Raw genomic sequence first — 57,671 nt, forward strand, 5'->3', positions numbered from 1 at the left:
TCAGAAATATATTGTCGAAGGATTAACCTCGGCTTCCATCCATAAGTAAAGAGCCTTTATGACACGTTTATCCCTGCAGAATATAAGCAAAACCCTGGACAGAATCCCTGTTCTCAAGGAGATCAGTTTGGACGTAAAACCGGGGGAACTCATGGTGATCATAGGGCCTTCCGGGTGCGGCAAGTCAACCCTGCTCAATGTCATCGCCGGACTGGAATCCAATGACAGCGGGCACATTCTCTTTGACGGACAACCTGTTGAGCATCTGACCCCCAAGGCAAGGGATGTGGCAATGGTTTTCCAGAATTATGCCCTTTATCCCCATAAGACGGTTTTCGGCAACCTCTCCTTTGGCCTTAAAATGCGCGGGTTCGGCAGAAAGCAGATCCGGGAGCGCGTGGAAGATGTTGCCAGGCAGTTGGAGATCCATCATCTGCTCAAACGCAAGCCCGGTCACCTTTCCGGAGGCGAGTGCCAGCGGGTTGCCATGGGCCGGGCCCTGGTCCGGAACCCGAAAATTTTTCTCATGGATGAACCCCTGTCAAACCTTGATGCCCTGCTCCGGACACAGATCCGGACGGAGATCAAAAAACTGCATGCCCGGCTCAATACCACCATGGTCTTTGTTACCCATGATCAGATTGAAGCCATGGGTCTTGCCGACCGGATCGCTGTCATGAACCAGGGCCGGATTATCCAGGTGGGAACCCCGGATGAAATCTATCAACACCCCATGACCCATTTCGTGGCCACGTTTATGGGCAATCCAGCCATGAATTTTTTGAGTGCACACCAAGAAGGGGACAACAGATTTAAAATCCATGGCAGCCCGCCTCCAAAGCCCCCGGACAAAACGGCGGAGACCTGTTTTGTGGGATTCAGGCCGGAAAAAGTCAGGCCGGGGGTCAACAGCGGGCTTGGGTTCAAGGGCAGGGTCCAGATACTGGAACCGACAGGAGCAGATATCTTTGCCATCATTGATTGCGGGGGATATGAGGTCAGGTGCCGGCTTTCCAGCGAGCCATTGACCCTGGGCCAGCAGGTCTCTTTGGGTGTGGCCAGGCAAGACCTGCATGTTTTTAATGCCCAATCCGGCCAGCGGGTGGAAGATGTTGAAATAATTGTCGGATAAAAGGAGGACCTATCATGTCAGAGGAAATTCTGAAAAATTTAGCAGATGCAGTGGTGGCCATGGATATCGACGAGACAAAGGCTGCCGCCCGGATGGCGCTGGAAGCAGGAGTGCCGCCCCTGGCTGCGATCCACCACGGTCTGGCCCGGGGCATGAAAAAAGTCGGGGCCCTGTATGCAGCGGGTGAGTATTTTGTCCCGGAACTCATCTGCTGTGCCGAAACAATGAATGCAGGCCTGGAGGTTCTGTCTCCGGAGGTTCTGGAAACAAAAGACCCTCTAAAGGGAAGAATCGTTATGGGGGTGGTAGAGGGAGATACCCATGATATCGGGAAAAACATCGTGGGTATGATGCTCAAGGCAGAGGGATACGAGGTGATCGATCTGGGAAGAAATGTGCCCCTGTCCGCGTTTGTGGATAAGGCAATGGAGGTCGGAGCCCGGGTTATTGCGGTTTCTTCTCTGATGACAACCACCATGGCCGGTATGGCAAAGATCGTTGAGGATTGTCACGGGCGCTGCAAAGAAGACAGGCCCATGATTATTGTGGGGGGGGCACCGGTTACCCAGGATTTTGCCCGGTCCATCGGCGCTGACGGATATGCCGAAGATGCCCTGGTTGCCGTTGAAACGGTCGGGCGGCTCATGGGATCCGGCAACAGACCCTCCGGGAAAAAAGGATCCTTGCTTGAGTTTATCGGGCAAAAGAACCACCGGGCCATTATGCCCTGGATGAGCACCATCGGCCTTCGTCTCACCGGCTACCCCCTTTATGAGGTATACCGATCCCCTGAAAAGCAGCTTGAGGTGGCCCGGGCAATGGACGAAACCTTTCCGGCTGATTTTATTTATCCCATGGATTACGGCAAGATCTTCTGCGAGGCATTGGGCATTCCCATGCTGAGGCCGTCCCATGATTTTCCAAGTGTGGTGGAAAATCTGATCACAGATAATGATAAACTGTCTGAATACAGGCCTTTGAATCCTGAAATAGACGGTTTGATGCCGGTATACATGGAAAGCCTTGGATTGCTGGCCAATCGTTTTGAAAAACCCTTGATGCTCTCTGTGGAAGGACCTTTTACCCTGGCCATGGAACTTGCCGGGGCAACCAATCTTGCCCGGGCCATTGTGCGGGAGCCTGAATTTGTCAATCATATGCTGGCCTTTACCGTAAAAACGGTCAGCCGCTATATCCGGTCAGCCGTGGCTGCCGGCGTTCAATTGATCATCATTTCCGAACCTTCGGCCATCATGTTGTCCCCCCGGCGGTTTGAAGACCTGGTTGGCCCAAGTCTTCGGCAGGTCTATGATTCCTTTGACGCCTGGAAGGCGCTGCATATCTGCGGCAATACCACCCATCTCTTGAAGCAGTTGCTCGATTGCGGAGCAGAATGTCTCAGCCTGGACCAATTGGTGGATATCCCCGGCATTGCCCCGCAAATCCCCCGGGATATTGTGATCTGTGGCAATATCGACCCCCTTGGCGTATTAAAGGAAAAAACTCCCGAAGAAATCCGGGAGATTACCTTATCCCATCTTCAAGATATGCGGCAATATCCGAATTTCATGCTCTCATTTGGTTGTGATTGTCTTCCGGACACGCCCCTTGAAAATCTGAAAGCCGTGATGGAGGCCGGGCATATCCCCCAGTCATAAAAGACGCTCTATTTAATAAAAGCGGTTATTCTTGTTCCCGGTCCGGGGAATTTCCAGACAAGGCCTTAAAAATACAGGGCTGAACTTTATGCGGTATCCTTGGAACCAACTTATATTACACATAAATCGAATAAGTGCTGTTAATTTTTTGGGGATTCAAGCATAATGGGAAAATGTAAATTTTCATCTGACCGACAAAAGAGATCAAAACAATGCCTGAAAAACCCACCTACGAAGAACTTGAGCAACGGGTCCAAGAGTTGGAAAAGGTCGAATCCGAGCGCCAGCGGGCAGTGGAAGAGCTGCGCGAGAGTGAAGCCTATATCAAAGCGGTGATGGACAACCTGCCCATTGGCGTGGCCGTGAACTCGGTCGATCCCAATGTAACTTTCTCCTATATGAACGACAATTTCCCAAGGTTTTATCGGACAACGCGGGAGGCACTTTCCAGGGAAGATGGTTTCTGGAATTCAGTGTATGAAGAACCTGGGTTCCGTGAAAAAATAAAAAAAAGGATATTGGAGGATTGCGCCAGCGGTGATCCGGAACGCATGCACTGGGAGGAGGTCCCCATTACCCGGCAGGGCAGAGAGACGGCTTTTATCAGCGCCCAAAACACACCGGTTCCAGGCAAGAAGCTCATGATATCAACGGTTTGGGATGTCTCCAAGCGCAAGCGGGCCGAGGAAGAGCTGCGCGAGAGCGAAGAACGCCTTCAGCTGGTAATGGAAGGCAGCCAATTGGGCTATTGGGATTGGGATATCCAGACCGGAGTGGTCAAACGAAACAGATACTGGGCGGAGATGCTCGGCTATACCCTGAAGGAGATTGAATATACGGTAAAGCAGTGGACCGACCTGCACCATCCCGATGACTGTGCCGCGGCATGGAAATCCATTCAGGACCATCTGGACGGGAAAACGTCCGTACACAGGATCGAGTATCGTATGCGTGCCAAGAACGGGCAGTATAAATGGATCCTGGATCAGGCCCGGATCGTAAAGAATGACGATGAGGGGAAACCGGTTCGGATGACCGGAACCCATACCGACATCACCGAGCGCAAACGAGAGGAAAAAGAGCGGGAGAAGCTCCAGGCCCAGCTGGCCCAGGCGCAGAAGATGGAATCCATCGGCCGGCTGGCCGGAGGCGTGGCCCACGATTTCAACAATATGCTGAGTGTGATTCTCGGTCATACGGAAATGGCTCTGGAATACGTTGGTCCGGAGCAACCGATCCACGCCGATCTCCAGGAAATTCAAAAGGCCGCACAACATTCGGCGGATATCACCCGGCAGCTGCTGGCCTTTGCGCGCAAACAGGCCGTTGCCCCGGTGGTCCTTGATTTGAACGATACGGTCGAAGGAATGCTGCGGATGCTGCGGAGGATCATCGGCGAAGACATCGATCTCAGCTGGCAGCCGGGAAAGGAGCTGCCCCGGGTCAGGATCGATCCCTCCCAGATCGACCAGATCCTGGCCAACCTCTGTGTCAACGCCCGGGACGCCATCGCGGGCACGGGCAGGCTCACCATTGAAACGGGCAGCGCCGCTTTTGACAAGGACTACTGCGCCCAGCATAGGGGGTTTACACCCGGTAATTACGTGCTGCTGACCGTCAGCGACAACGGATGCGGCATGGATAAACAGACCCTGGATCATCTGTTTGAGCCCTTTTTCACCACCAAAGGGGTGGACAAGGGGACCGGCCTGGGCCTGGCTACGGTGTACGGTATCGTCAGACAGAACAACGGTTTCATCAATGTCTACAGCGAGCCGGGCTGCGGAACGGCTTTTAAGGTTTACCTTCCAAGACATCAAACCAAGGCAGAGGTCTTGCCGGATGAGGTCAGGGACCATCCAGCCGGAAAAGGGCACGAGACCATCCTGCTGGTGGAAGACGAGCCGGCGATTCTGAGAATGACGAAGATGATGCTGGAAAGACTGGGCTATCAGGTGATACCGGCCAAAACACCGGGTGAGGCCATTCGTCTTGCCCAGGAGTTTGCCGGAAAGATCCACCTGCTCTTAACCGACGTGATCATGCCGGAGATGAATGGCCGGGACCTGGCCGGGAGCCTCCTTTCCCTGTACCCGGATATAAAGCGGCTGTTCATGTCCGGATACACGGCCAACGTTATTGCCCACCATGGTGTACTCGACAAAGGCGTCAATTTTATTCAGAAGCCGTTTTCAAGGAAAGCGTTGGCTGTGAAGGTGAGGGAGTCTCTGGATCGAACAAAAGAGAAAAGCAACCTGTAATCTTATTCCGGACACTGGGTTTTCCCGGCCGGATTTTATGGGGCAGCACGACTGCTGCCTCCGGGAAACGGAATGATTTATTTGGAAATCATTTCGTTCTGATCCGTCAGTGTAAAGGATGACAATATCCAGATTAAGATCGGAGAGATCGAAACCGGCGTTAGCGAAAAACTGTAACAGGAATTGTTCATTTGAAAAAAACATACGGGAAAGCTCTGCTGTTTCTCTTCAGCTTCGTGCTGATTCTGACCATGGGTTCCTGTCAGATCAGAAAGAGTGATTTTTTAACCCCTGAAGAGCGGACCTGGCTCCGGCAGCACGGAGGCGAACTGGAGATGCTGATCGGGTACGAGGACCCGCCCTACGGGTATTATGATTCCAAGGGACGGTACATCGGCATTGTGATGGATCATCTGGCCGAAATTGAAGGGCTCTTGGGAATCAAATTCGCTGCCAGGAATTTCAAAACCTGGGACGAGTTGATGGAATACTCAAAAACCGGCCGGAAGTTTATTCTTCTGGGCATTTCCCGGACAGATAAAAGGGTTGAATACCTCTCTTTTACCGATCCCCTGATCAAGGAAGTATATGTGATTGTCACCGGGAAGGACAGCGGGGCGGACACGATGAAAGACCTCGACGCAAGCCGGGTCTGCTCCACAGCCAATTACGCGGTGAATGAATATATTGCCCGGTATTTTCCCCAGATTACCCCTGAATATTTTCCGGACAGTCTGGACGGCCTGAGGGCCGTGGCAACGGACAACTGCGATGCCATGATCATCAGTCAGATGTCAGCCTCGTATCTGATTGAAAACCAGGGGATTGCCAATTTAAAAATTGCCGGGGAGACCGGTTATGTGAACCGCCTGGGCGCGGCGGTCTCCATCCAAGATCCCATCCTGTTCAGCATTGTGGACAAGGCCGTGGACCGGATTTCTCCCGAGCGGCAGCGGGAAATTTACCGGAAATGGCTCAATACGGGATCTTCACGCATCCCCGGATCCGTTTGGGCTGTATTGTCCGTGGGGGCCGGCCTCGCTCTGGCTCTGGTGACCCTTTTATGGATCTGGTCCATCAGCCTGAGGCGGCAGGTTGACAAAAAGACCCGGCAGATCCGGGCAAGTGAGGAAAAGTTCAGAAGCTATGTGGAAAATGCCCCGGGCGGGATTTTTGTGGCCGACGAAAATAGAAACCTCCTGGAGGTAAACAGAGCGGCGGAAAAGCTGACCGGATATGATAGCGGGGAATTGCAGGGCATGGACCTGATGGCGCTGGTCTCCCCCAAAGATCACAAAAGGGCTGAGAAACATTTTGAAACGGTATGGAAAACCGGAAAGACAACCGGAGATCTGTCCTTTAACAAAAAAGACGGCAGTTTGAATGAGTGGACAATTGATGCGGTGAAGCTTTCCAACACCCGCATTCTCGGTTTTGTCACCGATATCACCCACCGGAAGCGGGCAGAAGAGGAACGGCTGAAATTAGGCAAACTGGAATCCGTTGGAATCCTGGCCGGGGGAATTGCCCACGATTTCAACAATGTCCTGACCGGGCTGTTCGGCAATATTGAGATGGTGAAAATGCTTCTGCCCGACCATCATGAATCCCAGAAGTTTTTGAAATCCGCCCTGGGCTCCATGGAAACCGCCACCCATCTGACCAACCAGCTGCTCACCTTTGCCAAGGGGGGAGATCCTGTCAAAGAAACCCTTTCCATTGGAGAGGTCATCGCTGAAACCGCCCGGTTTTCCATCCGGGGAAGCCGGGCCAAGCTGGAGACCCGTATGGCCCGGGATCTGTGGCCGGTGGAAGCGGACAAGGGGCAGTTGAGCCAGGTGATCGGCAACCTGGTCGTCAACGCCCAGCAGGCCATGCCCACCGGCGGAAAAATAACCATAACGGCCGGGAATGTGAATACACGGGAGGGAAGATTCGTCTGCATTGAGATCCAGGACCGGGGTGTGGGGATCGCCCCCCAGTATATTGAAAAAATATTTGACCCGTATTTTACGACCAAACAGCACGGAAGCGGTCTGGGGCTGGCCATCATCCATTCCATCATCCGCAAGCATAACGGGGAGATACGTGTTGATTCCAGGCTGAACCAGGGGACAACCTTCACTATCCTTTTGCCGGTATCTGAAAAGCCCCGGGCCGAAGAAACGGAAAACCGGGTGGAGAAAACAGAGGGTCCCGAGGTCTCCCATTTCCGCGTCCTGATTCTGGATGATGAACCCGCGGTCCGGGATCTTCTCGGGGAGATGATGGAGAGGCTGGGGCACAGGGTCTCCTATGCCGCTGAAGGACAGGAGGCCGTTTTAAAATATCAGGATGCCCGGCAAAAAGAGGATGCCTATGATCTTGTGATTGCGGATCTGACCATACCCGGAGGAATGGGCGGACAGCGGGTGGCAGAAGAGATTCTCTCCCTTGACCCGCAAGCCCGGATCATCGTTTCCAGCGGGTATTCCACAGATCCGGTAATGGCAAACTTTCAGGAGTACGGATTCAAAGCCAGACTGGCAAAACCCTATCTGTTCCTGGAACTTAAGAAAGCCCTGGTGCGAGCATTTGAAGCATAGTATCCTTTAACAATCAGTTTTTATTGAGACGGCGGCTATTTTAGAAACCTTTAGGGATATCATTGAGAGGCACTGCCCCCATGGCCATTTTTGGAAAAAAAGGATTTGTCCGGAAACAGGAGATTGCCTTTGCAAGAAAACTTCTTGTCTGGAAATATGAAAAATCAGGCATGGTTCTGCCTGACAAGGCTGAAATATCTGCCCATGCCGAAAAAATTGTGGAGGATGCCCATAGGATCGCCCGGGAAAGCGGCAGCAATGTGCTGGATATTTTAAAAGACGCAGTAAAAGATATTAAATTTAAAAAAGATCCATGAGGCCCGGCATTGCCCTGACCGGCCCATGATCTGAATCCGCACTCTCACCACGGGGCGGCAGTATGGTTTTAATCGGTATTTTATTATTTATCCGGGGACATTCCAGGAGTTTGATAAATAGTTTAGAACTGAAAATGCTCGCCTTGCCTATATCTTGAAGCTTAGCTGGCCGCAAAGTTTTATTTGGCCCTCTTGTGGAACCTCTGAGAAAAACTCTTCGAGTATTGGATGAGGTCTTTTTTTTTCCGAAAATTGTGGAAAGCCAAATGTGAAGAACCGGGTCGATGAAAAACAGAATCGATTGATACTACCTAGTTACTGCCGATAAATTGATACTGCCTATTGCGGCCCGATATAATATTAAAATAAACGATTTGACTCAATTTCAGATGCTTTGTAATTTCATTTGAATTTAGCCACATTCAGGCTGATTTTGTAAAAACAGGATTCATTATGAAAAGATCAAAACGGCTCATCTTTCTGGCACACTGCATTTTAAATGTTAATTCAAAAGTCCAAGGTATTGCTGAATATAAAAGTGCCATTAAAGAGCTGATTTGTTTCTTGATTGACCATGATGTCGCAATGATTCAACTGCCATGTCCGGAAACTGAAATTCTTGGTTTAAACCGTTGGGGACATGTAAAGGACCAGTTTGAATATCCTTTTTTCCAGACGCAATGTCGATCATTGCTCGAACCGATAGTGGGACAAGTCCGGATGTACCATGAATGTGGCTATAGGATAGAAGGGGTCATCGGAATAGACGGCAGCCCAAGCTGTGGTGTCCATAAAACATGCCGGTGTCCTTCATGGCATGGTGATTTTTCGAATACGAAAAAAACATGGACTAAAATCAAACAGATGGAATGGGAAAATGAACCGGGAATTTTTATTGAGAATTTTCGTTCATTACTCGACGATGCCGGCATACATATTCCATTTTTTGCCGTGGATGAGATCAACGGCGTGGAAACACTGGACAGCCTTTTCGATCAATTATCCTTGTCCTTGAAAAAATAATTCTTCTGCAATTTTTCAAGCAGTCCTTTCTTAAGTATTTATATATGGTTTTCCTATATGTTTTCTATAGAATATGTATATAAACGATTTGACGGAGATCTTTTCCCCGCATAAATATGATCAATATTTTGGTAAGTTTATGCGGGGAAATATTTTGGGCTATGCGCTAAAAAAACGGGGAAAAGAATGCATAGAAAGACACAGAGCATTCTGGGAAAACGATTCGATTGGCGTTCCACTTGTTTTTGCTATTGCAGAAAACCCAGAATTTATACCAAAGCCCTGGGTTTCCCAAAAGACACGGAAAGAATGGGATTTGTTTCCAGACTGGCATGTAAACAGGGTAAATAATTATCTGAACGGAACCTGTTTTCTTGCAGATGCCATACCGGTCGCAAGCCTGACGGTCGGATTGGACATCACAAATACCGCTGTCCTTGCCGGAGGAGATTATGATTACAGCAGCACGCAAAACTTTATCGATTTTAAATCCGGTGGTTTTAAACTGGATAACCCGATACCGCTTTTCACTCCCAACAATGCCTTGGTAAAGGATTTGGAATGTTGTTATGATAAAGTAATTCATACCGTTAAAGACAGAGCCATGGTCAACACACCCACGACGCTTGATGCGCTGTCTTCGATATACGGGATGTGCGGATCTAAAACCCTTCTTACCGATTTGGTTTGTAAAAAGAAACTCATTAAAAAAAGAGTAGAAGAGATGACGGAAGTCTATCTTCAATTTTATGATTATTTTTATGCATATCTCAAGGAAAAAGGATATGGAGAATCTGCATCCTGGTTTCAGGTATTTGCTGAAGGCAAATTCGAAAGTGTCCGGTGTGATTTCAGCGTGATGATTTCAGAAGACATGTTTAAAGAATTTGTCATCCCTGAACTTGTCCAGGTCTGTGATCACATGGATTATTCCATGTTCAACATGTGTTCAGTGAAACACGCACGATTTGTTGATGCCCTGGCCGATATCCAGTCTTTGACCGGTATTTTCTGGAATCCAGAACCGTATATAGAAGGTGTCAAAGACTACCTGCATGTGCTGAAGAAAATAAAGAAAAGAGGACTGTGTCTGGAAGTCGTCTGCCACTCTGTGGAGGATGCCGTCATCGTAGCCAGAGAGCTTGGTCCGGACGGATTATACGTGTTTTTCGAAAAAAAATTCAATACCTGTGTCCAGGCCCAGGAGGCAATTGATAAAGTGTATGGTGCCTGCCGGTAATACTGGGGACCGTATGAGTTGATACATTTAATTTAATGATATGAAAGGATTTGAATGATGGGTAGAAAGATTGGGTTAAAGTTTGTTCCCATGGTGGTGATGGTTTCAATAATGTTTTCCATATCTGCCATGGCAGCCGATGGCAAATGGGCGCAGATTCAAAAGACAGGAAAACTGGTTGTTGGTAACTGCCCGGAATATCCCCCGTTTTCCTTCAGAGATACCAACAATAAGATTGAAGGTTTTGATACGGACTTTGCCAAAGCACTGGGAGATGCGCTTGGCCTGGAAATGGTGATGAAGGATACCGCCTGGGAAGGACTTGTGGCAGGGATGAAAAAGGGTGATCATGATATCATCATTTCCTGTATATCTCCTGAAACAGCCACCCGGGCCTCTAAAAATGTCAACATGAGCATCCCTTATCATCAGGTCAGCGAGATTATTATAACTCGGGCATCCGTAGAAGATATCAATTCCAAAGAAGACCTCTCAGGTAAAATTGTCGGCGTACAGACAAACTGCACGAGTGAAGCCGCAGTGGACAACTTGAAAAATAAGGGGATTGTTACAAAGGATATCCGAAGGTATGAACGGAATGCCGAAGCCCTTATCGATTTAAAAAACGGCAGAGTTGATGCCGTGGTTGTCGGATTTGCCTATGCAGCCACCACGGTAAAAGGGAATTCGGATTTAAAGATTATCAATGATCCGGTCAAGTCCGTTGATGTTGTTGTTGTTATGGACCACGGGGAAGACGAGCTGACCCGGAAAATTAATGACGCCATAAAAATGGTGAAGTCGAACGGCGCTTTTGATAAAGCGTATCAAAAGTGGCTGTCCTTATAAATATATTAAAGAATTTGATTTCGGATTTCTGGTTCCCTACATCCCGCAACTGGCAGCGGCATCCAGGGTAAAACCCTTACAATCGGAGTGCTGTCCTTTGGGATGGCACTCCTTATATCCGGTTTGGTTGGTGTCCTGAGATCCGGTAGTCTCCCTAGAATTCTGGATATCCTGCTTAGGATTTATGTAGGGATATTCAGAGTGACCCCGCTTCTGATTCAATTGTTTTTCCTTTCAGGATTTTCTCCAGCCGGTTTCCTGCGGCCTGGTGCCTGAGAATCTCAAGGGCTTTTTCCGCGATCAGGCTTCCGGCCTCCAGGGGGGGCAGGCCGTTGCTGTATATGTTCGAAATCACGGTATATTCGTGTCTGTTTTTCGTGTCGGAAAAGGACGGATCAAGGGGAAACATGAGATATGCGGACATGCTTTTGGATGCATGGGCATCGCCCCCGGGCCGCTCGCCGATGAGCATGATGACCAGGCGGGGATTCGATTCCCCGGAAATGGCTTCCGCCAGCTTTACCCGGCCAAAGGGCGCAATAAGAATTTCCCCGATGCAGAGGTTCCGGCTCTGAAGCCCGTCCATGAGAACCGGGAGCAAATCGGGAATGTTGTGATGGATGGCATCGGCGCTGAGACCGTCCGAAAGGACGATCCGCACATCCGACGGACCGAGCTGCCCCAGCAGGCTTCGGCTCTCCGAAGACAGACGGGTTCCTTTTTCCGGATCATTCAGGTGGGCTTCACGGCTGTCTGCGGCTGTGAAAATCCATTTGAAGCGATCCGGTTCAAGACCGTCAACGATCAATTGCTCGGGATCAAGATCACTGTAAATGGCATTGCGCGCGGTTGCCTGGTTGAACCGGGAGGTCCGGGATACCTGGTTTGCCGGGCGGGGACCGGCGTTTTCAAAGCCGTAGGCTGCCGGAAGGGACCCCAGCAGAGCCTGGAATTCCGTTTCAGACCGGCAGAAAATTTTGGGATTTCCCCAGTTGGGACCCCGGGTGTATTCTCCCTCCGGTGTTTGGATATAAATTCCCTTGGACACGGCCCATTCTGCGAATTCTGGGGCGGGACTGCGGCCGTGGATCTCCCGTAAGGTCTGGTCGTCGTGGCTGCTGGTATCGAAATAGGCCAGCATCCGGTCGGTGTTCAGATAAACATCCATGTAATAATTGGCCCCGGCTGCGGTCAACAGCTCGGTGGCGATCTGCTGGCCTTCCGAGGCAATGTTGGAGTGAAGGGTGTAGCAGGGGGCCATTCCCATGGGGAGTCCCATGAGCTTGCCCATGAAATGATCCTGGAGGTTGGATATGACCATCTCCATATCGTCCCGGTGGGTTTCCGGACCGATAAACCCGGTCACATTGTTAACCATGAACGGGTTATACCGGCGGGCCAGTCCGTAGCAGAGCGCTTCACAGGTGGTCATGTCCATGCCGTTGTGTTTCCCGTAACTGACTTCACTGCCCTGACCGGTTTCAAAGTACATCATCTGATCCGCTTCATCCCTGAGGGGACCGATCCGGTTCATCATATCCCAGGCGGCGTCAAGGTCATCCACAGTGACATCAAATTCCTCCACCAGGGTCTGGTCCGTACCGGCAAGGCTCTGGAACAAAATTTCCACGGGAGCCCCCTGCTCCAGGCAGCTGGTCTGGGTCTTGACATGGCCCAGCACACAGATCTGGGTGGGGGCACCGGTCTGCCTGCGGACTGCATCGAGCTGCTCCAGGACGGCCGTGATATTTTTAACGGTATCCTCTGCCGGATTTACGCCGATCAGACAGTCACCGCTGCCCATGGACAGGCCCAGATAGGTGAGCAGGGTCAATCCCTCCGTATCATCGGTGGGATGGTTGGGCTGAAGCCGGGAGGAGAGGGTTCCCCGCTGCCCGATCCCGGTGCGGGCCTTTGTCCGGGTTTCAATTTTTTTGGACACAAAGATCAACTCATGGACATCCATGAGTTTGGCAAGGGCAGCGGCCATGGGGCCGGTCAATCCACGGCCGATCCGTTTGATCCCCTCCCCTGTCTGTCCCATCAGTTTGTCCTTTACCTCTCCCAGGGTCAGGTGGGAAATGGAATCAAACACCTCTCCGTCAATATCATAGTTCACCCTCATGACCGAATCCACCTGTCCGGAATCATCTGTCAGGGGATGTTCAAAGAGATGTTTCAGGGTAAGAGAGGATAGAAGGGCCCGGGCCGCCTCCCGGGCCGCTTCATCTGCGGCGGCCAGGCCTGCGGAACAATCCCCGGCCTTGGGGTAGTCTGCGGCGCCCAAAAGGTGTTTGAGACCTTGAAACGTGTAGGTCCTGTCCATGAGGCAGGTGGTGTATTCCTTATCGGGCCGGGGCTCCGGAATCTGAATATCAATAATGGATGTCAATGATTTCATGAGGGTCTCCTCTTTTTGACGGTTTGCTTGTCCTGTCGGTCGCAAATTCCGGCGGCTGCGGGAGAGGTTTCATGGTGCATGCCGAAAAAAGAAACCGGCACCAGAACACCTTGCTCCCGGCCGATGGTGACGAACTTGGCATCCCGGTCCGGGATTTCGTCAAGAACGATGATGGGCAGGGGGATCTGCCCCCATTGGGTGGCATAATTGCCCAGGGTTTTCCCGCAATTGCTGTTGACCAGCAGCACAAGGGGGCGGTCTTCAGGCCATTGGGCCTTTGTCATCATGGTTTTCATATGCATGCCGAACTGCCGGAATTGATCCGGCCCATGGCCTTTTCCGGAATGGCCGGGTTCGGCCATGACCTGTACGGCGGCACTGGTAGAGCATTGCCGGGCCAGGCCCAGGGCCCGGGAAATACGGTCCGGACCATGGTCGATTTTCAACCGGGCCACGATGGGCAGTTCTTTCAGGGGCAGCCATGCGGGATTGGGCAGAAACAGGGTGGTACCCGATATTTCCGTATGGTAGAGGGCCAGCCCGTATACGGTGGCATGCCCCCTGTTCTCGGGCATGTTGTCCAACAAGTCTTTGGAAAGAACAGGGGAGGAGAGGATCCTCAGGGCCAGATCGACTCCCAGGTCTCCAAAGGCTGTGACTCCGGGCATGGGTTCGCCCAGGGCCGCCGTATAGACCAGCTCTCCGACTCCCCCGGAAAAGGTGATCATCAACGGGGCTGTTTTTTCCGGAAAATTCAAATCCGGAAGACAGAGGGGAACCTGTTCCAGAAAATCAAAATCAGGCTCTTTCTGCAGGGACCGCCGGCCGGTGGCCAGATCTTCCAGATAACGGACCATCCAGTCCACAAGACGGTCCAGGTCTTCCTTTTTGAGAAGGTCTCCCGGGACAATGGAAATTCCCAGCCGGTCCAAGAGCTTTTTTCCAAAGGAAGACATCTCCTTTAACCGGTAGGTGCCCGGAGAAAAACAGAAGTGACGGGCACCGATAAAGGCACATCCGGTGCTTAGGATATCCCCTTCCCGGCCCAGGGCCGTATTGGTGGTTCCGCCTCCGACATCGAAATTGAGCACAGGGCGCCGGGGGTGAACTTTCGACAGGGAATAACAGCTCCCCATAAAGGCCAGCCAGGATTCCAGGGAAGGATCATCGGCCGTGGCAATCAAGGACTCCCCGGCATGTTCCCGGACCAGGGATCCCAGTTTGCCGGCGTTTCTCCGGGTGGCGGCAAGGCCGGTAACAATGGCCCCGCCGGAAAAAATATCTTTCCCTTTAAGGTCTCCCTGTTCCATCCATCCCCGGATGATCCGATCCAGGGAGGAAATATCCAGGTCTTCTCCCCTAAAGGGGGTAAACACCGGGGTTGAACGGAAGATGATTTTAGGGCGTTCAAGGGAGACATCCCCTGAGACCCGGTGGGTAATGATCCTGGATCGTGCGGCAACGGCACTGCTGGTCGTGGAGCCGAAATCAAACCCCAAAAGGGTTACAAAGCGGTCATTCGCGGATTCGGTCATGCCGGTCTCATACTGGATCTCTTTGAAGCCGCCCATGCCTGGATGAGGCGGTCGGCAATGGTGGCGATAAAGGCAACGCCGAGTCCGGCAGTCAAGCCCAGTCCGTTGTCGGCCCGGGTCAGGGCGATGTAAACCTCCTGTCCCAGATCCCGTGTGCCCACCAAAGCGGTGATGACGACCATGGACAGGGCCAGCATGACCGTCTGGTTGACGCCCAGCATGATATCCGGAAGGGCCAGGGGCAATTCGACCTTAAAAAGGGTCTGCCAGCGGGTGCATCCGGAGACCACGGCGGCTTCCCGGACCGTGGACGAAACATTGAGTATGCCGTGGATGGTGTACCGTATGGCAGGGGCAATGGCATAGGCGATGATGGCGATCAATGCGGACACATCCCCCACACGGAACAGCATCACCACGGGCATCAGATAGACAAAAGAGGGCAGTGTCTGCAGGGTATCCAGGGCGATGTTCATCACCCGGGCCGTTCGGGTGCTCCTGGCGGCCCAAACCCCTAGAATAAGCCCGATCCCCGTGGCAATGATCACGCCGATGCCGCAGAGGTAGACCGTGATGATGGCTTTTTCCCAAAACCCGGTAACCGCGATAAAAGAGGCCAGACTGACCACCAGAACGGCCAGGCTGAACCCTTTGATCCGGTAGGCAATCAGGCCCAGGGCCAGGGTCACGGCCACCCAGGGCAGCCCGAGCAGAAACCGTTTCACCGGCATGAGGACGGCCAGGAGAAGGCCGCTGCGGATCCAGTCCAGCTGATCGTAAAAGTGGATATTGATGAATTTCATCAATTGGTCCCAGAAAGGGCCGGTGGTAACGGTCCAGTTATCGGGATAATCCATGAGCATGGGAAAGGCCTGGGACAGAAGATAGGAGACCAGGACGACGGCAAGGGCCAGCAGGGCATGCCAATGGCGTTTCCAAATGGGAACCCCCTTTGAACTTGCCGGCACCTTATGGGCAAAGGCCTGGCTGAGACGGTCCAGGGCAATGGCCATCACGACAATGGCAATGCCCGATTCCAGGCCGGCACCGATTTTCAGACGCCGGAGGGCGGCTAGGACATCATAGCCAAGGCCGCCGGCACCGATCATGGATGCGATGATAACCATGTTCAAAGAGAGCATGATGACCTGGTTGAGCCCCACCATGAGCTGGGGCAGGGCCGCCGGAACCTTGACCTTCCACAGAAGCTGGCGGGGGGTGCAGCCCATCATCCGCCCCGATTCGATGATTTCGGGCGGTGTCGCCCGCAATCCCAGCATGGTGCACCGGACCATGGGCGGGGTTGCGTAGATGATGGTGGCGATCATGGCGGAAACCGGACCAAAACCGAAGAGAAAGAGAATGGGAATCAGGTAGGCAAAAACCGGCACGGTCTGCATGAGATCCAGGGTCGGCAGGATCCATGCCTCTGCCCGGGAGCTCTGGGCGGCCAGGATGCCGAGCAGCAATCCGGCCAGGGCGCCGATGACCACGGAAATCAATATGGCGGCCAAGGTCATCATGGCGCTTTCCCACTGGCCGAACACGGCCAGGTAAACAAATGCCGAACCCGAAAGCAGGGCAAGTCCCCAGCCTTTCACGAAATGGCCGATAATGGCGATCATGCCCACCACGGCAATCCAGGGCAGATGGGGGATATGCAGGGTGGTTTCACCGCCCAGCACCAGGTCACCGCCGGTGGCTAAAATACCTATGGCCCATTTCATGGGCCATTCAAGGAGCCAGGCCAGGGACCGGGTCATTTCCTTGAACGTGAACAGGCCGAAGCTCAGATCATTGATCAGCCAGTTCATGAAATGATTCAGGCCGTCTTTAACCGGGAATATCCAGGCGTCCGGGAAAACCGCGACCCAGGGCGGCTCAGGACAACGGGCCGTGGCCCAGAGCAGGAACACGGCCGGCCACAGCCATCGGGTGAGGGGGATGGTTTTCAGGTTTTCCAGAAGAAGCTGCAGGGCCCTCAGCAACGGGGCCTCCCGGTTCACCGGCTCCAGGGGGACACTCTCTTCAACGGGCCGGCCCATGGGGGGGACAGACGGCAAAGGCACTTTAAACAATCCGGGAATGGTTCCTATTTCATTGGCACTCATTTAGGCTAACCTCTTCTCCAAGAAGGACCCGGAGAGCGTCCTGCATGGTGATCTCTCCGACAATCCGGTCCGTCCCGTCGGTCACGGGAATGGGTGTCCGCTGGTCAAGGAACCGGCAGAGGAGGGCTTCAATCTTGGTGTCTCCGGTCACCGGTTTGCCAGAGGGTACCCCTTTTGAAGATCCGTCCACCGGGGTCATCAGGGTGGCGGCGGACACAACCTTTGCCCGGGGAACCTTTTGGGTGAATTCCGAAACATAAGAATCCGCCGGCTGCAGCACCAGTTCTTCCGGGGTGCCCACCTGGATGATTTCCCCGTCTTTCATGATGGCGATCCGGTCTGCCAGCCGGATGGCTTCGTCAAAATCATGGGTAATAAATACGATGGTTTTGTGGAGGACTTTCTGGAGCCGTAAAAATTCATCCTGCATTTCCGCCCGGATGAGCGGGTCCAGGGCTGAAAAGGGCTCGTCCAGAAACCAGACCTCCGGTTCCACGGCCAGGGACCTGGCAATACCGACCCGCTGCTGTTCCCCGCCGGACAGCTCCCTGGGGAAATAATTTTCCCGGCCTTTGAGCCCCACCAGTTCGATCATCAGCTCGGCCTCTTCTTCCCGGACAAACCTGGCCACCCCCTGAACCTCCAGGGGGAAGGCCACGTTGTCCAGGACGTTCCGATGGGGCAGGAGGCCGAAGTTCTGGAACACCATGCCCATTTTTTTCCGGCGGATACGGATGAGGGTCTTCTCGTCGGCTTTGAGAAGATCCATGCCGTCAAAAAGGATCTCCCCGGCCGTGGGTTCGATCAGCCGGGACATATTCCGGACCAGGGTGGATTTCCCGGAACCGGACAATCCCATGATAACGAAGATCTCCCCTTCATAGATATCCAGGGATACATCCCGGGTGGCGCCGATCAACCCGGCGCCACAGATCTCCTCATAGGTCGGCTGATAACCGTGCTCGGCAAGAAATTGCTTTGGATGGATTCCAAAGAGCTTCCATACGTTGCGGCAGGCCAGTTTAACGGCCCCTTCGGTCGATTTTTCAGCTTTGGGAGCGGTCATCTCTATTTGACCCATTCCTTCCAGACGGCTTCATGGGTTTTCAGGTATTCGGCCACAACTTTTTCCAGTTTTTCTCCGTCCAGGTCGATTTTGGCGATCATCTCCCCCATTTCCTTGTTTTCGATGTGGAATGCCTTGATGGCCTTATGGGCACCCGGCCATTTGTCCTTGAGACCGGCCCAGGCAACCTTTTTAATCCATCCGGCCGGTTTGCCGCAGTCATAGGCCATCTTCGGGTTGCTTCCCCAGGAAGGATCTTCGTAACACTTATCCGTATATTCGGGGAACTTGATCCACTCCCCCTTGTACTTAATAGGAACCCAGTGGGGGGTGTATACCCAGAGAAGGATCGGGGCTTTCCGCTGGTATGCGGAGGTGAGTTCGGCAAACAGGGCCGCATCGGTTCCGGCATGGACCACCTCGTAATTCAGGCCCAGGGCCTTGACCCGTTCCTCGTCAAAGCCGCCCCATGTAACCGGTGCGCATAGATAGCGCCCCTTGGGAGAGGTTTCCGGAGTGGCAAAAAGTTCGGCGCATTTGTTCAGAGCCTTCCAGTCCGGGAGGCCCGGACATTTTTCTTTCATATAGGCCGGATACCACCACTCTTCCTTGGCAAACAGACCGGTTTCCCCAAGATCTTCGGTCTTGCCCGTGGCCAGGGACTTCAGCATGGCCTGCTTTCCGGTGGTTTCCCAGATCTCCATGGCAAGGTGCAGATCTCCGGATTCCAATCCTGCAAACTGGGCAATATAATCGGCAGTGACATATTTGATATGATAGCCCATGGATTGGAGGACCTGTCCCATTAAATGACTGGTCACCAGCTGACCGGTCCAGTCATGGAGGGTGATTTTAATGGGTTCATCCGATTCCGGAGACCCGGAAAACGCAGGCATTGGAGCGAAAATCATCACAGCAAGAATCATCCACATAGAAACGTGAACACAAAATCTTTTCATCATAGATCTTTCCTTAATTTGGGGTTATGGTTATAAGATGATTCAGCAGCAAGGCCCTTTTGATTCGACGGAAAAAATTTTTATCCTTTTTATTCATGGGGCCTTCGCTGCTGTCGATAGGCGGTTATCCAGGCCAAAATGCAAAATGACCGTTCATCATGATTCATGGGATGAACTTTTTTTTCTTTTAAGTGTCACAACCGGAAAAAGCATTTTATATGCCACAAACAATCATTTTTAAAGAAAAGAGGGATAAAGTACTAATATATAAGAATATTAAAAATATTTTACTGAGGCGGAGAGACAGGATTCAAGGGGAACGAATTACAAAAATGTGGTTTTGATGTTGGCATCGAACAAATTTGAAATATCGGGAATTTTACAGAGAAGAGACCATTTTGTTATCCAATATACTGGGATTTATAGCAAGAAATAAAATTTCCTGATAGTAAAAATATTTGCAATTTCTGCCGGGGCAGCAGATCCGTGTTGTAAAAACACAAATTTGTGTTTTTACTGATCCCATACCTCTTTCTCATGAAAGGCCGGCTTGTGAGGGTTTAGATCAAGCTCCCATGGACAATCAAGCTCACCCCCAACGGAAACGCCACAGCTTGAAAGCCCTGACACTGGCTGCTACACATGGGGCTGTGGTGAAATTCGCAAAAAAGCCTGTTGCCGATTGCAGAATCCATTCCCAAAGGCGGTACAGATTAAAATGGAAGTGATTTGATGGATAAGATCAGAATGAAAAATATAAAAGAGGCCTGCCTGCCCGGGAAGAAAGAATTCACCCCCTGGAAAATCATTTCCAGGGGAAAACAAAAAAACCCTTTGCAGGAGACAGGCGTGCCTGCCCTCCATGAACCCATAATAACGGAGGTATAGGCCATGTTTATCCCCACCACCCGGGAAGAGATGGGCAAACTTGGCTGGAAAGTCCTGGATGTTGTCCTGGTCACCGGGGACGCCTATATGGATTCCCCGTTCATGGGGGTGTCCGTGATCGGGAAAATTCTGATGGACAGGGGCTTTAAGGTAGGGATCATTGCCCAGCCGGATATTGACAGCGACCGGGATATTACAAGGCTGGGGGAGCCCAGGGTTTTCTGGGGCATTACCGGCGGGGCCGTGGATTCCATGGTGGCCAATTATACCGCTTCCGGGAAGTTCAGGAAACAGGATGATTATACCCCCGGCGGAGTCAACAACAGGCGGCCGGACCGGGCCGTGATCGTATACGCCAATCTGGTCCGCAGGTTTTTTAAACCCACGGTCCCCCTTGTCCTGGGGGGGATTGAGGCCAGTCTCCGGCGCATCGCCCATTATGACTTCTGGTCCAATAAGATCAGAAGGTCCATCCTCTTTGATGCCAGGGCCGATTACCTGGTATTCGGCATGGGCCACGCAAGCACCCTGGAACTTGCCCTGGCCCTGAAAAAAGGGGAGGATCCCTCCGCCATCCAAGGCATTGCATATATTACCAAGACAAAAAAGGGCCTGGAACTGCCTTCCTTTGAAGAGGTTCAAAAGGACAAAAAGGCCTATGCCGAAAGTTTTATCCAATTCTACGACAATATGGATCCGGTAACGGCCCAGGGCCTCTGCCAGAGGCACAACGACCGGTTCCTGAAGATCAATCCCCCCCGGCCCGCACCCACAACCCGGGAGCTGGACCAGATCCATGACCTCAATTTTGAGCGGGATCTTCATCCCTTTTACAGGGCCATGGGGGATGTCAGGGCCATGGAGACCATCCGGTTTTCCATTCCAACCCATATCGGATGTTACGGAGAGTGTAACTTCTGCGCCATTGCCGTCCACCAGGGCCGGACCGTCACCTCCAGGAGCGAAGCATCCATCCTCAGGGAGGCAGAGGAACTGACCCGGCTGCCCGGATTTCGGGGCATAATCCTGGATCTTGGCGGTCCCACGGCCAATATGTACGGATTTGAGTGCAAAAAAAAGCTGACCCAGGGGGCATGCAGGGACAAGAGATGCCTTTTTCCCAGGATCTGCCCCAGTCTCAAACCGGACCATTCGGGCCAGATCCGCCTGCTCGGAAAGATCCAGGCCCTGGACAGGGTGAAAAAAGTCTTTGTCAATTCCGGCATCCGGCATGATCTGATTCTAGCGGACAGGGCCCATGGCAGGGCCTATCTTGAGAGGATCTGCAAAGACCACGTATCCGGTCAGATGAAGGTGGCGCCGGAGCATACCCAGACCCATGTCCTGGATCTCATGGGCAAGCAGAACATCCAGGATCTGCTTGAATTTAAGAAGGCCTTTGACCGGATCTCGGCCGGAGCCGGGAAAAAACAGTTTCTGACCTATTATTTTATTGCGGCCCATCCCGGATCCACCCGGCAGGACATGACGGCGGCAAAGGAGTTCTGCCGGGAGCATCTGAACATCCATCCCGAGCAGGTCCAGATTTTTACCCCCACTCCCTCAACCTTTTCCTCCCTCATGTACTATACCGGAACCCGTCCCCTTACCGGAGAAAAGATCTTTGTGGAAAAAGATCCCCGGGAAAAAGAGAGACAAAAAGAGATTCTGACCCGAAAACCGGGCCGGTCCAGAAAAGCCCGTCCCGGAAAACCTGTAAAAAAATTCCCGCCTCTAAAAAAAGGATTTCATCCAGGAAAAAAGAGCAGCCCAAAGAACCAAAGAAAGCCCTGAGTCCTTCCTGGAAAATCAAAAAATGGTTTAACCATTATCTAATTGACATACACCCGTTTAAATGATTAAAAAACAGGGAGATCCATTTAACCAAACATTGACGAAACGGACGGGAGAATGTTTAAACAAGCCAAACAGAACCGGGTATTCCAGGATGTGGTCGAACAGATACAGGATGCCATATTGAGCGGAAAGCTTTCGCCGGGGGAGCGCCTGCCCGCCGAGCGGGATCTCAAGGACATGTTCAACACCAGCCGGGGAACCCTGAGGGAGGCCCTTCGGGTTCTCGAGCAGAAAGGTCTCATTGAGATCAAACTGGGCGTGTCAGGGGGGGCCATTGTCAAACCCATTGATTCCGAACCCATGGCAGAGTCCCTGGCCCTGTTGATCCGGTCGGGCAAGATATCCCTGGAGCATCTATCGGAGTTCAGGATCAAGATCGAAGGCAGCCTGACGGCACTGGCCACGGAAAGGGCCACCCCCGAGGATATCCGTGAGATGGAGCGGCTTTTTGCCCAGGCCAAGGTCTTTTTTGAACAGGGGGACTGGGAAAATTTTCTGAAAACCGACGAGGCCATGCACACCTATATCGGTATCATGTCCGGAAACCCGGTCTTCCAGTTCATCCAGAAGAGTATCCATGACAATATTCATCAATATTATCAGGTTTATCTTCCCATGAACCATGAGCGGACCCTGGAAAACTTGAACGACTTTCAAAAGATCATCCAAGCCATGAAGATCCGGGACAGTGTCAAGGCCTCAGACATCATCATGGACCATGTGAAGCGGTTCACTAAAAAAATGCAGAAAAAGTCCCACCAGCCCTCCTAAAGAAAGTCTTGCATAATTCTTAACAAGTCTCTACACTTGCATCTAATCAAATAATTGATTAATTTTCTAATCATATGTTCAGGAGAAACCTATGAATCCCCCCATTGATCCCAAAATCGTAAAACAGGAAATTGACGCCATGGGCCTTGAATCCGTGGGTATGGCCTCCATCCGGGAGCTGAACCGGATCGTCAACAATATAGAGACCGCATCCCGGGAAAAATTCATCCGCATGGAAATGGGCGTGCCCGGGTTGGATCCCCCTCAGATCGCCGTAAATTCAGAAATTGAAGCCTTGAAAAAAGGCGTGGGTTCCAAATACCCGCCCTTTGACGGAATCCCTGAACTGAAAACCGAAATCTCCGGGTTTGTCAAAAATTATCTGGACAAAGAGATCAATCCCATCTCCTGCTTTCCCACGGTGGGCTCCATGCAGGGCTGCTTCATGGCCATGATGTGCACCACCCGGAGGATGCGGGGAAAAGACAAGATCCTGTTCATCGACCCCGGGTTCCCGGTAAACAAGAACCAGGCCCGGGTCCTGGGGGTTCCCTTTGAAAATTTTGACGTCTATGAGTATCGGGGGGAAAAGCTTCGGGGCAAACTCGAATCCTATTTGAAGCAGGGGGACGTGGCAGCCATCATGTACTCCAATCCCAACAACCCTGCCTGGATCTGCTTTACGGATACCGAACTTGAGATCATCGGTGACCTGGCCACCCGGTATGACTGCATTGTTCTGGAAGATCTAGCCTATTTTGGTATGGATTTCAGAATGGACTATTCAGCACCGGGACAGCCTCCTTTTATTCCGACGGTGGCCCGGTATACGGAAAATTACATCCTTCTTATCTCCAGCTCAAAGTCCTTTTCCCTGGCCGGCCAGCGCATCGGCATGACCGCCATCCCGGACAGCCTCTTCAACTCCGAGGGGGACAACCTGAGACCCTGGTTCAACACGGATAATTTCGGGTACGCCTATATCTTCGGGGCCATGTATGCCTTAAGCTCCGGGGTCTCCCATTCCAACCAGTACGGACTCCTGGGTCTGCTCAAGGCCGTCAACCGGGGAGAGTACAATTTTGTGGAGGAGGTCAAAGAGTACGGAGACCGGGCCCGGGCCATGAAAAAGTACTTTACGGACAACGGGTTTCATATTGTCTATGACATGGATGACGGGCAGAAAATAGCAGACGGCTTCTATTTCACCATCTCATACCCGGGGTTTACAGGAGTCGAACTGGTGGAGGAACTGCTCTACTACGGCATCAGCGCCATATCCCTGACCACCACGGGCTCGGACCGCCACGAAGGCCTGCGGGCCTGTGTCTCCCAGACCGGAAAGGACCGGTTCCCGGACCTGGAACAGAGGCTGGTCCGGTTCCGGGAGGATCACCCCAAAGGATCTGATTTTAAGATTATTCATTCTTAATTGTAAGACCCGGACAATTGCCGGCGGACTCCGGCTCAAAAAGGCGAAGCCGGACGATTTCGATAAAAAGACAGGGAAAATTCCCCCTGTCTTTTTGTTTTCCGGCCGTGCCGGATATTGGATCCCGGCCAGGATGGCAGACAAAGAGGATCGTTTTCAGGACAATCTTCTCAAACCACAGACCACAGGGAACTTCCGGCCGGAAAGTCCAAATCCTGTTCCTGTAAAATCAGGGGATATCTTGATTCTAATATAAAAATCATGGAGTTGGGATTATAAAACTGATATAGATGCAGCTTTACTAAAAGCTAATTTTACGGATATCTCATAAGGAGAAAAAGCCATGCCATTGTTCCGGAAAAGTTTAGAACTAAGGCTCTTTGTCACACTTCTGGTTATTGTCTGCGCCTCCTGTCTAGCACTGACTCTACTCATGGTTCACTTCCAGCATTCCTCGGCTGTCCGGCTCACAGGACAGGTGACCGGAAAAATAGAGGAACTGAAAACCCTTCCTGAGGACCAGCACGGAGCCGCTCAGGGACGGATCATCAAAGAATTGGAGCAATTGCCCGGGGCCCTGGCCTCCGGAACACGGGTTCCTGCGGTTCTGCTTGCCCTGGTCTCTGTTTTTGTTATCCTGGGAGCTGCCGTACTCCTGCTCCATTTCGGACTTTTCAGGCCTGTCCGGCAGCTGAATCAGAAACTGGAACAGACCCTTCACGGGGATGAAAAAGACTTGACCGTCAGGATGTCCCTGGACCGGCCCGATGAAATCGGGGCCCTGTCAAACCGGTTTGATGAATTTGTCTCCAACCTGGACCGGATTATCCTCAATATCGGAGGAAAGACGGAAACCATTACCGCAGCCTCATCTGAAGTATCATCCGCCTCGGAACAGATGGAAGAGGAATCTTCGGATCTTTATACCCGGTCCAATTCCGTGGCTGCCGCAGCCGAGGAGATGAACGCCAGCATGCAGTCCGTGGCTGCGGCCAGTGAGCAGGCCTCGGCCAATATCGCCAATGTTGCCCAGGCAGCCGGCCAGATGCAGTCCAGCATTTCAAGCATTGTCGGCAACTGCGAGGATGCCGGGCAGACCTCCAATTCGGCCAGGGAACAGGTGAGCCGGGCCATGGATGAAGTCGGACGGCTGGGGGACGCGGCCAAGGAGATCAACCACGTCACCCAGGTCATCACGGAGATTGCCGAACAGACCAATCTCCTGGCCCTGAACGCCACCATTGAAGCGGCCCGGGCCGGATCCGCCGGAAAGGGATTCGCCGTTGTGGCCGATGAGATCAAACATCTGGCCGCCCAGACCGCCGACGCCACCCAGAGCATCCAGGAAAAAATCAAAGGAATCCAGGAATCCACCGGGGAAACCGTAAAAGAGGTGGGCAATATCTCCCAGGTCATCTCCCATGTGGATGATATTGTCCACGATATTGCCCGGTCTGTGGAGGAGCAGTCCAGGGCGGCCAAGGACGTATCCGAGAACATTGACCAGGCCTCTGAAGGCATTTTGGAGGTGAGCGGGAACGTGGCCCAGAGTTCTCTGGTGGCCGCTGAGATCGCCGGAGACATCTCCCGGGTGGACAATGTGGCTGCCCGGATGTCCGGCCATGCCGGCAACCTCACCCAGGGGGCCAGGGAGCTGGACGGTCTGTCCGTGAGTCTGAGGCAGATGATTGCCGTGTTCAAGGTCTCCCGCCCGGAAGAGGGGGGCGCGGAAGAGTTCCCTGTCCGCGATATTCCGGACATCATGCCCTGGGGCCCCAAACTTGAAACCGGCCTCCCGGATATTGATGACCAGCATAAAAAGCTCGTGAAGCTGGTCAATCTTCTGCACAGGGCCATGCGCATGCAGAAAGGGGCCAAAGAAGCCGGAAAGATCCTCAAGGAACTGACCGATTACACGGTGTTCCACTTTGGATTTGAAGAGACTCTCTTTGACCGGCACGGCTATCCCGAGACCCAGGCCCACAAAGAGATTCACAAAAAACTGGTGGAAAAGGTCAGCGCCTTTCAGCAGGAGTTTGATTCGGGCAAGGCCGGGCTGACCATGGATCTCATGGATTTTCTCAGGGACTGGCTAAAGAACCATATCCTGAAAACCGACATGGCCTATGCTCCTTTTCTCAAAGAAAAAATGGAGAGTGTTTAGGAGACAGATTCTCCGGTCAGAGGCGTTGTAGGGTTGTATAAAAAAATCCGGAATCCACCAAGGTGGATTCCGGATCAAATCTTTGCGATGGACAACTCTATCTTCAGGCCGGCATTGGCCCGTTCCCTGGGTTATTTTCCGTTCTGATTCTTCTTTTTTAATTTGCCGGCTATGAGATGGCGCTTGCCCGCATGGAGGACCGTTTTCCGGATCCGGATGGAAAGGGGGGTCACCTCCACCATTTCGTCGTCCCGGATAAAGTGGATGGCCTGTTCCAGGGTCATGGGTTTGACCGGGGAGCAGATGGTGGCCTCATCCTTGCCCGAAGCGCGCATATTGGTCAGCTTCTTCTCCTTGCAGGGGTTGACGTCGATGTCCGAGGCCCGGTTGTGCTCCCCCACGACCATGCCCTCATATACCGGGGTTCCCGGGGGAATAAAGAGCTGGCCCCGGGGTTCCAGGTTGAACAGGGCATAGGGGACGGCCTTGCCCTGGCGGTCACAGACGATGGACCCGTTGAACCGCAGGGGAAACTCTCCCCTGTGGGGCTCGTACCCGGACAGATAGGAGTTCATGATGCCCGTTCCCCGGGTATCGGTCATGAATTCGTCCGGATACCCGATCAGGGACCGGGAGGGAATGGAAAACTCGATGCGGACCCGGCCCTTGCCGTTGTTGACCAGGTTGGTCATCTTGCCCTTGCGGATGGAGAGTTTTTCCGTGACCACCCCCAGAAAGGCCTCGTCACAGTCCACAAAGAGATGCTCAATGGGCTCCAGGCGCTGCCCGTCCTTTTCCTTGTAGATTACCCGGGGCCGGCCCACACAGATCTCAAATCCTTCCCGGCGCATGGTTTCGATGAGAATGGCCAGCTGGAGTTCTCCCCGGCCCTTGACCACAAAACTTTCCCCCTCATCGCTTTCCTCCACCTCAATGGCCACGTTCATCAGGGTCTCCTTGAGCAGGCGCTCCCGGATCTTCCTGGACTGGACATGTTTGCCCTCCTGGCCGGCAAAGGGAGAGGTGTTGATGGAGAACTGCATGAATACCGTGGGCTCGTCCACGGTGATCCTGGGCAGGGAAACCGGGGCATCCTTGGTGCAGATGGTATCCCCGATCTTGACATCCTCAATCCCGGACAGGACCACGATATCCCCCACCTGGGCCTGGTCCACAGGGACCAGGGTGGGGCCGTCATAGGACTGGAGCTTGCTGACCTTTAAGGCCATTTTCTTGTCGTTTTCTCCCATGCAGACCAGGCTCTCATTGGATGCAACCGATCCGTTGAACACCTTGCCGATGGCCAGACGTCCCAGGTAATCGGAGTATCCCAGGTCGGACACCAGCATCTGGAACGGGGCTTCCGGGTCATAGGACGGGGGAGGCATTTCATCCAGAATAATCTCAAAAAGGACCTTGAGGTTGTCCACATCCTCTTCAAGCTCCCGCTTCACGATCCCGTCCCTGCCGATGGCATAAAGATAGGTGAAATCAAGCTGTTCTTCCGTGGCGTCCAGGTCGATGAAAAGGTCATAGACCATGTCCAGGACCTCGTCGGGCCGGGCATCCTTGCGGTCGATCTTGTTGATGATCACCAGAACGGGCAGGTTGGCTTCAAAGGTCTTCTTTAATACAAACCGGGTCTGGGGCAGAGGCCCTTCGGAAGCATCCACCAGCAGAATGGCGGAATCGGCCATGGACAGAGCCCGTTCCACCTCTCCTCCGAAATCGGCATGGCCCGGGGTATCAATGATATTGATCTTCACCCCCTTGCAGGTCACGGAGCAGTTCTTTGCGGCAATGGTAATGCCCCTCTCCCGCTCCAGGTCCATGGAGTCCATGAGGCGGTCGTCCACCTCCTGCCCTTCCCTGAAGAGCCCGCTCTGGCGGAACATGGCATCCACCAGGGTGGTCTTGCCGTGGTCTACGTGGGCGATGATGGCAATATTGCGCAGATTTTCATTTTGTGACGATAATTTTTTCATATTCACCTGAATTTATGGGGTTGTTTTTTCCTAAATCGGTCCTGACAGTTCAGGGGTCTTGCAAATCAAGACCCCTGTCAGCATAGGTTTTTCCGGATACGGATGGGTTGGGTTGATATTTTTCGGGGAGCCTATTTGGAAACCCTTGTATTTCCCTCCGAAGAGGAGATAATCCTAACCCGGTCTCCCGGGGCCAGATCCATATCTGCTTCCTGGACCACGACAATGGTCCTGCCGTTGTCCTTTTTTACGACAATTTCAAGGCCGGGTTTCCGTGTGATTCCCTCTTCGGCAACGGCCCCGGCTGCTGCTCCGGCCAGGGCCCCGATCACCGTGGCAACCGCTTTCCCTGATCCGCCGCCGACGGAATGACCGGCCACACCGCCGGCAATACCTCCGGCCGCGGCGCCGATGGGGGTCTTGGTCCCTTCAATAAGCACTTCCTTGACCGACTCTATGGTGCCGGTCTCCACGGTCTGAACCTGCCGGGCTTCATCCCGTGTGTATACCCGCCCCGACCTGGACGGGGCGCATCCGGCAATCACCAGGGCCGACAATAGAGTTAAAAGAATGGCTTTTATGATCCGCGTACCCGTACTCATTTTTTTCATCCTCATCTTTCTGTTTTTCCTGGCTATATGAAATACGCATTAAACGGCAAAAGTCAATTACAGACCCCTATGAATACCATTGAAATTTTCTTCCTGCAAATGGTTTCAGTCTCCCCCAAAAAGGTTTTTTTGATGCCGGTCCGCCAGGGATAATTCTCCAAAAACCTATTGACACAATGGATAAGCTTGTATAGACATGTATAGGCTTTGGTTCTTTGGGAAACTTCCCATGAAAGCATCGGTAAAAAGCACAACACTTACAAGGAGATCGAAAATGATTAAAAGATTGCTGTTGGTTGGTTTGATACTTTTCGGGGCATATTTCAGCCAGGCCTGGGCTGCCGAACCTATAAAAATCGGGTTTAACACCCCCTTGACCGGATTTGCGGCGTCCGACGGAAAATCATCCTCTTTCGGTGCCAAGCTGGCCGTAAAGCAGATCAATGAAAACGGGGGAATTCTGGGCAGAAAACTGGAGTTGGTCATCTACGACGACCAGGCCAATGCATCCCAGTCCATCCCCATTGCCAATAAGCTCATCGGCCAGGACAAGGTCGCCGTGGGCGTCTCCGGCAGTTATTCAGGGCCGACCCGTTCGGCGGCAGGCATCTTCCAGGAGGCCGGAATTCCCTATATTTCCGCCTATGCCATCCATCCGGACATCACCAAGGCCGGTGACTTTGTATTCAGGACCTCTTTTCTGGGTGAAGTCCAGGGAAAGGCCGGGGCCAAGCTGATCGGTGAACTCCTGGGGAAAAAGAAAGTGGTCATGATCACCCTTAAAAATGATTTCGGCAAGTCCCTGGCCGCCGGGTTCAAGGAAAAAGCCGCCGACTTCGGAATTGATATTGTCAACGAGTATGAATACTCCATCAAGGACCGCCAGTTCGGCGCCATCGTTGCCAAGGTAAAAGCGGACAAACCTGAAGCCATCTATGCCTCGGGATACTACTTTACGGCAGGCCCCCTGGTCAGCCAGCTTCGGGCTTCGGGCATCACCGCACCGGTTATCGGCCAGGAGGGATATGACTCCCAGAAATTTATCGAAATTGCGGGCAAGGCGGCAGAAGGGGTGATCATCACCACCTCCCTTGACCGGGATTCCACGGTTCCGGAAACCAAAGAGTTCATTGAAAATTTTGAAAAAATGGCCGGGTACAAGGCCGATATGGTGGCGGCCTCCGGACATACCGCCGTAAAAGTGGCCGCACTGGCCATTGAAAAGGCCGGCAGCACGGATCCCAAGAAGATCAGGGATGCCATTGCCAATATTTCCATGAAAGCCTCCACCGGGACCATTGAATTCAATAGCCTGGGCGAAGTCATGAAAAGCGTCCAGAACCAGGTGGTCAAAGACGGAGAGTGGCATCACCACTCGGTCATTGATGATCCGGCACTTTTACAGCCCCCTGAAAAATAAAATCCCAAGGATGCATGCGTGCTCTATATTGAACTTCTGATTCAAGGGTTGATACAAGGGTCAACCTACGCCATCATCGCGGTGGGGTTGACCCTGATTTACGGGCTGCTACGGGTGCTCCACGTGGCCCATGCCGGCCTGTTTACCCTGGGGGCCTACCTGGGGGTGATTCTGACCAATCAGACCGGCAGCCTGCCGGCGGGGATGTTCCTGGCGGCCCTGGCCGCCGGCCTGGCCGGAATGATCATCTACCGCCTGGTATACGAACCCATACTGAACCGTCCCCCCTATGTGGCCCTGATCGCCTCCATCGGCCTTTATATAGGCATGGAAGAGCTTTTCAGGCTGATTTTCGGCCCCTTTGGCCTTACCTTTGTCTCGCCCCCCCTCCAGGATATAGTGGTGGTTTTCGGCATCCATCTGAGAACCTGTCAGATCGTCACCGTGATCACCAATCTCCTCCTTCTGGGCGTCCTGGCCTGGATTGCCCAGAAGACCCGCATCGGTACGGGATGGCGGGCAACCGTGGATGATCCCAAAATTTCTGCCTGTTTCGGCATTGACCCCATACGGGTCAGGTACCTGGTCTTTTTCACCGGCAGTGCCCTGGCCGCCGTGGCCGGTGTGCTGGTGGCCCTGCTGAGCAATTTTGTGGAACCCACCATGGGGGCGGTTCCTTCCTATAAGTCCCTTGCCATTATCGTGCTGGGGGGGTTGGGAAATGTCATGGGCACCCTGATCGCCTCCCTGATCCTGGGCATTATCGAGGCCTTCGGCACCATATATGTGGGCAACCTCCTGGACAGGGATGCCATTGCCTTTGCCTTTCTGATCCTCGTATTGATGATCAAACCCACCGGACTCTTTGCATCGAGGTAAATTATGGGATTATATGAAATCAGTCTGGCAACGGTCGTGGGAATCAATATCATCCTGGCGGTGGGCCTGAACCTGATTACCGGATACTGCGGACAGATCAGTCTTGGCCATGCCGCCTTTTACGGAATCGGGGCATATGCCACCGCCCTGCTGGCCAAGGCAGGATGGCCGGTTTACCTGACCCTGGGGGCCGGCTTTGTTCTGGCCGGCCTGATCGGGGCAGTTATCGGTTTGACCAGTCTCCGGGTCAGGGAGGATTTTCTGGCCATCGTGACCATGGGCGTGGCCTTTCTTTTTGTGGGAATTGTCCGGCAGCAGGAAATTCTTGGCGGTGAAATGGGCATTTCAGGGATTCCTTCCCCCGGGATGGACAAGGGAGGATACCTTTGCCTGGTCTTGTTTTTTGCCTTTCTTTCCATCCTTTTTTCCTGGCACGTCAAACGCTCCTGGATGGGATATGCATTTGATGCCGTGGCCGACGACGAACAAACGGCCAGGATACTGGGCCTGGATGTGAAATCCTACAAAATCACGGCATTTGCCATGGGAACGGCCATGGCCGGGCTGGCCGGCGGGCTCTATGCCTATTATACCCGGTTCATCATTCCTGAAACATTCGGATTTATCCAGTCGGTCACCATTCTGTCCATGGTCGCCGTGGGCGGGATCGGATCCATTTTCGGGGTGGTTGTGGCCACTGTTTTCCTTTCTTTAATGCCGGAGATGTTCCGGTTCATCAATGATTATAAACTCTTACTATACGGGGTCCTGCTGTTTTCGGTCATGCGCTTTGCCCCGGAAGGCCTGTCCGGCCTGGTCAGGCTGCTGAGAAAAAACCGGAGGCCCAGATGAGTGAAATCCTGAGGGCAGAGTCGGTTACCGTTAAGTTCGGCGGTGTAACCGCCCTTGACAATGTCAGCCTTTTTGTTGCCAAAGGAGAATTTTTAAGCCTGATCGGACCCAATGGTGCCGGAAAAACCACCCTTTTGAACACATTGACCGGGGTGGTCAAACCGGTGAGCGCGGTTTTGAAACTGGAAGATCAGAATATCTCCGGACTGCAGACCCATGAAAGGATCCGGAAAGGCCTGGCCCTGACCCATCAGATTGTACGGCCCTTTACCTCCATGACGGTTCTCGAGAATGTGGCCTTTGCGGCCGGGTTTAAAAAGGTCAGGAAAATCTGGCCCTCTTTGATGACCCTTGACCGGGCCCCTGAAAAGGAAAAGGCGGTCAGGTTCCTGGAGATGGTGGATATTGAATCCTATCGGGATCACGAGGTTTCAAAACTGCCCCTGGGGGTTCTCAAACGGCTGGAAGTGGCAAGGGCCCTGGCCGTGGAACCCAAGATCCTGCTTCTGGACGAACCCCTGGCCGGGCTCAACAGCCAGGAGGCCGGGAAACTGGCCGACATGGTGAAAGAAGTATCCAGACAGGGAATGACCATTGTGATGATCGAACATAATCTGAGTGAAGTCCTGCGGATCAGCGACCGGCTTCATGTTCTGGATAACGGCCGGAACCTGGCCCACGGGGAACCTGCAGAGGTAATGAAGCAGCCCCGGGTCCGGGCCGCCTACCTGGGAGGATAGAAAATATGCTGGAATTAATGGATCTGTCCTGCGGATACGGCAGCATGCAGGTGGTCAAGCATCTGGACCTGGCCGTGGACAAAGGATCGGTTACCGCCATCCTGGGCGCCAACGGGGCCGGAAAATCCTCTTTGATCATGTCCCTGGCCGGTCAGGTCGACATCTTTAGCGGAAGCATTTTTTACAGGGGAGAGGAGATCACAAAAAGCTCTCCCATGGAAAGGGTAAGGAAGGGAATCGCCCTGGTGCCCGAGGGCCGCCGTCTGTTCAAAAGCCTGACTGTAAAGGAAAACCTCGTGGTCGGCGGCTATACCACAGACAAAGATCAGGCCGGGCAAAGCATGGAGAATGTGATCTCCATTTTTCCCAGGCTCGGGGAAAGGCTGAATCAAAAATCCGGCTCTTTGTCCGGCGGGGAACAGCAGATGCTGGCCATCGGCCGGGCTCTCATGGCCGATCCCAAGCTTTTAATGATCGACGAACTCTCCCTGGGGCTGATGCCCAAGGCCGTGGACACCTGTTACAAGGCCATTGAAGCCCTCAACAAAGAGGGGCTGACCATCCTGCTGGTGGAGCAGAGCACCCAGAGAGCCCTTGCGGTTTCCCAATCGATCCTGGTCCTTGAGTCCGGCAATACCGTGTGGCAGGGAAGCGCCTCTGAAGCCCGGAAGTCCTCTGAGATGATTGATGCCATTCTGGGGCTCCACGATTCCGAAAAATAGACCGGATCCGGAACCTGGGCTCAAAGCCTGAATGCACCGGTCCGGGAGACCCGGGGGCCTTTCCTGTTTTTTTTAACTCTGTCCGGTATTCCCGTTTAACCCCTTCCCTCTTTTTAAGAGAATCTCAACCTTGTAAACTCAGGTTTGTGCATTAGTTTAAAACATGTCTTTTTAACCCTTAACCTGGGAGATCCCAATGACCGGAACCCTTGCAGCCATAATTCTACTAGGTGCCGCAGTCGGTATCGGATGGATGATGTTTAAAAAGAAAGCAAAAGAGCCGGAAAAGACAGCCCCTCCGCCTGAACCGGCCCGGACGGATGCCGACGAGTTCAGGGAGATCATGGATTCCCTGCTGGGGCTCAACCTGATGATGAGAAAGGATCCGGCCCTTTCCCCGGATATGACCCGGGAAATCGAATCCATCATTGACGATCTCAGATCCGTGATCCCGCCCATGATGAAGCAATATCCGGGAGAGGCCCTGACCTATGAGCTGAAAAAAATCGGGCTCACCCACCTCAAAAAAATTGTAAAGGAGTTTCTGGACCTGTCCCCGGAGAGCCGAAAAGCCCAGGACAAGATCTTTAAAAATTCCGTCCAGAGCCTCGGTGAGGTAACCCAGAGGTCCAGACAGATCATTGAGAACAACGAGACGGCCGAGTTTAAGACCATGGCTCATTTTCTGGCCGGTAAATTCTCTTGATGGATCCGGCTTTTGACTTTCAGTTTTAGACTTTAGACTTAATTAGGGAGAAAAACATGAACGACGTAACACAGGATCTTCAAAGCGTAGCCAATCAGGCCAAGGCCCCGGTACTGGCGGAAGCTACGGAAATTTCGGGCCAGGGGGCCCTCACCCCGGTCCAGGCGCCCTCCAGCCTGGTGCCTGTGGAACCCAAACATCTGACCGTGGAAGACATAAAGGCCATAGAGGCCGAGGCCAATGAGTTTATTGAGAAGGTCAAGGCCGATCCTTCCAACTGGCAGCTGGGCAATTTTGTGTTTTCCCTGGGACAGGAGATCATGGAGCAGACCCAGGCCCAGGTTTCCCTCTATGACCGGAAAATGGGGAATGTGCTCAAAAACGTCGCCACGGACGATTCCTCGCCCGTGGGCAAAAACATCCTGGCCATCAAGACCGAGCTGGACAAGGTCAATCCCACCATGGTGGCCCGGACGGAGACGCCCCTGCCCCAGAAGATGCTGGGGCTGTTTACCCGGACCGTGAACCGCCTTCCCAAGGGGGATGAGATCCTCAGGATCATTGCCGAACGCCGGGAGACGGTCAACTCCACCATAGACGGAATCCGCAATCATCTGCGCAACGAAGCCGACCAGGTGGCCTTTGACGCATCGGAGCTGGCCATTATCTGCGACGCCCTAAAGGAGATCCAGCCCAAACTCCAGGAGAGAATTTTCCTGGGCCAGGTCATCTGGGAAAAACTCATGGCCCATATCGAAGAGGTGGAAGACCCCAGGGTCAAGGAGGCCCTGACCACCCTGACCTCGGACCTGGCCATGGCCGTGGTCGACCTCCAGACCATTGACAACTCCAATCTCCAGACCCGGTTCGGAGGCGAGATGATGGTGAGAAACTCCCATCTGGTCAAACGCCTGGTCCAGCGGACGGACATGATTTTATCCACGGCCGTGAAAAACGCCCTGGCCGTGCGGGTGGCCGCCGAACAGCAGATGGAAACCATGCAGCATCTGGACATGGTCCAGCAGGCCGCCGCCGAAACCATGAAGGACACGGCCCGGGTCATCGGGGACGCCGCTGTCAAGGGGGCCAAGATGAGCCAGTCCATGACCGTGAACATCGAAGCCCTGGAAGAGGCCTGCCGGACCTATGAACAGGCCTTTGAAACCTATGCCCTGATCTCCAAGGAGACCATCAACATCGCATCCCAGAGTTCCACGGCTCTGGGAAAGATGAATGAGCGGTTCAGGGCCAGGACCGATGCATTGACCGCCCGCCGACAGGATGATTAATATGTGGACGAAACCTCACCCGTCTAGGGCGTTGCTTCAGGATTTTATATGGGCAGGTTTTCATCCACACGGATGGTTCGTGTCCCAACTGTTTAATGCCAAATCAATGGAGTTTTTACGTTATGCTTGATCCAGGTGTAGAAAAATCCTTTGAAGAAAGATTTTCCATTGTCCGGACCCTGAGCCCGGCTGCCCTTGTTCCGGAACCGGAGCAGATGCGCCTCACCCTGCAGGATGCCGGAGCCCAAAGCTTTTTTACCTTCATGGGAAAGACCTACCATGTCAGGGATGCGGCCCGATATGAAGAGACATCAGAGGATTTCAAGACCCGGGAGGGGTATTTCTTAACGGAGTTGACCTGTCTGTGCATGGAAACCGGTGAGACGGCCCACATTGAATGGGAATTTGACGATGAGCTGGAGATTGCCCTCACCGACGAACGGATCTCATTCCGCCATTTAAGTGACGAGGCCGGAGAGTCCATTGACGGGGATGACCTGGACCAGATTGCAGAAGATAAGGATGCGATCCTGTATAAAGGGGAAAAATTCTGGTATGAAGATGACTGGGCCGCCATATACCAGGGCCGGACCAGGGAAGAAAAGGTCTATGTCTATGAATTTGAAAACGAGGCCCAGAACCGGTTCCTCACCATTGAAGAGTGGCAGGGTTCCGGAAAGGAAGAATATCAGATCTATACCAGCCGTCCAGTGGCACCGGACCAGATCCGCATTTTAACCAGAGGAGAAAAATCCTAGGATGTTTTTCTTACAACCGAGTATCCTGAAACGCCTGATTCCCTTCCTGGGACTTTTTATGGTGATGATTTCAGGGTGCGGCCCGGGCCTGCCCGATCAGGTCAAGGACAAGGCCGCCAATATCCCCGATACCATTGAGAGAACCCGGAAAATTGTTGAAAAGGACCGGAAAAAGTTTGAAAGCCTGAAGTCTTCCCCTGAATTCAAGGCCCTTGAACGATTCGCCCAAAAGGAAAACTGGGAGGCCGGATTCCAGAAGGCCTCATCCTCCCTTGACCGGGCCGAAACCCTTTTCAAAAAAGAGCTGAAGCCCCTGTTGAAACAAGATAAACCCGAGCTGGCCCAGGCCGTCCTTGCCCAGACCGACCGGATCACCCAGGTCATCCAGGAGGCAGGGAAAGAGTCGAAATTTCCCTTAAACCGGTTTGTCCGGCTTCAAACCGCGGTCCGGGACATGCCTGAAATCCGGGAAAAGGCCCTTTCCCGGGCAGATGCCGTCACCTCTCTGGTGGACAGCCTGGAAAGCAAAGACCTGCAAAAGGCCAAAGCGGATTTCCCGGACAGTGCAAAAGAGATCGATAAAAAGTTTGCCCTGTTCACGAAGATGCGCCGGGAGAACCGGGCCCGGGCCCAGGCCCTTGAAAAGGAATTCAAGATTCATGAATCCGGCCAGGCCCCGGACTATGCCCTGTTCATTGACAGCGCCGACGGGATCGCCCGGGATTACGAAAATTCCATCCGGGAGGGCAAGGAATTCAAGTCCCGGATGGACCAGCTCTCCCACAGCTATACCAAGGTGCTCCAGGATATGAAGGCGGAGTACTTTGTGGTGGTCAAGCGGGAGTCCTGGGACGAGAGGAGCGACTTTTCCAACCCCAGGCAGGTCAGCTTCCAGCGCCAGGTCAGTCCGGAAACCTTTGAGGTCCTGGCCGAGTCGGAGCTTGAATCCATTGCCTCCATTGTCCCGGGCTTTATGGGTGCCAGCCTGAAAAACAGGATCGGCAAGGCCTGGTCCGAACTGAACATCAATCCCACCGACCAATGGCCGGGCAAGGGGCACAATGCAGCCGATTTCTGGATCGAGCGGACCGATGTCGCCTACTATCATAAGTATCTGCTGGAAGAAGACGGGGAAACAAAAGAAACCGGGTGGGAAAAGGTCAATCCCAGTTTCTACGAACAGCACTATGAAGATCTGGGCATGGCCATTGTGTCCAAGCCTTACGGGGTGTTTGAAGAAGACCGGCTCACCCAGGCCGCTCCCCCGGGCATATCCTATGTGGGAAATCCCAAATACGGTGAGTGGAAAAAGGATGAAAAAGGAGACAGCTTCTGGTCCTGGTACGGCAGGTATGCCTTTTTTTCCAGTATGTTCTTTTTTCCGCCCTCTTATTTCTACTACAACTCCTGGCATGGATGGAACAACAATTACCGGCACCAGAGACCTTATTACGGGGCAAGTAAAACCGGTGCAAGGCGGTACGGCACTTTTGGGAGCCAGGTGAAAAATTCTCCCCGGTACCAGAGTTCCTCATTTGCCCGGACCGGGGGATTTAAATCCCGGACCCCTTCCGTCCGCGGAGCCGGGGCCCGGGTTCGCGGGGGCGGGCCCGGCGGCAAGGGAAAATAAAAGCCCGATATCAGATAATCAATTTTAGGAGAGATAAATATGAGTTTGGCAGGCGTTTTTATGGGGCTGATCCAGGGAGTTGTCTTTGTCCTGGTGGGTATTTTCTTTATCTGGCTGGCCAAGACGGCAGATGACTGGCGGACCCGGGATTTTGACGACGATGTCCATATCGACAACGGCAACCTGGCCGTGGGCCTGAGAAGGGGAGGCCTTTATCTGGGAGTGGCCCTGGGCCTTTCCGGAGCCCTTGGCGGAGGTTCCAGCGGATTTTTCCTGGACCTGGTCCATCTGATCCTGGACGGGCTGATCATCATCGGATTCCTGTTCCTTTCCCGGTTCATCAATGACTTTATCATGCTGGGTCATGTGTCCAACGATGCGGAATGCATCCGGGAGTTCTCTCTTCCCGACGGCCGGAAAGTCACCGGCAATACCGCCGTGGGCCTGGTGGAAGCCTCCATGTACATCGCCACGGGATTTATCCTCAAGGGGAGCCTGTCCGGCGGAGGCGGGACCTTTCTGCAGGCCCTTGCCAGCGCCCTTTTGTTTTTCATTCTGGGCCAGGCAGCCCTTCTTCTGTTCGGATTGCTCTATGAGCTGATCACCCCTTTCAACGTCAGGGATGAGATAAAAAAGAACAACCCGGCGGCCGGCATCGGTCTGGGCGGCATCCTTGTTGCCCTGGGCATCATCCTCATGTCCTCCATATCCGGGCCGTTCACGGGCTGGGCAAATGATCTCATGGGATTTCTGATTTACACGGCCTACGGCATTGTCATGCTTCTGATCTTTCGAAGCCTCATTGACCGTATTCTGCTGCCCACCACCAACCTGGCCGTTGAAATCAAGGAGGACCAAAACACGGCCGCCCTGGTGGTGGTGGAAAGCGCCATTGTTGCCGTGGCCCTGATCATCGCCTTTTCCGTTTAATGGGCCGTGGACTCTTTTTTAGGGGTTTCGGGTTTTGACCTCCAGCTTGAATAGGCGATCCCTCAACTTTGCCTCTGTTCTGCTCTGCGCCTGTATGTTTGCCTCGGGGGCCTGCGGCATCATCCTGGAGTATATCCAGGCAAGCCTGGCCTCCATGATCCTGGGCAACTCCTTTGAGCAGTGGGCCATGGTCATCGGGCTCATGCTCTTCTGGATGGGGTTCGGCAGTCTGATCCAGGCCCGGATTCCCAAGCACAGGCTCATCCTGACCTTTATCGGAATTGAAACGGGCCTGGCCCTGGCCGGCGGCTTTTCCCCCACTCTGACCTATCTCTCCTACGGGCATACAGCCCACTATCCCCTGGTCCTTTACGCCTTTGTCAGCCTCATCGGCATACTGATCGGTCTTGAGATCCCGGTGATCATCCGGATCAACAACGACTTTTCCCATGAATTGTCCACCAATCTGGGAAACATCCTCAGCGCCGATTACATCGGTTCCCTGATCGGTTCCCTGGTCTATGTCTTTGTTCTTCTCCGGTATTTTCCCATTACCGAGGCCGCCTTTCTCACGGCCGGGGTCAATTTCCTGCTGGCCCTGATCACCTTTGCCTATTTTACCCGGAAGGGGCTGATCGCCAAAAGCCCTCTCCTGTTCCTGGTCATGACCGGAGTGTTCCTGGGCCTGGTCCTGGGGTATAAAAACAGCCGGGTATGGCAGGTCAAGCTGGAGCAGCCCCTGTACGATGACCCGGTGGTGTTCAGCCGGACCACCCAATACCAGCATATCGTTATCACCCATTATCAGCCCCTGGACGAGGTCCGGCTCTTTTTAAACGGAAACCTCCAGCTCAACAGCCTCGATGAAGAGAGGTACCACGAGTCCCTGGTCCATCCGGCCATGAATCTTATTCCCGTCAGGAAGCGGATCCTGATCCTGGGCGGAGGGGACGGCTGCGCCCTGAGGGAAGTGCTCAAGTACAAAGATGTAAGACAAATCACCCTGGTGGACCTGGATCCGGCCATGACCTCGCTTGCCGCCACCCATCCTCTCCTGACCCGGATAAATAAAAATTCGTTTCAGGACAGCCGGACCCTTGTCTTTTCCGGGGAAGGTGTCCAGCCCGGGGAAAAGACCCCGGTTTATGTGAATACGGGCTCTTCAAAGAAGGGGAAGCCTAAAATCCATGAAATTGCCCGGGTCAATGTGATGAACCTGGATGCCGACCTTTTTTTGTCAAAGGCGTCCGGGTTCTGGGACCTGATCATCGTGGACCTGCCCGACCCGTCCACCCCTGAGCTGTCCAAGCTCTACTCCCGGGAATTTTACGCCAAGGTCAGAAGAAAATTGTCCCTCACCGGCATGGCTGTGATCCAGGCCACCTCCCCCTATTTTGCCAAGGAAAGCTTTCTTTGCATCGGCCGGACTCTGGAAGCTGCCGGGTTTGCCGTTCTGCCCTTCCATGAAAACGTGCCCAGCTTCGGGGACTGGGGATGGTTTCTGGCCTGGAAACCGGTACAGGACAGAAATGAGATCACGGACCGGGCAAAAGCCATGACAATTCCTGTTTCTACAAGGTTTATCACCCCGCAAGTCTTCCAAAGCCAGCTTGTTTTCGGCAAGGGCATGCTTGAGACCCAAAAGACAGAGATCAACACTCTTCTCTACCCGGTTCTCCTGACCCTTTATAATCACGAATCCTGGCTCACGGAATGAGCCTTATCTTTTCTCTTTTCAGATAGAATTTCCTTTATTTCCCGGAAGGCAAATTTTAATACACGGCTTTTCAACACGCTCTTTTCGGGCATTCTTCATATGGTCTCCCTCCTGTTGGTTTTCATCGGGTTAAAAAGGAACCTAGTTTTGAAAACCGCTATGGAATATCTGATCTGCCTGGGGTGCAGGCCCCGGCATGTAACCCGGATTTCGGTACAGGGTCTGGATTCCCAAAACAAATATATTGAAAACCGCTATTACTTGATATATTTTTTTCATGGAAACCACAGCAGCCTTAGAAAGCAGGTGCCATATGAAAAAAATCCTACATCTTCTCTATCAGCCGTATAAGTGGCTGGTCCCCATCCCGTTTTTTATCCTCTCCACGATGATTTTCGGTACCATTGCCGTAATGGCGGCTTTTCTGATCAACGCCCGGGCGGCAAGCTATCTCGGCGGTGTCCTATGGGCGCGTCTCAATGCCTGGGCCGCACCGATGTTGGTGAAAGTCCATGGAAGAGAACATATCGATCCCAACCAATCCTATGTGGTGATTGCCAATCACCAGAGCGCATTTGATATTTTTGTCCTGTACGGTTTTCTCAATATAGATTTTAAATGGGTGATGAAACAGGAATTAAGAAGCGTCCCGGGCATCGGTATCGGGTGCGAAAAAGTGGGCCATATCTTCATAGACCGATCCGATCATGAATCTTCCATAAAAACCCTTGAGGCGGCCAAGAAAAAGATCGTCAACGGCACATCCATTATTTTCTTCCCGGAAGGAACCCGCAGTATGGACGGCCGCATTCTGGAGTTTAAAAAAGGCGCATTCAAGATGGCCCTGGATCTGGATCTGCCGATTCTGCCGGTGACGATTGAGGGAACAAGGGATATCCTTCCCAATAAAACCCTGGATCTTTTCCCGGGCAAGGCAGTGATGAAGATCCTTGAACCCATATCCGTAAAAGAGTACTCAGAGCAAACCCTTGGCCTGCTTATGCAAAGGGCGCGCAATATCATGGTTGAGGAGATGAACAGGTCCCCCCAGAGATCGTTCCGGTCATTCCGGCAGAGCAAAAACCGTGAGGATTGCGGCGTCTAGGAAAAAGCCTTTCTTTGAAATTCAAATTCGGGAAAGACCCAATGGATATACTCTTATCCGGCCCCTTGGGCAGTCCCGGGGACAACCCGGGAAGGGATCCCTGGAGATTAGTTTCCCACCATCCCGGCCATCCACAGGGTCAGGGGCGGATAAAAGCTGATGATGAAAAGATCTATCAAAAGGATCAGAAGAAAGGGCAGGACCTTTAGCCCCACTTTTCCCACGGAATCCCCTGAAATGGAACTGGACACGATGAGGCAGATGCCCATGGGCGGGGTAAGCATGCCGATGGCCAGGTTGGCCACCACGATGACCCCCAGCTGGATCAGGTCAATGCCCAGGGTGGGCACCATGGCCGTGATCATGGGGACCAGCAGAATCAGGGCGGCCGTGGTTTCCACGAAGATTCCGGCGGCCAGAAGCACCAGGTTGACGAGCAGCAGCAGAATTTCCGGCTGATCCGTAAGGGTTAAGAGACTTCCTGCCAGGGCGTCGGGGATCTCCTCGATGGCGGCGATCCAGGAAAAAACCGAGGCCGTGGCAATGATGAACATGACCACCGAGGCCGTCACAGAGGCCTGCCTGAAAATGGGCAGAATATCCCTGACCCGGATCTGCCGGTATATGAAGATGGAGACAAACAGGGCGTAGAATACGGCCACGGCCGCCGATTCCGTGGCCGTAAATATACCGGACAGGATTCCCCCCAGGATAATGAAGGGAGCCCCCAGGGCGAGGACGGCCCGGGTAAGGGTATGCCATATGCGCCCCAAAGAAAAGGAGGCGCTGGGGGCATATCCCCTTTTCCAGGACAAAAAGGTGGAGACCGTGATCAGGGAAATTCCGATGAGCAGGCCCGGCAGGATTCCGGCGGCAAAGAGCCGGCCAATGGAGGCCCCGGTGAGGAACCCAAAGATAATCATGGGAATGGAGGGGGGAATCACCACCCCCAGGGAGCCGCCTGAAGCCTGGACCGCAGCGGCAAAATCAGAGGGGTATCCTGCCCTCTTCATGGCCGGGATCAGAACGGCGCCCACTGCCGCGGCATCGGCGGCGGCAGAGCCCGAGATCCCGGCAAAAAACATGGCCGATACAATGGAAACTGCGGCAAGACCGCCGGGCAGCCATCCGGTCAGGGCATTGGCAAAGTCAATGAGCCTGCCTGAAATTCCCCCTTTTTCCATGATCACGCCGGCATACATGAACAGGGGCACGGCCATGATATGAAATGAATCTGTCCCGGAAAACATCCGCTGAACCACCATCATCAGGGAAAAGTCTCCCTGGATCAGGAGGGTGAAGATGGAGGCTGCACCGATGGCCACGGCAATGGGGGTATTGATGATAAAGAGGAAAAAAAGGGAGAGGATGAGTAAGTGGGAGGTCATTTTGGATCTCCCTTATCCGGGCCCGCCTTTCCCCTGAATAGGAAGGCCAGGCCGTGAACCATGAATACCAGGCCGGCTGCCGGCACAATGGCCATGATTGCCCATTTGGGAAGACCCAGGGCCGGGGTAATCTGAAGCCGGACAAACCAGGCAAATTTGACGCCGTAAACGATCATCACGCTGAAAAGGCTTATCCCTGCCAGGGCCACTGCCCCATCGGCCCATTTCCGGATTGCCCCGGGAAACCGCCGGTAAAATCCGTCCACCCCGGGGTGGGCGCGGTGAAAATAGGCCACACTGGCCCCGAAAAAGGTCAGAGCCACGAGCAGAATCCGGGCCACTTCCTCGGACCAGAACAAAGAGTGGTTGAGCATATACCGGGAAAAGACCTGGGCCCCGACAATTGCGGTCATTAGGATACCCATGAGGCTGACCAGGGACTCCACGGCCCGGTTGATTTTACAGCTAATTTTCTGCAGCATTAAGATCTTCAGATTCATTTAACTCCGAAGGAAAGCATCCCGTTTTTATCAAACGCAAAACTTGGAAAAAAAGGATGTTTTTCCGTATTTATTTCACGGCTTCCAGCATCTTCCCAAGCAGGGTTTTCACCCTGGAATCCTTGAACAGGTCCATGTCTTTCAGGCCGGCCACCTTTGCCCGGAAAGACGTGATATCCGGATCTTCCACCACGGACATGCCCTTTTCCTTGAGCAGGGCCAGGCGCTGGGCGTTCTTGTCCCGGTTGTTCTTTCTCTGGAACCGGGCCGCATCCTTAATGGCCTGGGAGATCATGTCCTGATCTGCCGGGGACAGCTCGTTGAACCAGGTCAGGGAAGCCACGTCAATATGGGGGGAGTAGACATGACGGGTCAGGGTCATATATTTCTGAATTTCATGGAACTTATAGACTTCCATGACCCAGAGGGGGTTTTCCTGGCCGTCGATGACTCCCTGTTCCAGCTCGGTGTAAATGGGCCAGGGCATGGGCGTGGGATTGGCCCCCAGGGTCTGCCAGATGGTCTTGTGAAGAGCCGAGGACATGACCCGGATCTTGAGTCCCCTGACATCTTCCGGACTTTTTACGGCTCTTTTGTTGTTGGTCAGGTTCCTGAACCCGTTTTCGGAAAAACAGAGGCCCTTGAAGCCCGAGGTCTCCAGGCTTTTTAAAATTTCATCTCCCAGGGGGCCGTCCAGGATCTCATCGGCCTGGGCATAATCTTTGAACAAAAAGGGGTAGTTGATGACCCGGACAATGGGGTCAAAGGTGTCAAAGGGACCGCCTGTGATTATCCCCATCTGAATGGTGCCCATCTGGATCTGCTGGAGGATTTCCGTTTCATTGCCCAGGGAGGCGGAATGGAAGATTTTGACCGTAAACCCCTTGTCTGAACGCTCTTCCAGAAGGGACTTGAATTTTTGGGCCACGATGTTCTGGGCGGACCCGGGCTTGGTGACCACGCCCAGTTTCAGGGTTTTTGCCCAGGCGCCCGGCAGGGCCGCCAGTAAAACAATCAGCATGAGAACCGGAATTCTTTTCATTTTTTCTCCTTGCCTGTTAGGGGTTAGTCTCAGACCCTGCCCTATGTATGCAAACTCGTCAATGAAGTCAAGGTGGAGGGGAAATCTGCACAGGGCAATCCCATCTATATTTGCCGGCCATTGGCATGGATCTTCCACTCCATTCTCGCCGGCAGGTCCTGGCCGGCTCCGAGGATGCCGGCGTCCGGCATATCCCGTTCCAGACCCATGCCATTGGCCCCACGACTTGACAGACCAAAGCTCCAGCAACGGATTCCCTGTTTAAATGCTGGACCGGTGCAACGGCCTAGGCTTCAGCGTAAAAATCCTTCCCTCTGCGGAGTTGAAGCCCCCAGGGCCGGGACTTGCATAATTTACATGCGATTCCTCTGGAAATCTTCAATATCGGGCTTTACTTTAGGGCCCTATCTGTTTAAATTTAAGGAAAAGATCAATTCCATTCTTTGGGAGGCGAATCATGAAAGCAATCCAGGCGGAATATGACAAAGCATCCAGGAAAGCATCCATAAAAAAAGATGCCCGGCCCGAGGACTGGCCTGCGGTCTGCCAAAAATTTAACGACGATGTGGAGCGAATCTGCGATGTGGGGGATATGGAAGGATATACAGGGCTTTATGCCTGCTATGACGATGCAAATAAGGCTTTTTTTTATCTTGTCCGGGAAGACAAGGCTCTTTACCGGATGAAACGAAAACACTTTCTGGACAATATTGGAGTCGATCCGGCCGGGTCGGCATGAAATCCGCCGCCACTTTCAATTTGTAGAGATCTTGCCCGGTTTCAGTCCAGCAGGATAATGGAGTAGTACTTAAAGGTCTGCTTCAGGTCCACGGCCACCTGGGTCCCGATGCCGATGTTCTTCAGGGTTCCGATGAGGTCGATGGACAGAGCCTCCACCGTGGGCCTTTTCTGCATGGGAAACCGGCAGTTCTCAGGGTAAGCGCACTTTTTGCACAGGGAGCAGGCGCCGCTCACCAGGCCGAAAGCCTTGTCATATCCTTCCAGGAACAGGTGGCGCTCCAGACTGACCGTTCCTTTCCAATAGCGGACCTGGTCCATCCGGTTTTTATTGGTTGCCCGGTAGAATTCACTGCATTTCTGGTTTCCCGTCAGCAGCAGGGCCGTTGAATATTCGCTTAAAAGGTCTTTCACCTCTGAAAGATCGGGCGTGGCCGGGGGGCAGGACCAGTTGGAGTTATACTGTGCGCATCCGTACCGGCATTTGAGGTTGACCCAGTTGGCCACCACAATCTCCTCAATGTCAAAGGGCAGGATGGATTCAAGCCCGTATTTTTCCCCCTTGACATGGAGGTCTTCCAGCAGATCCTCGGAAAGTCCCTTTTTGGCGCGAAAGGACTTGACAGGATGGTTGCCGGTTCCGTGGATGGAGACGATCTTCTTGTAGTTTTCGGCAAATTTCATGGGATCTACTCTTCCTTTTCGATTTTCAGGGTCACATCTTTGGGAACCGCCATTCCAAGGGCCACCTCAGCGGCTTTAAAAATGGCAACAGGAACCGGGCAGGCCAGGTGACACTTGGCTTTTTCACCGGCAGCCATGACCGGGTGCCGGGTCAACGGGATGAACAGATCATTGAGGCTGAGTTCAGGAAGGGACCGGGACATGTCCTGGATCATGGTACAATCACATTCCAGGATTTCTATGGCTACGCTTTTTTTCCCGGCCGGGCCGGCCTTGATAATGCATTCAAATCCGCATACCCCCGGATCAACCCTGACAATGACCTTTTCCATTCAGCCTCCTGTAATCGGTTTGAAAGAAGGGGAAAACCGCCACCTCACAAGAGGTGGCGGCTGCTAAAAGGCAAAAGGCGTTGAAATAAAGCCAATCCCCCCCTGATAGCCTTAGTTTTTAAGGTCCGGTTTTACCGGTCCCTTGGGTCCCTGGTGCAGGACATGTTCCGGTACCACGCCTTCAAGATGGGGAAACTCATCCTTCATGTGTGGCATCTGCATGGCTTCCATGAAATCCGTCTCAAAGGTCGGCTCCACGGTCAGCTCAAGGTATTGGACGTTCCGGGCGCACCAGTTGGCTTCATCCCGTTTTTTCTTGTTGAGCAGGGCAGCCCGGCAGCCGTCTCCGGCCGCATTGCCCACCCCGTGGATCTGCTCGATTTCGCAGTCCGGGAACAGGCCCATGACCAGGGCTTTTTCCCGGTCCACATGGGTTCCGAAAGCCCCTGCAATTTTAACCGTATCCACCTTTTCAATGCCCATGCGTTTCATCATGAGTTTGCAGCCGGCATACAGGGCTCCCTTGGCCAGCTGGATCTGGCGGATATCCTTCTGGGTAATGACGATATCCTTGTCAATGGAAGAGTCTTCCTTCCAGGCCAGGACAAATTCAGGCTGTTTGGTTTCCGCATTTTTCCGGAACCTGGGATTGTCCTTGAGCAGTTTCTTGTTAAACACTCCGGTCTTGGTGATGACACTGGACCGGTAGAGTTCGGCCAGGACATCCAGGATGCCGGAACCGCAGATTCCCTTGACCTTCATCTCTTCGGGCTTGGAGAACTTGCGGGATTTGTCGTGGCCGATGACCCGGTAATCCACATCCTGATTGTCCGGGTCGATTTCAATCCGCTCGATGGCCCCCGGAGCCGCCCGCATGCCGAAGCTGAGCTGGGCGCCTTCCATGGCCGGGCCTGTGGCGCAGGAAGAAGAGTAGAGTTTGTGCCGGTTACCGAGAATGAGCTCCCCGTTGGTTCCAATATCGATGATGAGCTGGATCTGGTCGCCCTTATAGGGTTCTTCGGCCAGGAGTACGCCCACGTTGTCTCCGCCGACAAACCCGGCTTCATTGGGCATGGCGAAGACATAGGATGAGGGGTTGATGTCGATCTTCAGGTCCCTGGCCTTGATGTCCAGGCTGTGGTGGATGACCGGCGGGAAGGGTGCCAGGCCCACGGGTTCGGGATCCAGCCCCAGAAGGATATGGTGCATGGCCGTATTAAAGCCGATGGTTACATCCTCGATGTCTTCCTTGTTGATCCTCAGGTATTCAACGCCCTCTTCAAGGATTTCCCTGTACTCATCCGGACCCTCGTCCCCTTTTTTCTTCTTGATCTTTTTCTTCTTGGGATGGGTCTGGGAGATGGCCTTTTCAATCAGGGAATTGATTCCCTCGATGATGTCATCGCTCATCCGCTTGAGCCCCCCGGGGGTGGTCATGTGGAAGGTGATCCTTGCCATGACGTCCTCGCCGTATTTACACTGGGGATTCATGATGGAAGAGGTCCCGATCACCTCCATGGTGGTCAGGTCGCACAGGTAGCCGGCACAGGTCGTGGTTCCCACGTCAATGGCGATGCCGTAGGCACGTTTTGCCCGGCCCGGCTGGATGCGGATGACTTCCTTGTTATTCCAGACACTCACGGTGACGGTCCATTTCCCTTCCCGGATGGTCCCGGGCAGGGTTCGCAGGGTGACGATGTCAACGGTCAGATCTGTCAGGCCGTACTCCCTTGCCAGACCGTTGCACAGACGTTCCCAGTCTCCGATCTTGTCTTCAAAATCGGGTTTTTTCACCTCAATGGTATAAAGTTTGACCATGGGGTCGAACTCGATGTTGATATCCCGGGCCGCCTTGGAAACCACCTGTTTGCCTGCACGGGATTCTTCGGGGACAAAGACCAGGATGTCATCCTCGATCTTGGCCACGCAACCGAGCCGAAAGCCCTGTTTCTTCCGTTCAGGCGGGATGAATTTGGATTCCAGTTCCTCTTCCCAGGGAGTGACATGGTCCATGGAGGACTGGATATTGTATTTTTCAAAATGACCTTCTTCCACGCGGACGATACACTTGCCGCAAACCTTGGTTTCACCGCAGAGCGCCTCGATATCCACACCGATGAGCCTTGAGGCTTCTATGATGTTACAACCTTTGGGCACCTGGCCGCGCCGGCCTGAAGGCTGAAATATCACATTTACATATTCTTGTGCCATTGGTTGTGCTCCTTTGATTATTTGATGTCGCCTTTCTGGAATTCCCTGAGCCGGCCAATCATTTTTATCCCTTCAGATACGGCATTTCCGGCTGATTCGGCATATCCGTCGGCACCAAACAGATTGGCCACGTCACGGGTCACAGGGGCACCGCCCAGCATGATCAGGCAGTCGGGATTTTTTTCCTTGACCATGGCGATAACCTTTTTCATGCCCATCATGGTGGTGGTCATCATGGCTGACATGGCCAGAACGTCTGAGTTGACGTCCAGCTGTTTTTCAACAAAGTCTTCCAGGGGTACGTCCCGGCCAAGGTCGTAAACGTCCCAGCCGGCCACGTCAAACATCATCTTCACCAGGTTTTTACCGATATCATGGACATCGCCCTGGATGGAGCCGATAACCACGGAGGCCTTGGGGGCATCCACGTCCATCTTGATATGGGGACGGAGGATATCCAGCCCTTTATAGAGTGCATCTGCGCACATCAGGACTTCCGGAACAAAGTACTCATTGGTGTCAAAAAGAACTCCGACTTCCTCCATGCCGGCTGCCAGACCGTCCATGACAGCCACCATGGGATCTACGCCTGAATCAAGTGCTTCCTGGGCGGCATCGGCGCAATCGTCTTCCTCATACTCTACAACGGCTTCTTTCAGTTTTGCTAAGATTTCTTCTTGGGTAGACATGTTTACTTTCTCCTTAAAGATGGTTATGAAAATTTTAATCGATCAAACCATGGTCACGGCCGGGACATCCTTTACAGGAAAGTCCCGGCCGTCGTGGCATTTACACTCTTCCAACAGCCGGGGATGCTTTTTTACCGTATTCACGAACGGTTTTAACGTAAGTCTTCATGTTGTCTTCTTTGACTTCCGGCCAGATGTCGCACCCGGGCCAGACAGAGTCGAGTCCGTCGTCGATACATTTTTTAATGATGGTCTCAACCTCTGCCTGGTCTTCTATCTGGCAGAGGGTGGCATAGGGGTCAAAATTACCGAAAAGCAATATGTCGTTGCCCAGTTTTTCCCGGGTTTCGGTGATGGTGTTTTTCTGATCCACGCTCAGGGCATCTGCGCCGCATTCGTGCATCATTTCAATGATCATGTCCGTGGACCCGCAGATGTGGTTTACCGACGGTACACAGGTAATGGCGTCAAAGACTCTTTTCAGGTTCGGGCCGACCAGGGTTTTCCACATCCGGGGGGAAAGAAGGTCGGTGCCGGATCCCATGTCCCTGACACTGATAAAGTCCACATCCAGTTCCTGGTAATGTTTGACCAGATCTACGGTGATATCGGTCACCTTGGTCAGGAAGGCCTCAATCTGTTCTTTCTGTTTTTTCAGGCCCTTGAGGAGAATATCCAGTTCCATGATCTGACCCGCCATGGTAAAAGGACCCAGGACCCAGGCACCCACGGCCAGCTCAGGAGCCTCTTCCTTGATAATCTTAAAGGCTTCGTCGATCATGGGCAGGCGGCCCTGGGTCATGAAATTATCCGGAATATCGATCTCATCCAGGGTTTTCCACTTGTTGGGAACCGTGGGATAAATCACCCCGTCTGCATTCTCATACAGGGAAACCCCGCGCCCCATGGCTTCGGCCACAACGGCCATGTCATAGGGAATGACCACGGCGTCCAGTCCGAACATCCGGGCGGACTCAATGGCGGACTGGGCCATGAGTTTGGCATCGGTGTGAATTTTGGCAAACTGGGTGCCCATTTTGTCAATGGCCTGGACCACAACCGCTCCCTGGCCGCTGAAGCAGGGCATGGTGTCCAGGGGTTCTTTTTTAAACAGCTTCTGAACTCTTTCTTTTCCTGTAAGCTCTGACATGATTCTACCTTTCAAATGATTCGGTTAATATAATTTGGCAATCCTCTTTATCTATTTTAATAGGGGACAGACTATTTCCTTATGCTTTGAAGATTTTCAACGAAATCGGGAAAGAGCTTGAACAGCGGATGGGTATCGACCTTGGGCAGCCTGCCGGTTTCACTGAAAACAGCCGTTGCCAGGAAAGCGTCTGCCATGGCAATGGCCGGGATGATCCGCTGGGCGCCGACCATGGGGCCGGAGAAGATAATATCATGGTAGAGGAATGCAGACAGGGATTCCAATGCCGCGTCTGCGGCCGACCATCCCTTAAATCCCCATTTTTCACGGGCCTCCTTCCACATATAGGATCCGTTGGAAGGTGCGCTGCCCGTTGCAAAACCCCATTTTTCCTTGATCATCTTGTTGGCCAGGCCGCACATGGCCGTTGCCGGACCGTTCATGACCGAGGTGTCGACAAACAGGTTTTCAAAGCTGGCATCGTTCTTTTCAATGGCATCCAACAGTTTCTGGGTTCCTGCAATCCTTCCCGATGGCATCTGATCCTCCTGATCAAAGGAGACCAGAAGAACGTTTTTTACACCGATCTGGGCCATTTCCTTGATTTCCGTATCCAGATCCTGTTCCCAGACCGTGATGCTGTTGTAAAACATGCGGTCCAAAAGTCCCTTTTCAGCGCAGTAGGCAGCCGCTTCCAGCTTGGGCTTCATTGTCCAGGCGTCGATGCAGAACGGCATATCCGAGTTGTCGATTACAAAGTCGATAAAGGTCTTGAATTCCGCGCCGGTATTGGCAACGATGTCTGCCATTCCGGGGACCCCTGTCTCTTCGGACAGCTTGTCCTGGGTCTTAAGAAGATCGGCAGCCAGTTTTTCGTCAAACCCGTCCTTGCGTTTGCCCGGGAAGATCTTGTCTCCCTTTTGAAAAATGGAATTACAAACTACGGTGGGGTAATCTCCCGGCTGTCCGCCGAATTTTACTCCGCCTACTTCGCAGATCTGCTGTTCGGTATCGAACTGAAACATCTTCTCCTCCTGAATAATAAATGATTTTAGGCCAGTGACGTTTCTCTATACTTAAGTGAGATTTTGATTCAGGCTGACTGTAGCAGAGGGGTCTAAAAAAAGTAAATCGTCCCCGGGACGATTTTCAGATTTAAAAAGCCTAAGTTTGAATGAAAAAGGACGAGTCCCCGGAAAGGGATTTCTATAATCTGGCCTGTTCGTGGAAACGGTCCATCATTTCAAGGACCTCCCGGACAACTTCTCCGGCGGAGGAGGCATACCCGTCAGCACCGAAAAGAGCCGCAATATCCCGGTTCAGGGGGGCGCCGCCCAGCAGGATCATGCATTCAGGGCATCTGTCTTTGGCCATGGCAATCACCTTTTTCATTCCCATCATGGTGGTGGTCATCATGGCCGACATGGCAAGGATATCTGCCCTGACCTCTTCAAGTTTTTCCACAAATCGCGCCAGGGGAACGTCGTATCCCAGGTCATGGACCTCCCAGCCGGAGGAGATAAACATCTGTTTGACTAGGTTTTTGCCGATCTCATGAACATCGCCCTCCACGCACCCGATGACCAGGGTGATTCTGGGATGAATCGGCTTGATTTTTAGATGGGGTTTGAGGATTTCCAGGCCGGCATAAAGGGCATCTGCGCAGAGCAAGACTTCCGGGACAAAGTACTGGCCTGCGTAGAACAGATTGCCCACGGTTTCCATTCCCTTTGCCAGGCCTTCCAGAACCGCGGCAGCCGGATCGATCCCCAGGTCAAGCGCTTTTTTAGCAGCAAGGCTGCAGTCCTCGGTATTGTACTTGATCACCGAATTTCTCAACGCTGCTAAACATCTTTGCCGGTCCTGCATTTTCAGCATTTCCCTTCAGTTTTTGATGCCCAATTCCTGGCACATTCTCCCGGGAATGTCAACTCTCCTTTTACGAATTACACCCGATAAAAATTAGAAAATCCCAGGCAGGAAGATATGACGATATCGTCCCCGGGACTATTTTTGATTGCCCAAAAGACGATTTTTCTCATATTCCTTTTCAGGGGGCGGATTATCTTGACATCCCGGGTATTTCAGACATAGGATAAAATCAAAATATTGAAAACAACAGGGCAAAGTTGAATCTGGACAGGTACTCTAGGAATGGAAAAAAAATACAGGATTGAATGCAGCTGTTGCGGGATAAAGATACCTGAAGATGCCCATCAGATTTTATGCCCCTGCTGCGGGGGCAACGCCCTTCTCACCAGCGTATATTCAAAACCCTTGACCGTCGACTCCGGATCTCCCAATCTATACCGATACAGGGACTGGCTTCCGGTCCGGTCCGAGCATAAAGGCCTGTCATCCCTGCCCGGCTGTTACCAGAGCCGGAATCTGGCCGGATCCCTGGGTCTTTCCAAGTTGTGGATTCTCTTCTCCGGGTACTGGCCCGAGAAAGGGGCTACACTTGAATCCACAAGCTTCAAGGAATTTGAGGCCATCGGAGTGTTGTCACGGATCTTTGAACGGACCCGTTTGATTCCCATTATCTGCTCCGCCGGAAACACCGGGCTGTCCGCACTCTTTATTTCCCGGAGTATTGGAATTCCGGCCGTTGTCGTGGCCCCGGAGTCTGCCTGCCGGGAATACCGGCTCCCCGGGAAAAACAGGGCCGCAAAGGACTTGCTGATCAGTGTAAAGGATGCGGATTACAAAGACTGCATTGAATTTGTGGCCACGCTTTCCCAGAACCTGTCCGGCATCATTCCCGTGGGAGGGGTATACAATATTGCCCGGAGGGATTTCTTGGGAATTCCCATGATCCACGGGGCATTTTCCATGAAAGAGATTCCAGATCATTATTTCCAGGCAGTGGGCTCGGGCACCGGTGCCATTGCCGCCTGGGAGGCCTGCTCACGCCTGAACCGGTTCAAGATCTTCCCCCAGAAGAGCATGCGCCTCCACCTGGCCCAGAACCGGCCCTTTACTCCCATTGTTAACTTATGGGAAAACAGGCCCCCTGACGGGGTTGAAAAAGCCGGCAAAGTCCTGGCACAGGTGCTGACCAACCCGGATCCGCCCTATGGTGTTGCAGGGGGGGTGCGGGATGCGCTTTCGGCCACCCAGGGGCAGGTCTACGGGGTGACCAACGCTGAAATCAGGGAAGCCAAGGCTGAATTTCAAACCCTGGAAGGAATGGATATCCAATACCCGGCCGCTGCCAGCCTGGCGGCATTGAAACAGGCCGTTGAAAAGGGCCGGGTCCGGCCCGGGGATTCCATCCTCCTCCATATCACCGGCGGGGGCCGGGAGCGGTTGATCCGGGAAAGGAAATCAATGGTCCGCCCTCCCGCCTTGTGTCTCGACAAAACCCGGATACAAAGGGCCATTGATGAAATATCGGCCTTTTCGGCCGGACTTGGAACCCGATTTCATGAAAGGACACAATATGCTTGATCCGGAACAACAGGTCATCCAGATCCTGAAACAGGAAGGCATCAACTTCACGGCCACCCTGCCCTGTGACCGGACCAAAAATCTTTATCCCCTGATTCTGGAGGCCTTTGAGGGGATCCGGCTGACCCGGGAAGAGGACGGTCTGGGCATCTGCGCCGGTGCCTGGCTGGGCGGCGGCAGGCCCATGATGGTCATCCAGAGCACAGGCCTGGGCAATATGATCAACGCTCTTTCCACCCTGAACGAGGCCTCGGCCGTTCCCATTCCTATCCTGGCCAGTTACCGGGGGTTTTACAAAGAGGGGATTGACTCCCAGATTCCTTTTGGGCGGCGGTTGCCGGAGATTCTCAAGGGATGCGGCATTCCCTGCACCCTTATCGAAGAAGCCCAGTCCCTTTCCCGCCTCTCAGAGGTCATCCGGGATGCCTATGATCATTCCCGGCCCCATGTGGCCCTGGTCTCTCCAAAGGTCTGGGAAAACTCATTCTCCAGGGCCTGGCAGGAGAATCCCCCCCTGGAGATCCGGCCGGGGGAACGGTTGGAAGGAGAACTTCACGGTCCTGTCCCCCAGCCCCGGATAACCCGGTTCGAGGCCATTTTAAGTCTGACCGATATCCTGGAAGACCAGGCCGTGGTATGCAACCTGGGTGTCCCCTCCAAAGAACTTTTCCAGGCCGGGGACCGGGCGCTCAACTACTATATGCTGGGCTCCATGGGGCTTGCCTCCTCCATCGGCCTGGGAATTTCCCGGTTTACCCAAAGAAAGGTGATGGTCCTGGACGGGGACGGCTCCATTCTGATGAATCCCAATGCCTTAATCACCATCGGCCAGGTCCGGCCGGACAATCTCATGATTCTGGGTCTGGACAACGGGGTGTACGGCTCCACAGGCTCCCAGAACACCTTTACCCAGTCGGGAATGGACCTGGGTGCCCTTGCCCGGACCTGCGGCATCCGGCATACGGCCCGGGTAAACGACGGCCAGGGCCTCAAGGATGCGGTCCGGGAGTTCGAGGCCCTGGGAAAGACCTCTTTTATCCATGTGATCCTCAAGCCGGGCAATTCCTCCTGCCCCAACATTCCCCTGACGCCCCCGGAGATCACCCGTCGTTTTAAGGAGAGTCTGGAAACCTGATTTTCGCCAGGGGTGAACTCAGCCGGAATTGTCCGTTCCGGATCTGTTCCTTCAGATCTGCAGCCGCCCGGATGGCGGCAGGGCGGTTGGACTGGCGCAGGGTGATGGGCACCTCATGGTCCACGCCTTCCAGTCTGACCCGGCCCAGGTCTCCCTTGAAGGCCTTTCCCTGGCAGGCTGAAATGCAGCGGCCGCAGTGAAAGCACTCGTAGGGATCAATTCGCGCTCCCGTCTTTGGGTCTGCCCTTACCGCGTCCACAGGGCAGATCTCTTCCACCGCACAGGTCTCACACTTGAGGCACTCTTTTTCATTGAACTCAATCTCACCATCTAACCCCTGCCAGACCTGTCCGTAGGTGATCTCATGTATGGGCCTGCGGTTTCTTATATCCACCACCTTCAGGGGGATCTGGTCGTCGGTTTTCAGGATATGGGTGAGCATCTCACGGTTCAGGACGGGTATGGCCACGGCCCAGGTGGTCATGATGTCCGGTCCGTGGCCGGTGGAGAAACCGCCCATGAATTCAGGCTTCATGGTATGCATATCGGCCGATCCTGTCAGGTTGGGCTTATCCGCCGTGCTCCGGGTCCCGGAACCGGTGACCATCCCGGGAGCCCCGTTGATCAGCACCGGGGTTCCCAGGCCAATGGTTTCAAGATTTGGATCATTTTCAATGGGATTGAGCTCTCCGCATCCGCAGAATGTCATTTCCCGGTAATCCCCCTCCATCATGTCCGAGTGAAATATGGTGGACACGGCCGACTTGCCCGGGTTGACAAATGCCAGATAGTTTTTGAATGCATTTCTGGAGGCGTGGAGCACGGCATGGGGGATCTGTTTTAAGGTGGTAAGGGCGGTTAAGGTCCGTCCGTCGTCGGTTTCGATTTCCACCCTAACCTGGTCTCCCCGGACCAGGTCCCGGAAAAGATGGCCCCCCCCATATCCGGGATTCTCCTCACTTCTGGCGGTTCCCAGAACAATGAGATCCAGGATTCCGATCCTTTCATTGGGGCAGGGCCCTACCTGGGCCGGCACGGAATTGATCCTGACCTTTTCGGCCCGGGTAAAGGTGTCGGGTTCGGCCACCTGAAAGGAGAGCACGGCATAGGTCCCGCTCATCAGGGCGCTTGTGGCGGTGGTCACCACATCGATGTCTTCCAGGGTCAGGGTCTTTCCTTTGCGAACCAGGTCGCCGATTTCCCGGGCCGTTAAGATGATCACATCCCCGCGGTCGATTTTTTTCTGGATATCTGTAAGGGTTTTGTTTGAATTCGTCATGGTCTTTGTCATTCCATTGTCATCATCCCATTTCTTTTAATGCAGGTCAGCCGATTTATCAATCCTTGATTTGGTATTGATTTGGCATGGATTCGGCTGATCCGTCCCGGAACAGGTGCCGGGGAGTTTACCTATATCCCGCACAATCTCAGGGCTGCGGCCTCAAGGGTCTCATCTTTCTTGGCAAAACAGAACCTCAGGACCCTTGCGTCATCCCCGTCCCTGTAAAAGACGGACGGGGGAATGGAGGCCACCTTGTGCTCAATGGTCAGCTTTTTTGAAAACTCCATGTCCGGCAGATCGGAAATATCTGAATAGTCGAGCATCTGAAAATAGGACCCGTGGCAGGGAACGATCCGGAACCTGGAATCTTTCAATTTTGAGGCAAACAGATCCCGTTTCTTCTGGTAAAAGGCACCCAGGTCCAGGTACCGGTCTTCATGGTCAAGGAACTCTGCATAGGCCATCTGTACCGGGGTATTGGTGGAAAAGGTCAGGTATTGGTGGATTTTCCTGAGTTCCTCTGTCAGATTTTCCGGCGCCAGGCAGTATCCGACCTTCCAGCCGGTTGCATGGTAGGTCTTGCCAAGGGAACTGACCACAAAGCTTCTGGCGGCCAGGTCCGGTCTGCCCGAGATGCTTTCATGCTTCTTCCCGTCAAAGATGATGTGTTCATAGACCTCGTCGCTTAGAATATAGAGATCATGAGCTTCAACGATCTTTGAAAGCTCGGCCGTATCTTCAGGCTTGAGCACCGCCCCCGTGGGATTGTGGGGCGAGTTGAGGATGATGAGCCGGGTTTTGGAAGAGATGCTCTGCTTTACCCTGTCCCAGTCAATGGAGTATCCGGGATGGGCCAGCCGGACATGGACGGGCTTTCCCCCGCAAAGTTCAACGGCAGGGCCGTAGGAGTCATAGGCCGGATCAAAGATAATGACCTCGTCATCCTTGTTCACCACCGTGGTGATGGCCGCAAAAAGGGCTTCCGTGGCCCCGGATGTAATGGTGACCTCCCTGTCGGCATCATAGTTGGCTCCGTACATCTTCTGCTGTTTTTCCGCGATTTTCTCCCGGAGGGGCTGGACACCGGGCATGGGGGCATACTGGTTAAAACCCTGGTGCATGTATTTTCCCACGAGATCGATCAGCAGAGGATCCACATCAAAATCGGGAAAACCCTGGGACAGGTTGATGGCCCGGTTCTCGTTGGCCAGGTTGGTCATCCGGCTGAATATGGTCATGCCGACATGGGGAAGTTTTGATCTGATTTTCATGTTCCTGTCTCTATCTTAAATGTTTTTTGCCCTTGCAACACCGGATACACAGGTCGAAATCAGATCATATTAGGGGGACATGACCGCTCTGTCAACCATTTCCCATGAATGAAAACCAGGTCAAGAAAGAATTTTTTCTGGTGGAAGATTTTGATTCATGGGATAGTGACGAACAAAAATATGAAAAATCTCAATTCAGGGGCGGA

Annotated in this window: 48 protein-coding genes (1 of these 48 only partly in view); 29 read left to right on the forward strand and 19 right to left on the reverse strand. The window is 53.3% G+C overall.

Annotated elements, in window-relative coordinates; translation table 11 throughout:
- From F608_RS0113080 to F608_RS0113125, 9 genes are all read left to right on the forward strand, one after another.
- Positions 1-49: the 3' portion of a carbohydrate ABC transporter permease gene (locus F608_RS0113080; RefSeq protein ID WP_027362719.1), read on the forward strand. Its footprint begins 788 nt before the window's first position; only the last 49 of its 837 coding nucleotides appear in the window; the start codon falls outside the window, past its left edge; it ends in the stop codon at positions 47-49.
- Between the two features lie 9 nt (positions 50-58).
- Positions 59-1,132, forward strand: coding sequence for an ABC transporter ATP-binding protein (locus F608_RS0113085; protein ID WP_022666099.1), 1,074 nt, complete (start codon positions 59-61; stop codon positions 1,130-1,132).
- Positions 1,133-1,146: 14 nt separating this feature from the next.
- Positions 1,147-2,790, forward strand: coding sequence for a uroporphyrinogen decarboxylase family protein (locus F608_RS35710; RefSeq protein ID WP_084681126.1), 1,644 nt, complete (start codon positions 1,147-1,149; stop codon positions 2,788-2,790).
- Positions 2,791-3,002: 212 nt separating this feature from the next.
- A complete protein-coding gene (locus F608_RS0113100) occupies positions 3,003-5,051 on the forward strand; it encodes a hybrid sensor histidine kinase/response regulator (RefSeq protein ID WP_022666100.1) in 2,049 nt (682 codons plus the stop codon).
- A gap of 191 nt (positions 5,052-5,242) precedes the next feature.
- Entirely contained in the window at positions 5,243-7,636 is a 2,394-nt protein-coding gene (locus tag F608_RS34785; protein ID WP_022666101.1) for an ATP-binding protein, read from the forward strand.
- An 80-nt stretch (positions 7,637-7,716) separates the two neighbouring features.
- The gene (locus F608_RS0113110) at positions 7,717-7,953 is read left to right on the forward strand and encodes a hypothetical protein (protein WP_022666102.1); all 237 of its coding nucleotides are present in this window, start codon (positions 7,717-7,719) and stop codon (positions 7,951-7,953) included.
- A gap of 453 nt (positions 7,954-8,406) precedes the next feature.
- Positions 8,407-8,976: a CD3072 family TudS-related putative desulfidase gene (locus tag F608_RS0113115; RefSeq protein WP_022666103.1), complete on the forward strand. Its 570-nt coding sequence runs from the start codon at positions 8,407-8,409 to the stop codon at positions 8,974-8,976.
- A 154-nt stretch (positions 8,977-9,130) separates the two neighbouring features.
- Entirely contained in the window at positions 9,131-10,216 is a 1,086-nt protein-coding gene (locus tag F608_RS0113120; protein WP_153307502.1) for a hypothetical protein, read from the forward strand.
- A 57-nt stretch (positions 10,217-10,273) separates the two neighbouring features.
- A complete protein-coding gene (locus F608_RS0113125) occupies positions 10,274-11,065 on the forward strand; it encodes a transporter substrate-binding domain-containing protein (RefSeq protein ID WP_022666105.1) in 792 nt (263 codons plus the stop codon).
- Positions 11,066-11,261: 196 nt separating this feature from the next.
- Here F608_RS0113125 and eutB read toward each other — a convergent pair whose 3' ends face one another.
- The 5 genes from eutB to F608_RS0113150 are packed head-to-tail and all read right to left on the reverse strand — an operon-like array spanning position 11,262 to position 19,140.
- Positions 11,262-13,466, reverse strand: coding sequence for an ethanolamine ammonia-lyase subunit EutB (gene eutB, locus F608_RS34790; RefSeq protein ID WP_022666106.1), 2,205 nt, complete (start codon positions 13,464-13,466; stop codon positions 11,262-11,264).
- Entirely contained in the window at positions 13,463-15,001 is a 1,539-nt protein-coding gene (locus F608_RS31830; RefSeq protein ID WP_022666107.1) for an ethanolamine ammonia-lyase reactivating factor EutA, read from the reverse strand. The genes eutB and F608_RS31830 overlap by 4 nt, the downstream gene beginning before the upstream one ends.
- Positions 14,998-17,112 carry an ABC transporter permease gene (locus F608_RS31835; protein ID WP_022666108.1) on the reverse strand — a complete coding sequence of 705 codons (2,115 nt, stop codon included), beginning with the start codon at positions 17,110-17,112 and terminating at the stop codon, positions 14,998-15,000. Before F608_RS31835 ends, F608_RS31830 begins: the two co-directional genes overlap by 4 nt.
- Positions 17,099-18,193, reverse strand: coding sequence for a quaternary amine ABC transporter ATP-binding protein (locus F608_RS0113145; protein ID WP_244154291.1), 1,095 nt, complete (start codon positions 18,191-18,193; stop codon positions 17,099-17,101). The genes F608_RS31835 and F608_RS0113145 overlap by 14 nt, the downstream gene beginning before the upstream one ends.
- Positions 18,181-19,140, reverse strand: a complete 960-nt coding sequence (locus F608_RS0113150; protein WP_022666110.1) for an ABC transporter substrate-binding protein — start codon at positions 19,138-19,140, stop codon at positions 18,181-18,183. Before F608_RS0113150 ends, F608_RS0113145 begins: the two co-directional genes overlap by 13 nt.
- A gap of 729 nt (positions 19,141-19,869) precedes the next feature.
- Between F608_RS0113150 and F608_RS36195 the strand changes: the two genes are divergently transcribed.
- The 5 genes from F608_RS36195 to F608_RS34795 all read left to right on the forward strand — a co-directional run bounded on the left by F608_RS36195 (position 19,870) and on the right by F608_RS34795 (position 26,249).
- On the forward strand, positions 19,870-20,025 hold the full coding sequence (locus F608_RS36195) for a hypothetical protein (protein WP_022666112.1): 156 nt from the start codon (positions 19,870-19,872) through the stop codon (positions 20,023-20,025).
- Between the two features lie 3 nt (positions 20,026-20,028).
- The gene (locus tag F608_RS31840; protein WP_022666113.1) at positions 20,029-21,819 is read left to right on the forward strand and encodes a YgiQ family radical SAM protein; all 1,791 of its coding nucleotides are present in this window, start codon (positions 20,029-20,031) and stop codon (positions 21,817-21,819) included.
- A 117-nt stretch (positions 21,820-21,936) separates the two neighbouring features.
- Positions 21,937-22,653, forward strand: a complete 717-nt coding sequence (locus F608_RS0113170) for a FadR/GntR family transcriptional regulator (RefSeq protein WP_022666114.1) — start codon at positions 21,937-21,939, stop codon at positions 22,651-22,653.
- Between the two features lie 91 nt (positions 22,654-22,744).
- Entirely contained in the window at positions 22,745-24,085 is a 1,341-nt protein-coding gene (locus tag F608_RS0113175) for a pyridoxal phosphate-dependent aminotransferase (protein WP_022666115.1), read from the forward strand.
- A gap of 343 nt (positions 24,086-24,428) precedes the next feature.
- Positions 24,429-26,249, forward strand: coding sequence for a bacteriohemerythrin (locus F608_RS34795; protein WP_051148572.1), 1,821 nt, complete (start codon positions 24,429-24,431; stop codon positions 26,247-26,249).
- A 131-nt stretch (positions 26,250-26,380) separates the two neighbouring features.
- Here the strand turns inward: F608_RS34795 and typA are convergent, their stop codons facing one another.
- Entirely contained in the window at positions 26,381-28,234 is a 1,854-nt protein-coding gene (gene typA, locus F608_RS0113190; protein WP_022666118.1) for a translational GTPase TypA, read from the reverse strand.
- A gap of 131 nt (positions 28,235-28,365) precedes the next feature.
- Positions 28,366-28,836 (reverse strand): outer membrane lipoprotein, encoded by a 471-nt coding sequence (locus F608_RS0113195; protein ID WP_027362723.1) that lies wholly within the window; start codon positions 28,834-28,836, stop codon positions 28,366-28,368.
- A 283-nt stretch (positions 28,837-29,119) separates the two neighbouring features.
- Here F608_RS0113195 and F608_RS0113205 point away from each other — a divergent pair, with 283 nt between their 5' ends.
- The 12 genes from F608_RS0113205 to F608_RS31850 all read left to right on the forward strand — a co-directional run bounded on the left by F608_RS0113205 (position 29,120) and on the right by F608_RS31850 (position 41,593).
- A complete protein-coding gene (locus F608_RS0113205) occupies positions 29,120-30,265 on the forward strand; it encodes an ABC transporter substrate-binding protein (protein WP_022666120.1) in 1,146 nt (381 codons plus the stop codon).
- A gap of 18 nt (positions 30,266-30,283) precedes the next feature.
- A complete protein-coding gene (locus F608_RS0113210) occupies positions 30,284-31,144 on the forward strand; it encodes a branched-chain amino acid ABC transporter permease (RefSeq protein WP_022666121.1) in 861 nt (286 codons plus the stop codon).
- A gap of 3 nt (positions 31,145-31,147) precedes the next feature.
- The gene (locus tag F608_RS0113215; protein ID WP_022666122.1) at positions 31,148-31,996 is read left to right on the forward strand and encodes a branched-chain amino acid ABC transporter permease; all 849 of its coding nucleotides are present in this window, start codon (positions 31,148-31,150) and stop codon (positions 31,994-31,996) included.
- Complete coding sequence (locus tag F608_RS0113220) at positions 31,993-32,736, forward strand: ABC transporter ATP-binding protein (RefSeq protein ID WP_022666123.1); 744 nt, start codon at positions 31,993-31,995, stop codon at positions 32,734-32,736. The genes F608_RS0113215 and F608_RS0113220 overlap by 4 nt, the downstream gene beginning before the upstream one ends.
- A gap of 5 nt (positions 32,737-32,741) precedes the next feature.
- On the forward strand, positions 32,742-33,458 hold the full coding sequence (locus F608_RS0113225; RefSeq protein WP_022666124.1) for an ABC transporter ATP-binding protein: 717 nt from the start codon (positions 32,742-32,744) through the stop codon (positions 33,456-33,458).
- A gap of 196 nt (positions 33,459-33,654) precedes the next feature.
- On the forward strand, positions 33,655-34,164 hold the full coding sequence (locus F608_RS0113230) for a hypothetical protein (RefSeq protein WP_022666125.1): 510 nt from the start codon (positions 33,655-33,657) through the stop codon (positions 34,162-34,164).
- Positions 34,165-34,220: 56 nt separating this feature from the next.
- On the forward strand, positions 34,221-35,453 hold the full coding sequence (locus F608_RS0113235) for a toxic anion resistance protein (protein WP_022666126.1): 1,233 nt from the start codon (positions 34,221-34,223) through the stop codon (positions 35,451-35,453).
- A 122-nt stretch (positions 35,454-35,575) separates the two neighbouring features.
- Positions 35,576-36,211 (forward strand): DUF4178 domain-containing protein, encoded by a 636-nt coding sequence (locus F608_RS0113240; protein ID WP_022666127.1) that lies wholly within the window; start codon positions 35,576-35,578, stop codon positions 36,209-36,211.
- A 1-nt stretch (position 36,212) separates the two neighbouring features.
- Positions 36,213-37,841 (forward strand): hypothetical protein, encoded by a 1,629-nt coding sequence (locus F608_RS0113245; protein ID WP_022666128.1) that lies wholly within the window; start codon positions 36,213-36,215, stop codon positions 37,839-37,841.
- A gap of 39 nt (positions 37,842-37,880) precedes the next feature.
- Positions 37,881-38,771: a DUF350 domain-containing protein gene (locus tag F608_RS0113250; protein ID WP_022666129.1), complete on the forward strand. Its 891-nt coding sequence runs from the start codon at positions 37,881-37,883 to the stop codon at positions 38,769-38,771.
- Between the two features lie 34 nt (positions 38,772-38,805).
- Complete coding sequence (locus F608_RS0113255) at positions 38,806-40,488, forward strand: polyamine aminopropyltransferase (RefSeq protein WP_022666130.1); 1,683 nt, start codon at positions 38,806-38,808, stop codon at positions 40,486-40,488.
- 313 nt (positions 40,489-40,801) lie between these two features.
- Positions 40,802-41,593, forward strand: coding sequence for a lysophospholipid acyltransferase family protein (locus F608_RS31850; protein WP_022666133.1), 792 nt, complete (start codon positions 40,802-40,804; stop codon positions 41,591-41,593).
- Positions 41,594-41,700: 107 nt separating this feature from the next.
- Here the strand turns inward: F608_RS31850 and F608_RS0113275 are convergent, their stop codons facing one another.
- The 3 genes from F608_RS0113275 to F608_RS0113285 all read right to left on the reverse strand — a co-directional run bounded on the left by F608_RS0113275 (position 41,701) and on the right by F608_RS0113285 (position 44,523).
- Positions 41,701-42,981 carry a TRAP transporter large permease gene (locus tag F608_RS0113275; RefSeq protein WP_022666134.1) on the reverse strand — a complete coding sequence of 427 codons (1,281 nt, stop codon included), beginning with the start codon at positions 42,979-42,981 and terminating at the stop codon, positions 41,701-41,703.
- Entirely contained in the window at positions 42,978-43,463 is a 486-nt protein-coding gene (locus tag F608_RS0113280) for a TRAP transporter small permease (RefSeq protein ID WP_244154292.1), read from the reverse strand. The genes F608_RS0113275 and F608_RS0113280 overlap by 4 nt, the downstream gene beginning before the upstream one ends.
- Positions 43,464-43,551: 88 nt before the next feature.
- Positions 43,552-44,523 carry a TRAP transporter substrate-binding protein gene (locus F608_RS0113285; RefSeq protein ID WP_022666136.1) on the reverse strand — a complete coding sequence of 324 codons (972 nt, stop codon included), beginning with the start codon at positions 44,521-44,523 and terminating at the stop codon, positions 43,552-43,554.
- 457 nt (positions 44,524-44,980) lie between these two features.
- On the opposite strand from F608_RS0113285, the gene F608_RS0113295 reads away from it, so the two are divergent.
- Positions 44,981-45,262: a hypothetical protein gene (locus tag F608_RS0113295; RefSeq protein ID WP_022666138.1), complete on the forward strand. Its 282-nt coding sequence runs from the start codon at positions 44,981-44,983 to the stop codon at positions 45,260-45,262.
- Positions 45,263-45,303: 41 nt separating this feature from the next.
- Here F608_RS0113295 and F608_RS0113300 read toward each other — a convergent pair whose 3' ends face one another.
- The 7 genes from F608_RS0113300 to F608_RS0113330 form a co-directional block, all read right to left on the reverse strand.
- Complete coding sequence (locus F608_RS0113300; RefSeq protein WP_022666139.1) at positions 45,304-45,945, reverse strand: DUF2284 domain-containing protein; 642 nt, start codon at positions 45,943-45,945, stop codon at positions 45,304-45,306.
- A 5-nt stretch (positions 45,946-45,950) separates the two neighbouring features.
- On the reverse strand, positions 45,951-46,277 hold the full coding sequence (locus tag F608_RS0113305; RefSeq protein WP_022666140.1) for a DUF6951 family protein: 327 nt from the start codon (positions 46,275-46,277) through the stop codon (positions 45,951-45,953).
- Between the two features lie 111 nt (positions 46,278-46,388).
- On the reverse strand, positions 46,389-48,488 hold the full coding sequence (locus F608_RS0113310) for an ASKHA domain-containing protein (RefSeq protein WP_022666141.1): 2,100 nt from the start codon (positions 48,486-48,488) through the stop codon (positions 46,389-46,391).
- A gap of 17 nt (positions 48,489-48,505) precedes the next feature.
- Positions 48,506-49,177: a cobalamin B12-binding domain-containing protein gene (locus F608_RS0113315; protein ID WP_022666142.1), complete on the reverse strand. Its 672-nt coding sequence runs from the start codon at positions 49,175-49,177 to the stop codon at positions 48,506-48,508.
- 100 nt (positions 49,178-49,277) lie between these two features.
- On the reverse strand, positions 49,278-50,327 hold the full coding sequence (locus F608_RS0113320) for a uroporphyrinogen decarboxylase family protein (protein ID WP_022666143.1): 1,050 nt from the start codon (positions 50,325-50,327) through the stop codon (positions 49,278-49,280).
- A 71-nt stretch (positions 50,328-50,398) separates the two neighbouring features.
- Complete coding sequence (locus tag F608_RS0113325; RefSeq protein WP_022666144.1) at positions 50,399-51,352, reverse strand: tetrahydromethanopterin S-methyltransferase; 954 nt, start codon at positions 51,350-51,352, stop codon at positions 50,399-50,401.
- 181 nt (positions 51,353-51,533) lie between these two features.
- Positions 51,534-52,205, reverse strand: a complete 672-nt coding sequence (locus F608_RS0113330) for a cobalamin-dependent protein (RefSeq protein ID WP_022666145.1) — start codon at positions 52,203-52,205, stop codon at positions 51,534-51,536.
- A 276-nt stretch (positions 52,206-52,481) separates the two neighbouring features.
- Between F608_RS0113330 and F608_RS31855 the strand changes: the two genes are divergently transcribed.
- Both F608_RS31855 and comE read left to right on the forward strand, forming a co-directional pair.
- Positions 52,482-53,777 carry a cysteate synthase gene (locus F608_RS31855; protein ID WP_022666147.1) on the forward strand — a complete coding sequence of 432 codons (1,296 nt, stop codon included), beginning with the start codon at positions 52,482-52,484 and terminating at the stop codon, positions 53,775-53,777.
- Positions 53,755-54,912: a sulfopyruvate decarboxylase subunit beta gene (comE, locus tag F608_RS0113345; RefSeq protein ID WP_208599537.1), complete on the forward strand. Its 1,158-nt coding sequence runs from the start codon at positions 53,755-53,757 to the stop codon at positions 54,910-54,912. The genes F608_RS31855 and comE overlap by 23 nt, the downstream gene beginning before the upstream one ends.
- Here comE and F608_RS0113350 read toward each other — a convergent pair.
- Entirely contained in the window at positions 54,890-56,191 is a 1,302-nt protein-coding gene (locus F608_RS0113350) for a methanogenesis marker 16 metalloprotein (RefSeq protein WP_022666149.1), read from the reverse strand. The two genes, comE and F608_RS0113350, sit on opposite strands and share 23 nt — an antisense overlap.
- Before the next feature lie 131 nt (positions 56,192-56,322).
- Positions 56,323-57,465: a methionine aminotransferase gene (locus F608_RS0113355; RefSeq protein WP_022666150.1), complete on the reverse strand. Its 1,143-nt coding sequence runs from the start codon at positions 57,463-57,465 to the stop codon at positions 56,323-56,325.
- Between the last annotated feature and the right edge of the window lie 206 nt (positions 57,466-57,671).

This window comes from Desulfospira joergensenii DSM 10085 (assembly GCF_000420085.1).
In the GTDB taxonomy this organism is placed as follows: Bacteria; Desulfobacterota; Desulfobacteria; order Desulfobacterales; family Desulfobacteraceae; genus Desulfospira; species Desulfospira joergensenii.

Bases quoted from the DNA above. Each gene is read 5' to 3' on its own strand.
- F608_RS0113280 (WP_244154292.1), bottom strand. From the start codon at position 43,463: ATGCTGCAGAAAATTAGCTGTAAAATCAACCGGGCCGTGGAGTCCCTG.
- F608_RS0113195 (WP_027362723.1), bottom strand. From the start codon at position 28,836: ATGAGTACGGGTACGCGGATCATAAAAGCCATTCTTTTAACTCTATTG.
- typA (WP_022666118.1), bottom strand. From the start codon at position 28,234: ATGAAAAAATTATCGTCACAAAATGAAAATCTGCGCAATATTGCCATC.
- F608_RS0113315 (WP_022666142.1), bottom strand. From the start codon at position 49,177: ATGTCTACCCAAGAAGAAATCTTAGCAAAACTGAAAGAAGCCGTTGTA.
- F608_RS0113145 (WP_244154291.1), bottom strand. From the start codon at position 18,193: ATGGGTCAAATAGAGATGACCGCTCCCAAAGCTGAAAAATCGACCGAA.
- F608_RS0113350 (WP_022666149.1), bottom strand. From the start codon at position 56,191: ATGACGAATTCAAACAAAACCCTTACAGATATCCAGAAAAAAATCGAC.
- F608_RS0113115 (WP_022666103.1), top strand. From the start codon at position 8,407: ATGAAAAGATCAAAACGGCTCATCTTTCTGGCACACTGCATTTTAAAT.
- F608_RS0113230 (WP_022666125.1), top strand. From the start codon at position 33,655: ATGACCGGAACCCTTGCAGCCATAATTCTACTAGGTGCCGCAGTCGGT.
- F608_RS0113320 (WP_022666143.1), bottom strand. From the start codon at position 50,327: ATGTCAGAGCTTACAGGAAAAGAAAGAGTTCAGAAGCTGTTTAAAAAA.
- eutB (WP_022666106.1), bottom strand. From the start codon at position 13,466: ATGAAATCATTGACATCCATTATTGATATTCAGATTCCGGAGCCCCGG.
- F608_RS0113215 (WP_022666122.1), top strand. From the start codon at position 31,148: ATGGGATTATATGAAATCAGTCTGGCAACGGTCGTGGGAATCAATATC.
- F608_RS0113295 (WP_022666138.1), top strand. From the start codon at position 44,981: ATGAAAGCAATCCAGGCGGAATATGACAAAGCATCCAGGAAAGCATCC.
- F608_RS0113300 (WP_022666139.1), bottom strand. From the start codon at position 45,945: ATGAAATTTGCCGAAAACTACAAGAAGATCGTCTCCATCCACGGAACC.
- F608_RS0113110 (WP_022666102.1), top strand. From the start codon at position 7,717: ATGGCCATTTTTGGAAAAAAAGGATTTGTCCGGAAACAGGAGATTGCC.
- comE (WP_208599537.1), top strand. From the start codon at position 53,755: ATGAAAGGACACAATATGCTTGATCCGGAACAACAGGTCATCCAGATC.
- F608_RS0113205 (WP_022666120.1), top strand. From the start codon at position 29,120: ATGATTAAAAGATTGCTGTTGGTTGGTTTGATACTTTTCGGGGCATAT.
- F608_RS0113235 (WP_022666126.1), top strand. From the start codon at position 34,221: ATGAACGACGTAACACAGGATCTTCAAAGCGTAGCCAATCAGGCCAAG.
- F608_RS0113325 (WP_022666144.1), bottom strand. From the start codon at position 51,352: ATGTTTCAGTTCGATACCGAACAGCAGATCTGCGAAGTAGGCGGAGTA.
- F608_RS31840 (WP_022666113.1), top strand. From the start codon at position 20,029: ATGTTTATCCCCACCACCCGGGAAGAGATGGGCAAACTTGGCTGGAAA.
- F608_RS0113125 (WP_022666105.1), top strand. From the start codon at position 10,274: ATGGGTAGAAAGATTGGGTTAAAGTTTGTTCCCATGGTGGTGATGGTT.
- F608_RS31830 (WP_022666107.1), bottom strand. From the start codon at position 15,001: ATGACCGAATCCGCGAATGACCGCTTTGTAACCCTTTTGGGGTTTGAT.
- F608_RS31835 (WP_022666108.1), bottom strand. From the start codon at position 17,112: ATGAGTGCCAATGAAATAGGAACCATTCCCGGATTGTTTAAAGTGCCT.
- F608_RS0113225 (WP_022666124.1), top strand. From the start codon at position 32,742: ATGCTGGAATTAATGGATCTGTCCTGCGGATACGGCAGCATGCAGGTG.
- F608_RS0113305 (WP_022666140.1), bottom strand. From the start codon at position 46,277: ATGGAAAAGGTCATTGTCAGGGTTGATCCGGGGGTATGCGGATTTGAA.
- F608_RS0113310 (WP_022666141.1), bottom strand. From the start codon at position 48,488: ATGGCACAAGAATATGTAAATGTGATATTTCAGCCTTCAGGCCGGCGC.
- F608_RS0113330 (WP_022666145.1), bottom strand. From the start codon at position 52,205: ATGCTGAAAATGCAGGACCGGCAAAGATGTTTAGCAGCGTTGAGAAAT.
- F608_RS0113250 (WP_022666129.1), top strand. From the start codon at position 37,881: ATGAGTTTGGCAGGCGTTTTTATGGGGCTGATCCAGGGAGTTGTCTTT.
- F608_RS35710 (WP_084681126.1), top strand. From the start codon at position 1,147: ATGTCAGAGGAAATTCTGAAAAATTTAGCAGATGCAGTGGTGGCCATG.
- F608_RS36195 (WP_022666112.1), top strand. From the start codon at position 19,870: ATGGATAAGATCAGAATGAAAAATATAAAAGAGGCCTGCCTGCCCGGG.
- F608_RS0113100 (WP_022666100.1), top strand. From the start codon at position 3,003: ATGCCTGAAAAACCCACCTACGAAGAACTTGAGCAACGGGTCCAAGAG.
- F608_RS0113085 (WP_022666099.1), top strand. From the start codon at position 59: ATGACACGTTTATCCCTGCAGAATATAAGCAAAACCCTGGACAGAATC.
- F608_RS0113150 (WP_022666110.1), bottom strand. From the start codon at position 19,140: ATGATGAAAAGATTTTGTGTTCACGTTTCTATGTGGATGATTCTTGCT.
- F608_RS0113275 (WP_022666134.1), bottom strand. From the start codon at position 42,981: ATGACCTCCCACTTACTCATCCTCTCCCTTTTTTTCCTCTTTATCATC.
- F608_RS31850 (WP_022666133.1), top strand. From the start codon at position 40,802: ATGAAAAAAATCCTACATCTTCTCTATCAGCCGTATAAGTGGCTGGTC.
- F608_RS0113355 (WP_022666150.1), bottom strand. From the start codon at position 57,465: ATGAAAATCAGATCAAAACTTCCCCATGTCGGCATGACCATATTCAGC.
- F608_RS34795 (WP_051148572.1), top strand. From the start codon at position 24,429: ATGCCATTGTTCCGGAAAAGTTTAGAACTAAGGCTCTTTGTCACACTT.
- F608_RS0113245 (WP_022666128.1), top strand. From the start codon at position 36,213: ATGTTTTTCTTACAACCGAGTATCCTGAAACGCCTGATTCCCTTCCTG.
- F608_RS31855 (WP_022666147.1), top strand. From the start codon at position 52,482: ATGGAAAAAAAATACAGGATTGAATGCAGCTGTTGCGGGATAAAGATA.
- F608_RS0113170 (WP_022666114.1), top strand. From the start codon at position 21,937: ATGTTTAAACAAGCCAAACAGAACCGGGTATTCCAGGATGTGGTCGAA.
- F608_RS0113240 (WP_022666127.1), top strand. From the start codon at position 35,576: ATGCTTGATCCAGGTGTAGAAAAATCCTTTGAAGAAAGATTTTCCATT.
- F608_RS0113285 (WP_022666136.1), bottom strand. From the start codon at position 44,523: ATGAAAAGAATTCCGGTTCTCATGCTGATTGTTTTACTGGCGGCCCTG.
- F608_RS0113220 (WP_022666123.1), top strand. From the start codon at position 31,993: ATGAGTGAAATCCTGAGGGCAGAGTCGGTTACCGTTAAGTTCGGCGGT.
- F608_RS0113175 (WP_022666115.1), top strand. From the start codon at position 22,745: ATGAATCCCCCCATTGATCCCAAAATCGTAAAACAGGAAATTGACGCC.